Source organism: Mesorhizobium sp. CO1-1-7, assembly GCF_020164885.1.
Taxonomy (GTDB): domain Bacteria; phylum Pseudomonadota; class Alphaproteobacteria; order Rhizobiales; family Rhizobiaceae; genus Mesorhizobium; species Mesorhizobium australicum.
On the sequence record NZ_JAIUHA010000015.1, the window covers coordinates 55627 to 113297 of the forward strand.

Genomic DNA, 57671 nt, shown 5'->3' on the forward strand with positions numbered 1-57671 from the left:
GCCCCAACATCGATGCCGAGGTGATGGGCCGCGCCGCGCATTACGGCATGGTCACCATGCCCGGCGTGTTCACCCCCACCGAGGCCTTCCAGGCGATCCGGCTCGGCGCCTCGGCGCTGAAATTCTTCCCCGCCAGCGTGCTCGGCGCATCGGGCATTTCCGCGATCCGGGCCGTGCTGCCGGCGCAGACTCTGGTCGGCGCGGTCGGTGGCGTTTCGGAAAAGGACTTTGCCGGCTACAAGGCGGTTGGCGTGACGGTCTTCGGGCTCGGCTCCAGCCTGTTCAGGCCAGGCATGAGCGTCGATGATGTGGCGGCGCGCGCCTACGCAGCCGTCGCTGCCTGGGATGCGGTATTCGGAGAAGCATAATGAGTGAACCGATCGTTTCCGTCTTTTCCGATCATGTCTGCCAACTCGGCGAAGGGCCAAGTTACGATCCCGGCACGGATGCGCTATTCTGGTTCGACATCGTCAACAGCCAGCTCCTGGAAAAGCCCTTGGCAGGCGGCGCGCTGAAAATCCACGAGCTTGGCCAGATGGCAAGCGCGATCGCCATCATCGATGACAAGCGACAGCTGATCGCCACCGAAACCGGGCTTTTTGTCCGCGACGTCGCCACCGGCGGAATGACGCTGCACACCGCCATCGAGGCCGACAACCCGGTCACCCGTTCCAACGATTCCCGCGTCCATCCCTGCGGTGCCTTGTGGGTCGGTACCATGGGCAAGGGCGAGGAGAAGGGCGCGGGCTCGATCTACTGGTTTTTCAAAGGCGAACTGCGCCGCCTGTTTTCGGATATCACCGTCTCGAACTCGATCTGCTTTTCATCAGACGGCACGCTTGCTTACTACACCGACACCTCGACCGGATTGCTGATGCGCGTTGCCTGCGATCCGGCGACCGGCCTGCCCGTCGGCGAGCCGAAGATCTTCGTCGATCACCGCTCGGCCAAGGGCTATATCGACGGTTCGGTGCTCGACCGCGACGGCATCCTGTGGAACGCCGTCTGGGGTGGCAGCGTCATCGAGGCCTATGGGCCGGACGGCGAGCTCGTCCGCACGGTCGCCATGCCGGTGACGCAGCCATCCTGCCCGGCCTTCGTCGGCAGGAATGCCGATCGGCTGGCCGTGACCTCGGCCTGGTCGGGCAAGAATGAAAAGCAGCGTCTGCTCGACCTGCAGGGCGGCATGACCTTCCTGCTCGACATTCCTGTCAATGGCCGCCTGGAACCGCGCGTGCTGATCGCCTGACATTGCCGGACGCGGACCCGGGGCTACGGTCGCAATCCTGGCGCTGTCACACAGGCGCCCGGGGCGCGTCGATTTCGCGAAAGCCGATTGTGCGGGCCGTGCGATGGTAGGTCATCGCACCGTCGGGAACCGCCACATCATGCCAACGCACAAGCCGAAACTGGTCCTTGTCCACGAGCCCGAAAAGGCTTGTTTCGACCGCTTGCTCGCCGGTGGTCATGCATCGCGGCGTGCCGCCGAAATCTCGTCCTATCTGGCGCAGTCGACCGATCTCGCTCTCGAATTCGATGCGCTGGCCGCCGCCTGCGAGGCGCGCGGCCTGTCCTTTGCGCCGGTGGTGCTCGACGATGCGGCCAAGGTGCTCGACGGTGAGGATCCGCGAAGCGCGCTGGTCTGGACGCTGACCGACGGCGTCGCCTATTTCCGTGGCGGCGCGGCACCCGCTTTGGCAAGACTGCGCGGTTTCAACACCATCGGCGCCGACGATTCGCTGTTCGCGCTCTGCCAGGACAAGTTCCGCTCCGGCGCCGTGCTTGGCGCGCTCGGCCTTCCGGTGCCGCAGGCCGGTCTCGCGCGGGATGGCAAATGGCTGGTCGAGGCGCCGGCCTCCGCCGCCGGCTGGTTCGTCAAGCCCAACCGGCTCGGCGCCAAGATCGGCATCTGGCCGGATTCGCGCGTAACCGATCTCGCTCACGCGCTGGAGCTTAGCCGGCGTGTTTTCGCCTGTTATCGCGACGATGTCGTGGTCCAGCCCTATGTCTCCGGCCGCAACGTCCGCGCCAGCTTCCTAGGGCTGATGCCGGATACCGGCGTCGAAGCGCTCGGCGTCGCCTTTGTCGAGTCGGGAGGTGATTTCCAGACCATGGAAGACAGTTTGGCGCTCTATGGCGAGACCGGCGAGGCGGCGAAGGCTGCCGGGCAATACGCCGAACCCGAACTCGCTGCGGTCGCGGACAGCCAGCCGGTGGCCGATGCGAGGATCAGGGGGATCGCCGAACGGCTGATCATCGGGCTCGGCCTGCGCGATGTGTTTTCCATAGATCTCAGGGTGGAGGCCGACGACACGGCTCACCTCATCGAGTTCGAGGTCTGTCCTGGCCTGCCTTGCTTCGATTTTCGCGACTATTGCCGCCGGCAATGGGGGCTGAGCCTTGCCGACGCCATGGCCGAGACGGCAGCTAATCGGCTTTCCGCGCGGACCTAAATCCCTTCGACCAGCACGATCTCGCCGTCGGCGACCTTCTGGCGGATGGCCACCGCGCGCTGATATTCCGGCGAGTGGTAGCAGTCATGCGCGATCGCAAGCGATTCGAATTCGATGATCACGTTGCGGGCGCGGCCAGGCCCTTCGGCCAGCTCATGGGCTCCGCCGCGCGCCAGGAATTTCGCGCCAAAACGGTCGAAGGCGAGCTTCGAAGCGGCGATATACGCCTTGTAGCCTTCGGCGTCGCGCACATCGACGCGGGCGATCCAGTATCCCTTCGGCATTGTTCTCTCCCTTGTTCTACGCGGAGCGCATTTCGTCGAGGATCGCCTGCGCTGCCGCGCGGCGGTCGTTTGCCGCGACGATCGGGCGGCCCACCACAAGATGGCTGGCGCCGTTGCGGACCGCTTGCGCCGGCGTCACCACGCGTTTCTGGTCGCCATGGTCGCTCCCCGTCGGTCGGATGCCCGGCGTCACCACTGCCATGTCCGGGCCGACGATGCGGCGCACCGCTTCGGCTTCCGCGGCCGAGCAGACGATGCCGCCCATGCCGGCATGGAGCGCCTGTTCGGACCGCCGCAGCACCAGCGTGTGCGGGTCATATTCATAGCCAACGTCGATCATGTCCTGCTCGTCCATCGAGGTCAGCACGCTGACGGCGAGCAGGCAAAGCTCGCTGCCGCGCGCCGCCTCCACCGCCGCCTGCATCGCCTTGGGATAGGCGTGGATGGTCAGCATGGTCATGCCCATCCTGACGATGTTCTCGACGCCCTTGGCCACCGTGTGGTCGATGTCGAGCAGCTTCATGTCGAGGAAGATTTTCTTCCCACCGCTGGCCAGCTCCCTGGCAAAGTCGAGGCCGCCGGCAAAAGCCAGCTGATAGCCGATCTTGTAGAAGGAGACGATGCCGTCGAGCTCGCGCACCGCCTGCTCGGCCTCCTCCACGGTCGGCACGTCGAGGCCGACGATCAATCGCTCCTGCATGGAATGAGGCTGCAGGGTTGCGGCGGTCACGCCTCGACCCTGGTCGACAGCATGCGCGAGGTTTCGATCAGCGTGCGGCATAGGTGCTCCATCGATTTGTGCAGTCTTTCGTCACGGAAATGGCCATCCCCGTCGAAGGCGTCGCCACCCTCCGGCACCGAGCATTCCGGTGTCACCACTTCCATCTGGCAGCGCACCAGCACGGCACGCAAATGGTTGATGCAGCGGATGCCGGCGAAGTGCCCGTTGGAGGACGAGCAGAGGCCGGCGACCTTGCCGGCAAGCGGCCTGACCGACCGGCCGCCATCCCGTCGCACCCGGCTCACCCAGTCGATCGTGTTCTTGAGCAGCGGCGGGATCGAACCGTTATATTCAGGCGTCGCGATCAGCAGCCCGTCATGGGCTGATATCAGCCGCGCCAGCCTTTGGGCGTTTTCCGGAACGCCGTTTTCCTTCTCCAGGTCCTCGTCGAGGATCGGCAAGGGGTAATCGGCAAGCGAAATACGGGTCACCTCGGCACCTTGCACCGCAAGTTCCTTCTGCGCCACGTCGGCGGTCCTGCCGCTATAGGCGCCGCCGCGCACCGAGCCGGCGAAGACGAGGATTTTCGGGATCACTGCCATTGGCCACCCTTGTTCTGGGACAGGTACAGCCAAGGTTCGATCAAATCAACGGCTGGATGGGGGGAAAGGCAGTAGGGCAGTAGGGCAGTAGGGCAGTAGGGCAGTAGGGCAGTAGGGCAGTAGGAATGGTTCCCTAGCCAATCTTTTCCCCCTACTCCCTTACTGCCCTACTCCCCTGCTGCCTTCTCTTCTAATGCGCTTCGCGCCGGTAGATCCAAAGCTGCGTCGGGGGGATGTTGCGGAAGATGAAGTCGAAATGCTTCACCGTGTAGTCGCCGCGGCCGGCCGGGATCGGCGACATCGGACCATAGGTCAGCTGCACGATCGGCCGTCCGACCGGAATGCGGTCGAGCAGGCTCTCGATATAGGCGATGCGCTGGGCGACCGGGAAATTGAGCAGCGGCACGCCGGAAACGACGCTGTCGAAGATCATCCCGCTCCTCTCGCCAAGCGTGGCGTTGAGGTTGAAGGCATCGCCCTCGATGACGTTGACGCCGGGGTAGAGCTGGCGCAGGTGGCGCACGAAATCGGTGGAATATTCGACCGCGTAGAGGTTTTCGGGCCGCACGCCCTGGGCGAGGATGGCGCGGGTGATGACACCGGTGCCGGGGCCGACCTCGAGCACCGGCAGGCCGGACTTGGGATTGACGATCGAGGCCATCTTGCGCGCGGTGATCGAGCTGGTCGGAACGATCGAGCCGACCGTCTTCGGCTTGTCGATCCAGCCCTTGAAGAATTTGAGTTCATCGTCGAACTTCTCGGCAAACGCCTTCCGCAGTCCGTGACCACGTGCCATGCAAGCTCTCCTCAGCGGGCCCCTTGAAACTACTTAACATCTGGATGACGCAAGGCAAGGCGCGGCCTTGCCTATGGCGTGGATAAGATAGTTTTCGTCGCGTCTCAACGCTCGCCGAAAGACTCGAAAAAGTCCTTCATGCGGGCGAAAAAGCCGCTCGATTGGGGCGAATTGTCCTGCGAGGAAAGCTGTTCGAACTCTTCCAGCAATTCGCGCTGGCGACGCGACAGGTTCTGCGGCGTCTCGACCGCGGTCTGGATGTAGAGGTCGCCGACATTGGGCTGGCGCAGCACCGGCATGCCCTTGCCCTTGAGCCTGAACTGGCGTCCGTTCTGCGTACCTTCGGTCACCTTCACCTTGGTCTGCGTGCCGTCGAGCGTCGTCACCTCGAAGGAGCCGCCAAGTGCGGCGGTGGTCATCGAGATCGGCACCTTGCAATAAAGATCGGCGCCGTCGCGCTGGAAGAATTCGTGCGGCTTGACCGCCAGAAAGATATAGAGGTCGCCCGATGGCCCGCCGCGCAGCCCGGCCTCACCCTCATTGGCCAAGCGGATGCGGGTACCGTCCTCGATGCCGGCCGGGATGTTGACCGACAGCGAACGCTCCTCGGTGACACGGCCCTGGCCGGCGCATTTCGGGCAGGGATCCTTGATTGTCTGGCCACGGCCCTGGCATTGCGGGCAGGTCCGCTCGATCGAGAAAAACCCTTGCGTGGCGCGCACCTTGCCGTGGCCGTTGCACATCGAGCAGGTGACCGGCTGGGTGCCCGGCTTGGCGCCGCTGCCGGAGCATTCGGTGCAGGAGATCGAAGCCGGCACGCGGATTTGCGCGGTCTTTCCCGCGAAGGCTTCCTCCAGCGAGATTTCCATGTTGTAGCGCAGGTCGGCGCCGCGCTCGCGGCCACCGGAAGAGCGGCGCTGGCGGCCGCCCATCATGTCGCCGAAAATGTCCTCGAAGATGTCGGCGAAGCCGCCGGCGCCAAAGCCCTGCGCGCCATTCATCCCACCCTGCTCGAAGGCGGCATGGCCGAAACGGTCATAGGCCGCGCGCTTCTGCGGGTCCTTCAGCGTCTCGTAGGCTTCGTTGATTTCCTTGAACTTGTGCTCGCAGGAATGATCGCCGGGGTTGCGGTCGGGATGGAATTGCATGGCCAGCTTGCGAAAAGCGCTCTTGAGCTCCTTCTCGTCGGCGCCCTTCTGCACGCCCAGCGTTTCGTAGAAATCAGCTTTCATTTTTTCCCGCAGTCCGGATGCTCAACGTCGTGATGCAATGTTGCGTCGTTTGCCGGCACGTTGTTTCGATTTAGGAGCGGTGCTGCCCGTATGCTAGGGCCGGCGCGAACTTGTCCGTGGTTTTCAGTGATTTTTTCGGCAGTGCTCGCACTTTTTCAGCGAGGGTTGCAAAAAAGCCCGGCCTTGCGCCGGGCTTTTCGCATTGTCTTGCCGTCAAGCCGCTCAGGCCGACTTCTTCTTGTCGTCATCTTCGTCGATTTCTTCGAAATCGGCGTCGACCACGTCGGAGTCCTTGGCGGCATCCGCCTTGGCGTCGGCTTCCGCCGCTTCCTTCTGCGAGGCCTCGTACATGGCCTGGCCAAGCTTCATGGAAGCTTCGGCAAGCACCTGGCTCTTGGCCTCGATGTCGGCCGGATCGTCGCCCTCGGCAGCGGCCTTCAGCGCCGCGATCGCGTCCGAAATCGCCGTGCGCTCGGTCTCCGAGACCTTGTCGCCATATTCCTTCAGCGACTTCTCCGACGAATGCACCAGCGCTTCGGCCTGATTGCGGGCCTCGACGACGGCGCGACGCTTCTTGTCGGTATCGGCATTGGCCTCGGCATCCTTGACCATCTTCTCGATGTCGGCGTCGGAAAGTCCACCCGACGCCTGGATGCGGATTTGGTGCTCCTTGCCGGTGCCTTTGTCCTTGGCCGAGACGTTGACGATGCCGTTGGCGTCGATGTCGAACGTGACCTCGATCTGCGGCACGCCGCGCGGCGCCGGCGGAATGCCGACCAGGTCGAACTGGCCAAGCGCCTTGTTGTCGGCGGCCATTTCACGCTCGCCCTGGAAGACGCGGATGGTCACGGCGGACTGGCTGTCTTCGGCCGTCGAGAACACCTGGCTCTTCTTGGTCGGGATCGTCGTGTTGCGCTCGATCAGCCGGGTGAACACGCCGCCCAGCGTCTCGATGCCGAGCGACAGCGGCGTCACGTCGAGCAACAGCACGTCCTTGACGTCGCCCTGCAGCACGCCGGCCTGGATGGCGGCACCGAGTGCGACGACCTCATCCGGGTTGACGCCCTTGTGCGGCTCCTTGCCGAAGAACTGCTTCACGATCTCCTGGATCTTGGGCATGCGGGTCATGCCGCCGACCAGGACCACTTCGTCGATCTCGCCAGCCTTCAAGCCGGCATCCTTGAGCGCCGCCTTGCACGGCTCGATGGTGCGCTGGACGAGGTCTTCGACCAGGCTTTCGAACTTGGCGCGCGTCAGCTTCAGCGTCAGGTGCTTCGGTCCGGTCGCGTCGGCGGTGATGAAGGGCAGGTTGATTTCGGTCTGCGTCGTCGACGACAGCTCGATCTTGGCCTTTTCAGCCGCCTCCTTGAGGCGCTGCAGGGCGAGCTTGTCGTTCTTCAGGTCGATGCCCTGTTCCTTCTTGAACTCGGCCGCCAGATACTCGACCAGGCGCATGTCGAAATCCTCGCCGCCGAGGAACGTGTCGCCATTGGTCGACTTCACCTCGAACACGCCGTCGCCGATTTCGAGCACCGAAATGTCGAACGTGCCGCCGCCAAGGTCATAGACGGCAATGGTCTTGCCTTCCTTCTTGTCGAGGCCATAGGCGAGCGCTGCCGCTGTCGGCTCGTTGATGATGCGCAGCACTTCCAGGCCGGCGATCTTGCCGGCGTCCTTGGTGGCCTGGCGCTGGGCGTCGTTGAAATAGGCCGGAACGGTGATGACCGCCTTCTCGACCTTCTCGCCGAGATAGGCCTCCGCCGTTTCCTTCATCTTCTGCAGGATCATGGCCGAGATCTGCGAGGGCGACTGCTTCTTGCCGCCGGCCTCGACCCAGGCATCGCCATTGTCGCCCTTGACGATCTTGTAGGGGACAAGCTTCTTGTCCTTCTCCGTCACCGGATCGTCATAGCGGCGGCCGATCAGGCGCTTGACCGCGAAGATGGTGTTTTCAGGATTGGTGACCGCCTGGCGCTTGGCCGGCTGGCCAACGAGACGTTCGCCGTCGCCCGAGATGGCGACGATGGAAGGCGTCGTGCGCGCGCCTTCCGCATTCTCGATTACCTTCGGCTCCTTGCCATCCATGATGGCGATGCACGAATTGGTGGTGCCGAGATCGATACCGATTACTTTTGCCATTTTTCTAGTCTCTCCGCTAAGCAGGCTCTCAGGACCCGGTAAGGCGTTCCGACGAAAGCCCCTGTTCACAAGAAATACCGTCCACCCACCGGTTCTCCGGCGCCGCACGGCTTGGCGCGTATATAAGAACAGGCGGCATCGCGCGCAAGCATTCTGCGCAACGCTTCCATGAACCTTTCCGCGCCGGCCCGCGACTGATGTCCAGGCGCCGCATGGTGCGGCCCCGGAAAGGAAGCCCCCCCATGACCAGCAACCCAGAGACTCCATGGTCTCCGGGACCAACAGGAGCTCGGCGCGACCACCGCCTTCGGGACGGGGTCGATGCGCTGGGCTTCCCGCTGATTCCGTTGACCCTGCGCGGGAGCAGGCGTATCGTCACTATGAGGAAAGCAGACAATTCGATCAGGGAAGAACGAGCCGGACCACCGCGCCTTGCCCTGATTTGCGCGGCAAGTCCGGACGTCTCTCCCCTGGACTACGGGGGTAGTGTCATGTCTCGCATCCGCGGCGCGTTCGTGCCTTTTCTTGAGTTCGACAACCGCTTGCGCGGTGCCTTGCAGGCCGGCGGCCTGCTGGCTCTGGCGCTTGCCGCCAGCCTGTGGCTGGGCGCCACCGCCCAAGCGCAGGAAGCCCAGATCATCTATCCAGGCTCGATGGCGGTCACCGGCTTTCCCGGCACCATCATCCCCAATGTCGACGAGGGGTTGCCGCCCGGCGTCGATCCGGTCGACGAAACCTTCATCGACACCTCGCGCGCCACCTTGCGCGTCTTCGACGTTTCACACCTGGGTGGTCCGGCTTCGGGCCAGCTCGTCTTCACGCCGCCGCCTTTCGAGGTGACAGCAGGCCAGATCGGCGAGGTGTTCGGCCTCACCTATGATGACGGCGTGCGCGACGGTGTGCCCTCTGGCGTTCCCAACCTCTATGCCGCCGCCACCTCGCTGCATGGCATTGAGATCGTCACGCCGGACGCAGACAAGGACGGCAGGCCGGAGCGGCAGCGCCGCGGCACGGCGGGCGCCACCTTCATGGAGGGCCAGTTCGGCACCGAAAACGGCGGCGGACCGGGCACCATCTGGAAGATCGACGGCATCACCGGCCAGGTCGCCAAATTCGCCGACATCGACACCAACAGCGGACCTGGCATCGGCAATATCACCTTCGATCCCGCCCACCGCCAGTTCTTTGCCTCCGATCTCGACACCGGCCTGATCCATCGCATCCACGCCGACGGCAGACTGGTCGACACGTTCGACCATGGCGGCGCCGGCCGGCCGGCGCATGGGCTGGCCCCGGTCGCCGACGATGGCGCGGTGATGGACGTAGAGGGCGCGGCCTTCGATACCGAGGACCCCGACAGCTGGGGCTACACCCAGGACGAGCGCCGCGTCTGGGCCGTCTCCTATCATGGTGGCCGGCTCTATTATTCGGTTGGCGAAAAGTCGGAAATCTGGTCGGTGGGCATTGCCCGCGACGGCACCTTCGCCGGCGATCCCCGCTGGGAACTGACTGTGAAGGCCGACAAGGACTACGCCGTCACCGACATCGCCTTCGACAACAGCGGCTTCATGTATCTCGCCCAGCGCGGCCCGATCGAAAACCGCTATGATTACAGCCGCTTCGCCGATTCCGGCAAAGGCGAGGTCATCCGCTACTTCAGGGAAAATCCCGACGATCCCTCGACGGAATCGGTCTGGGTGGAAGCGCCGCAGGAATATGCGGTCGGCTTCCCGCAAGGCAACAGGCAGTCGGCCGGCGGCGTCGACCTGCAATATGGCTACGATGCCGACGGCAATCTCGACACCTCGGTCTGCACCCAGACCTTGGTCAACACAGGCGACAAACTGCGCGACAACCCCGAGTTCGCCGAAAAGCTCGCCGCGGGCGGGCCGCTTGCCGTGCACGGCGTGCAGATCACGCCCAAGGAGCTGGTCAAGCCGGCCAACGTGCCGCCCTTCGGCTCCTGGTTCGTCGATTTCGACGGCTATTTCGAGGATCCCGAAGTGGAAGGCCATGTCGGCGACGTCGCCGTCTGGCATCCCTGCGAGGGCCGGGCCGGCTATTATGAGGACATACCGAGCGGCTATGAGCCCCCCTTCTACCCGCCGGATTTCCTACCGCCGGGCAATCTGCCTCCGTGTCTCGATGTCGAGGACGTGCAGTATTACTGCACGCCGCGCGGTCTCGAGGCCGATCTCTATCTCCATGACCATGCCGGCTTCGGCGGCGATTCGATCAAGGCCCAATCCAGGACGCCAGGCGTCGCTGTGACCTCACCTATGTCGCATGCACCGGGCAAGCCTTACACGATCGACATCACCGGCCACTATCCGGGCGACAGAGTGGATGTTGGACTTTGCTTCTACAGGAAGTCCGACAAGGACAAGGGTGGCTACTACCCTTGCTGCAAGATGACCTTGCCGCTCCGGACCCCAGCCGTCAGCTGCGAACGTTGAGGCAAAGATGAACAGTCTTGCCCCATCCCCGCTCGCGGCCAAATCCCCAAAAGCCGTCATGGAGACGATCATGAAACCCCTGTCACTCGCCAGGCGCGGCGCGCGCTGGCTGATGGCGGCCGGGATCGCGGTCGCCCTTGCGCCCGCACTGCCGGCATCCGCCGCCCAGGCCGTCCAGGCTGTCACCAGCCAGGATGTGCAGCCGCTGCAGCTCGACAATCCGCGCATCATCAACCCGGAACCCGGACGTGTCGTGCCGTTCTTCACCAAGACCGGTGGCCAGCGCAGTTGCGACTATGTCTTCTATACCTTGACCTTCGGACTGCGCGGCAATTCGCAAGGCTTTGCCAATCCTGCCCTCGAGGCGGCGCTGAAGAAAGCCAAGCTCGACTTCAAGGACCAGCTTCCGCACGGTCTTTCGATCGTCAATGTGACAGTCTCCGGCGACGGCACCGATGCATCGGGTGGGGCCTTGCCGGGCGCTGTCGTAAGCAATTCGGCCGGCCCCAACGACACGGCAACGGTTTCCGATTTCCGGATTTCCGCCAGCGATCTCGATGGCTCGGGCGCACTGAACGAACGCGTCATCACCTTCCGCATCACCGCCAAGATCGACCACGCCGCGTTTCCAGCGCCGGTCAACGTCGACAACCAGGGCATGATCAAGGTCACCGGCGGCACCGGCACGGGCACCATCATCCCGTCGCAGGATCCGGGCAAGCCGGACGACGGCAACATCGCGACCGGGGAAAAGACCTCGATCCGGATCGACCTCACCAAATGCGACAAGCAACCTCCACCTCCAACCGACCATGAGTGTTTCAAGGTCGAACGCGGCACGGTCGACTGCGTGCCCGGCGGTGGCGCCTTCATCTACCACATGCCTGTCGGCCCCGAGATGGGCGGCAAATGGGTGCAGGTGTCGACGACCTCGCCAGGCATCAGCATCATCCCCGACACCCAGAAGGTGCCGGCGGGCGGCGGCGTGCTCAACTGGAAGATCGTCGGCGCGTCACCCGGCGACGTCATCCACCTCATCGTCACCGGTATCGAGACCTATGCCGGACCGAAGGAGGGCTGGGGCCTGTGCTGCACGCAAACCATCGACATCGTCATCCCGCGTGACCAGAGGTGCCCACCCAGGGATAAGGAACCGGACCTCAAGGTCGAAAAGCATGCCGACGTCACACGCTGCACGATGGGCGGCGGCTGCGACTTCACCATCCGGGTCACCAATGTCGGCACAGCGCCTTACAACGGTAAGATCGTGCTCGACGAGGTGACGCTGCCGGCCGGCTCGACGCTGAGTTCAGGGCCCAATCCGCCCTGGGTCTGCGCGCCGGGAACCACCCCGATGACGTGCACCTACCCGGTGACCACGCTCGCTCCGGGAGCCTTTGTCGACCTCAAGCTCGGCTTCAAGCCGGCCGGAGGCTGGCAAGGCAGCGTGCTGCGCAACTGCGCCACCTACAATTACGGCGCCAGCGGCAAGCCGCTGTTCGGCAGCCAGGCCAATGACCGGGGCTGCGCGTCGATCCCGATCTGCCGGCGCGGCGACCGCAATCCGGATTGCCAGCCGCCGGTCGAGAAGAAGGTCGACCTGATCCTCAAGAAGCGTGCCCGCACCGAAGTCTGCACCGCCGACGGCGTCTGCACCTTCATCATCGACATCATCAACAACGGCATATCGACCTACAATGGGCCGCTGACGGTGATCGACAACTACCCCGGCGGCGCGCCGGCGTCCTCCACCTTCGGCCCGAGCCCGCCCTGGACATGCGGCCCCAACGGCCCCGGCCAGTTTCGCTGCGACAATGCCGGCATCTCGCTGCCCGCGGGCGCCTCGACACCGATCTTCGTCAAGGCGGTCATGCCGGCCGGCTACCGGTCCGACACGGTCGAGAACTGCGCCGAGGTGAAGGCCATCCCCGGGGAGGTCGATCTCACCAACAACAAGGCCTGCGCCAAGGAACGCATCCGCCATCCCAACAGCGGCCAGCCGGCCTTGCGCATCACCAAGGTGTGCAACGGCTCGCTGGCCGGCGCGGCGCTGGTTTCCTGCCGCATCACCGTCGCCAATGTCGGCACGGCTGCCCCCACCGGTCCGGTGCGGGTCAACGATGCCGCCACGCTGGTGTCGGGCGGAGCGCCTGTCCAGATCCAGACCGTAACCCCCGACGGCGCGGAATGGGCATGCGGACCGGTTCCGGCCAATGCGTTGTCGTGCCAGATACCAGGCGCCGTCATGACGCCCGGAACCTCCAGGCACTTCGACGTGACGGTTTCGGCCAATGGCGAATTCGAGAACTGCGCGCGCGGCTCCTATGGGCCGGCGCAGGGCGACGACGTCGTCTATCCGATCGGCCAGGCCTGCGCCAAGGGCGGCGGCTCCTCGACCATCCGTGTCGAGAAGACCGGCGACCGCGAATGCAGGCTGGGCCAGCCCTGCTCGTTCGACATTACCATCACCAATGACGGAACGAGCCCCTTCTCGGGCCCGGTCCGCATCGGCGACGCGATCGGCGTCGATGGGCTTGGCCGGCTGGAAGGCGTCGCGATCACTTCGATCGAGCCGCCCTTCGGCTGTTCGCCGGAACCGACGACCTTGCCGGCCTCCTGCATCGCCAACCTGACGCTCGGCGCCGGCGAAAGCCGCTCGCACCGTGTGACCGTGGTCATCCCCGACGATGGGCGTCTTGCCAACCTGCAGGGCAACGTCAACGGCCGGAACTGCGTTGGCGTGCTCTCTCCCGACACACGGGTGCAGGGCGGCGGCGACGTGCTGTCCAACGACGCGACCAACGTGCAGGGCGATCGCGGCAGGGCCTATGCGTGCCATCCCTTCATCATCACGCATGAGGTAAAGAACCAGTGCTCGCCGGGCTTCGTCATGAACGATGCCGGCCGCTGCGTCTGCCCGGAAGGCACCACCTTCCGCAACGGGCAATGCACCAACCTTCTGCCGCTGCCACCGCCGCCGCGCTGCGTGCTGCTCGAAGGCCAGATCCGTACCGGGGACGGACGTTGCGTTTGCCCGCGCGGCACGGAGCTGGAGAACGGAAAATGCGTCGGGACCGACAAGCCCGAGCAGTGCACCATCCGTGGTCAGGTCCACAATGCGGACGGGGACTGTGTCTGCCCGCAAGGCACCGAGGTGCGAGACCGGGCCTGCCGCCAGATCCGGCCAAAGCCGCAGCAGTGCCGCATTCCTGGCCAGGTCCGCAATGCCGATGGCGATTGCGTCTGCCCGCAAGGCACCGAGATGCGCAATGGCGCCTGCCGTCCGGTCCGGCCGAAGCCCGAGCAGTGCACCATCCGTGGCCAGGTCCACAATGCGGACGGGGACTGCGTCTGCCCGCAAGGCACAGAGGTGCGAGACCGGGCCTGCCGGCCGATCAGGCCGAAGCCTGACCAGTGCACCATCCGTGGCCAGGTCCATGACTCCGACGGCAATTGCGTTTGCCCGAGGGGTACCGAGGTGCAAGGCAATGCCTGTCGGCGCAAGCAGCCGCAGTTGGAGCAGTGCGACATACGCGGCCAGGTCCACAACAAGCGCGGCGAATGCGTCTGCCCGCGTGGGACCGAGGTGATCGACGGCGCATGCCGCAAGCCCAGGCAAGAGAGCGAATGCGCGCCGGGCTCGCAGATGGTCAACGGCCAGTGCCAGCCGATCTTCACGCGGCACTGTCCGGAGGGCATGGTCGGGCGGTATCCGAACTGCCGGCCGATGCGCGGGCAGCCATCGTTGGAAATTGATCCGGGGCAGTTGTTGCAATTGCTGCCGCGGCGCAGGCAGCCGATCGGCCAGCAGCAGGACCCGGTGCCAAACAGGGTGTTGAAACTCCAGCAGCAGTAAGCACCTGGGCGACGCCAAGCGAAACCCGCTGGAGCAATCCGGCGGGTTTTTCTTCGTGATCCAGGCAGGCGGAGGTTGGCGGCGACAGGATAGGGAACGCCGCGACGTTACCCCTGCCTGTGGAACCGCTGTACTGGCGCCCTCGACAAGTCCGCGGGAGCGCTTTAGGCAGTCGGTACGCAGCGATCGTATCAAAAGGGCGCCCGGAAAGGCCGCGAGATGAGCAAAAAAACCTTGATCGCACCGTCGGTGCTGGCATCGGATTTCTCGAAGCTCGGTGACGAGGTCGAGGCGGTGGCGGCGGCCGGTGCCGACTGGATCCATCTCGACGTGATGGATGGGCATTTCGTGCCAAACATCACCTTCGGCCCGCCTGTCATCAAGGCGATCCGCAATCGCACCAAGGCCTTTTTCGACTGCCACCTGATGATCGCGCCCGCCGATCCCTACCTCGCCGCCTTCGCCGAAGCCGGTTGCGACGGCATGACGGTGCATGCCGAGGCCGGGCCGCATCTCGACCGCTCGCTGCAGACAATCAGGAACCTCGGCAAGAAGGCGGGCGTCTCGCTCAATCCGGCGACGCCGGAAACGGCGATCGAATATGTGCTCGACCGGCTCGACCTGATCCTGATCATGACCGTCAATCCGGGTTTCGGCGGGCAAGCTTTCATCCCGGCGATGGTCGACAAGGTGAGAAGGATCAAGGCGCTGATCGGTGACCGGCCGATCCGCATCGAGATCGACGGAGGCGTCTCGCCGGAAACCGCCCCCTTGGTCACCGCTGCCGGCGCCGACGTGCTGGTGGCCGGTGCTGCCATCTTCAGGGGTGGCAGTGTCGAGGCCTACCGCGCCAATATCGAAGCGATCAGGGCGGCGGCCGACAAGGCCGCCGGCTGACACAGCGCGGTCATTCCGGCACCAATTGCTACGGATCGGCGTCGTTGTACATCCGAATCAGGTTGTGCGACGATCTGATTCGGGCAGTCGTCCGCTGTCTTTGCGCGCGACAGAAAAGATGCTCGCATGGGAGCACAAGAAACAGATGATCCTGCGTGCATACAAAACACGTTAAACTTCTGCTGGTTGTAGAAATATTCGAATTCTCGCGATCGGCCCCGCGGATTGGGTATATTCCATTGTCCTAAAGTACAATAGCGCGATCTTCTGCTTGAGTGCCGGAAGCGTCACGCTATATGGTACGCGTACGGAGAGAGAATCTCGGACTCGAATTGCCCAAGACGACAGTAAGGGGACAAGGAGTCGCTTTTGACATACGGAGCTGCCAATCTGAACGACGACGGCACAGGAGCCAAGAGCACGCTTGCCAGCACGGTCTATCACCAATTGCGTGATGATCTTCTCAGCGGCGCTCTTGAAACCGAAAGCAAGCTGCGCGTCGAGTGGGTCGTTTCCAAGTATGGCGCCGGTGCCTCTCCGGTTCGTGAAGCCCTCAATCGCCTTGCCTCCGAAGGTCTCCTTGGCCGCCATGACCAGCGTGGCTTTTTCATCATGCCGGTCAGCGCGACGGAACTCGAGGAACTGACGCGCACGCGCTGCTGGCTCGAGGAGCGGGCGCTGCGCGAATCCATTGCCCATCGCACCGCCGAATGGGAAGAACAATTGGTGCTGGCGCTGCATCGCCTGGGGCGGGCCTCACGGCTCTCGCCGCAAAGTAGCTCGTCGCTCAATCCGGAGTGGGAGAAAGTGCATCGCACTTTTCATCGGGTGCTGATCTCGGCGTGCCGGTCGCACTGGCTGGTTGGTTTCTGCGACCAGCTTTCCGATCACGCCTACCGCTACAGGCAAATGGCCAATGACGGGGAGAGCATCCAGCGCGACGATTTCGCCGAACACCGGCTGATTGCTGAAAATGCGCTGGACGGCAGTGCGGATGGTGCCGTCCAGGCCCTGATCGATCACTACCAGCTGACCGCCGCCATGTGCATGGAACGCTTCAGGCAAGGCGAGGCACCCGCCGGTCCGGGTAAGCGCGCCCAGCGTTGACGGCTGTTTGGTCGGCGCCCTCTGCCGTCCCATCCCTCGGACCTTTCGGTGGACGCCGGTCAGCCGGCTGCGGCCTTGACGGCAGGGCTGGGAAACGCGAACTCTTCGTCGCGTGCCGCCCAAGATCGCGGCCGGCGTCACCTGGGAAGATTTCATGAGCAATCATCTGTTCGATGCGTTCCGGTCCCGGATGCCGGCGCCTGGGCGCCTGTTGATGGAAACCGATGATGGACGCTCGCTCACCTATGGCGACATGCTGGCACGGTCGGCGCAGCTTGCGCATGCGCTCCTGCAAATGGATGTCGCGCCCGGCGACCGGGTTGCCGTGCAGGTCGGCAAGAGCCCGGAAATGGTTTTGCTCTATCTCGCCTGTGTGCGCGCCGGCGCCGTCTTCCTGCCGCTCAACACCGCCTATACGCTGGCCGAGCTCGGCTATTTCTTTGGGGATGCCGCACCTCGGGTGATCGTCTGCGATCCGGCACGGTCGGCGGACATCCGTGGGATGGTCGAGCCGTCCGGTGCCGTCGTGGTCACGCTCGACCGCGGTGGCCAGGGATCCCTCGCGGACCAGGCATCGCGTCAGTCTTCCGAGTTCCACGATGTGGAGCGCGGCGCCGACGACCTTGCGGCGATCCTCTACACGTCGGGAACGACCGGCCGTTCGAAAGGCGCCATGCTCAGCCATGAGAATCTCGCCTCGAACGCGCGGGTGCTGGTCGAGCAATGGCGTTTCAGCAGGGATGACGTGCTGATCCACGCGCTGCCGATTTTCCACACGCACGGCCTGTTCGTCGCCACCAACGTCACCCTGATGGCCGGCGCCTCGATGCTGTTCGAGCAGAAATTCGACGCGAGCCGCATCGTCTCGCTGCTGCCGCGCGCCACCGCGCTGATGGGCGTGCCGACCTTCTATACCAGGCTGCTGCAGCAGGACGGGCTGGATCGCGAGGCGGCGAAAAACATCCGGCTGTTCGTGTCTGGTTCGGCGCCGCTGCTGGCCGAAACGCACAACGCCTGGCGCGAGCGCACCGGCCACGCCATCCTCGAGCGCTATGGCATGACCGAGACCAACATGAACACCTCCAACCCCTATGAGGGCGAGCGGCGCGCCGGCACGGTTGGCTTCCCCTTGCCCGGCGTGTCGCTGCGCATCGCCGACCCTGATTCCGGCAAACCGCTCGCCCAGGGCGAGGTCGGCATGATCGAGGTCAAGGGTCCGAACGTGTTCGGCGGCTACTGGCGCATGCCGGAAAAGACCAAGGCGGAATTCCGCGCCGACGGCTTCTTCATCACCGGCGACCTCGGCATGATCGACGCCGACGGCTATGTCCACATTGTCGGTCGCGGCAAGGACCTGATCATCTCAGGCGGCTACAACGTCTATCCGAAGGAACTCGAAAGCGAGATCGATGCGCTCGACGGCGTCCTGGAAAGCGCCGTCATCGGCCTTGCCCATCCGGACTTCGGCGAAGGCGTCACCGCGGTCGTCGTGCGCTCGCCCGCGTCGCGGATCAGCGCGGCCGAGATTCTCGACGCCGTCACCGGCCGCATGGCGAAGTACAAGCATCCCAAACGGGTGATCTTCGTCGAGGACCTGCCGCGCAACACGATGGGCAAGGTGCAGAAGAACCTTTTGCGCGACAGCTACAAGGATCTCTACGTCTCAAATAAAGCCGGCTAAGCAGATGTCGCGCTCCGGCGCGCGAACGCTGGCTCAGGTCGGGTACAACAGTTCGGCGACATGGTCGGCGATGGCCAGGCTCGCCGTCAGGCCGGGGCTCTCGATGCCGAACAGATTGACGATCCGGCCCACGCCGTGATCGGCCGGTCCCTGAATCACGAAGTCCGCCGCAGGCTGCCCGGGGCCCGAGAGCTTCGGCCGGATGCCGGCATAGGCCGGCTGCAGGGCGCCATCCGCGAGATCGGGCCAATAGCGGCGGATCGCCTCGTAGAAGACGGCGCTTCGGCTGGGATCGACAGTGTAATCCACGCTGTCGATCCATTCGACATCGGGGCCAAAGCGCGCATTGCCGGCGAGGTCGAGCGTCAGGTGGACGCCGAGGCCCCCTTCGACCGGAACCGGATAGATCAGCCGCGAAAACGGCGACCGCCCGGGAAGCGCGAAATAATTGCCACGCGCCAGCCACTGCCGGGGGATGAGATCCCTTGGGAAACCCTCGATCCGACTGGCCACGGCCTGCGCATCGAGGCCGGCTGCATTGACGAAAGCGCTGGCCTCCACGGCAAAGGTCTCGCCATTGGCGTCGCGCGTGTCAATCCGGATCCCATCGGCTTCGATCGCCGCCCCGGCAACGCAGGTGAGGAAAGCGAAGGACGCGCCCGCGGCTTCAGCGTCACCGCGCAGCGAAAGCATCAGCGCGTGGCTGTCGACAATGCCCGTCGATGGCGACAGCAGCGCGCCGGCGCATCTCAGCGCCGGCTCCAGGCTTTCGGCCTCGGCGCGTGTCAAAAGCGCGAGATCGTCGACCCCGCAGCGTTTCGCATTGGCCTCGATCGCCCGCAGCCCGTCCGTCTGGGCGGGTTCGCTGGCGACGATCAGCTTGCCGGCGCGGCGATGGCCGACAGTGTGTTCGGCGCAGTATGCATAGAGCTGCCGGCGCCCTTCGACGCACAGCCGGGCCTTCAGACTGCCGGGCGCATAATAGAGCCCGGCATGGATGACTTCGGAATTGCGCGAGCTGGTGACGGTGCCGATCGCGTCGGCCTTTTCGATCACCACCACCTCGCGGCCCGACAAGGCAAGTGCCCTGGCGACGGCAAGCCCGACGACGCCTGCTCCGGCGACGACACAATCGATTGTCTGCATGGCCTCGCTCTCAGCGCGGAACGGCAGCCTCGAACACCTTGTCGCCGCCGATCCAGACGCTTCCTATGTCAAGATTGTCCGACAGCGCAACGATGTCCGCCGCCGTGCCATTGGCGAAGCGGCCAAGCCGGTGCGACTGGCCGATCGCCTGGGCCGGGTAGAGCGAGGCCATGCGCAAGACTTCGGAAAGCTCGAGCCCGACAGTGCGGTGCATGAACCGGATGGCCGAGATCATGTCGAGGTCGGCACCGGCCAGCGTCCCGTCGGCAAGCCTGAGGCTGCCATCCCTGCGGTAGATGGTGCGGCCGTTGAGCGTGAACGAACTCATCTCGGTGCCGATCGTCGCCATCGCGTCGGTGACCAGCACGATCCTGCCCGGTCCCTGCTTGGCGTCGAGTGCGATCCTGATCGTGGCGGGGTGGACATGGATACCGTCGGCGATCAGCCCCGCCGACAAGGCGCCGATGTCGATGGCGGCGCCCGCCAGCCCGGGCTCGCGGTTGCCGATCTGGCTCATCGCGTTGAACAGGTGCGTGACGACGCTGGCGCCGGCCTCGGCAAAGGCTTTAGCCGTGGCATGGCCCGTGTCGGAATGGCCGAGGCTGACGATGATCCCGGCCTTGGCCAAGGCCTTGACGCGGGCAGGGTCGACGGATTCGGGCGCGATCGTGGTGAGCAGCACCGGCAGCTTCTGGCGCGCCGCGATCAGCATGGCCTGGTCGGCGTCCGTCATCGGCCGGATCAGCGCCGGATCATGCGCACCCTTGCGGGCAATCGACAGATGCGGACCTTCCAGGTGCAGGCCGAGGAAACCCGGCACTTTTTGCAGCGCTGCCGCTTCGCCGGCGGCAATCGCGGCGGCCGTGATTGCGGGCGTGTCGGTGATCAGTGTCGGCAGCAGCGCCGTCGTGCCGAATGGCGCATGCGCGCGGCAGATGGTTTCGATCGAGGCGACATCGGGATGATCGTTGAGCATCACACCGCCGCCGCCATTGACCTGGATGTCGACGAAGCCCGGCACCAGCATGCCGCCGCCGGTGTCGACGGCACGGATATCCCCGGGCAGCGCGCCTTGCGGCAGCATGGCCTCGACGAGGCCGTCGCGCACGACAAGGGCCGCGCCTTCATGCCAGTCGTCGCCGTCGAAGATGCGGGCGCCGGTCAGGGCAAAACGGTCGCTCATACGGTCTCCGTCACCTTGCGAAGGTTGCGCGGCGCATCCGGATCGAGGCCGCGATGGCGGGCAAAGGCCTCGACGAACATGTAGAAGGAAACGATCAGCGTCAGCGGATCGGTCAGCGGGTGACCGGTGGCGACATGCGGCAGGCGCGTGGCGCGATTGGCGAGCGCCGAGGTGACGAAAACCGGCGCGCCCTTGGCCGCCAGGCTGTCAGCGGCGTCGGCGACCGAGGGCTCGGACGCGTCGCGAGCGGCCAGCGCCAGCACCGGAAAGTCGGGGCCGATCAGCGCCAGCGGGCCATGCATGACTTCGGCCGCGCTATAGGCCTCGGCATGCATGCCGCAGGTCTCCTTGAACTTCAGCGCCGCCTCGTTTGCCATCGCCGCCGACGGACCGCGGCCGAGAATGAAAAGGGACTTCTGCTTCTCGATCGTCTCGGCCAGCACGCTCATCCAGTCGCAGGCGATCGCCTTGCCGAAATGCTCGGGCAGGCGGGCCAGGGCCGCGAGAAGCGCGTCGTCGCCGGTCGAATGCGCCATCAGGGCAAGACCGGCAACGGCGGAATTGATGAAGGTCTTGGTTGCCGCGACGCTGCGCTCCGGCCCGGCGAGTATGTCTATCGCATAGTCCGAGGCGCGCGCGAGCGGCGAATCGGCGGTGTTGGTGACGGCAATGGTCAGCGCGCCGCCGGCTCGTGCGGTTTCGGCCATCGCGACAATGTCGGGGCTCTTGCCCGACTGCGAGATCGCCAGGCAGGCCGAGCCGTCAAGCCGGAGCTTGCGGCCGTAGATCGAGGCGATCGACGGCCCGACCGAGGCGACGGCAAGGCCCGCGGTCAATTCGACGGCATATTTCATGAAGGTGGCGGCATGATCGGACGAGCCTCGCGCCACGGTGACGACGAAATGCGGGTCGCGCTCCTTGATGCCGCGCCCTGCTTCGGCCAGCACGGCACCGGAGCCGTCGAGCAGGCGGGCGACGGCTTGCGGGATCTCCTCGATCTCGCGCTGCATATGCGTGGTGTTGGCAATCATGATCGGCCCTCTTCGCTCGGCCCTGTCAGCCGCAGTTCGGCGACGAAATCATAGGCGTCGCCCCGGTAGATGGAGCGGGTGAACTCGATCACCTTGCCGCTCGCCAGGTAGGAAATACGCTCGATATGCAGGCCGGCAATGCCCGGCGGCACTTCGAGCAGGCGCGCATCGCCCTCGCCGAGATTGGCGGCGGAGATGCGCTGCACCGCGCGCACCGGCCTGTTGCCGGTCAATTCCAGCGCCGCGTAGAGCGAGGAGCCAATTCCAGCCGGGTCCGGCAGCACGCTGGCCGACAGCGAAGCGCGTTCGATCGCCAGCGGCGTGTCGTTGGCGATGCGCAGGCGCGCCACGCGCGCCACCAGTTCGCTCGACGACAGGCCAAGCACCATCATCTCGTCGGGCGAGGGCGCGTAAAGGCCACGGTCGAGCCAGGCCGAGCGCACCGCCATGCCGCGCCGCGCCATGTCTTCGGTGAAGGAGGTCAGCCGCGACAGCGACTGCTCGACGCGCTCCATGCGCGGCGCCACGAAGGTGCCCGAGCCATGGCGCTGCACCAATATGCCGCCCTTGACCAGGTCTTGCACCGCCTTGCGCACGGTGACGCGCGAAATGTCGGCCTTGGTGGCGATGTCGCGCTCGGAAGGCAGCGCGTCGCCCGGGCCGATCAGGCCGCGATTGACGGCGTCCTCGATGCTTTTCCTGAGCTGCAGGTAAAGCGGCGCGCCGCTTTGCGAGGATTGTTTGAGCGTGGCGAAGATCTGGTCGGCGGCATCGCTCATCGCGCAGCCTCCGCGCGCCCAGCGAAAAGGCGTGCCGCCATCTGCACGGCACCGCCTAGCGCATCGTCGAGCGGTTCCTTCAGCAGGGCGCGGTAGCGCGCCGACAGGCGCGGCGCATAAAGCGGCGCCAGCCCGCCGAGCAGGCAGAGCGGTGCTCCGGCGGCGAGGTCGAGCGCGCCAAGCGAGGCCTCGACATCGGCGACGGCCTTGTCGAGGATCCAGTTGGCGACAATGTCGCCTTTTTGCGCGTGCTCGAACACTTTCGGCGCGAAGCCGCCAAAATCGCCGGGCTTGGCGTTGGTGGTGAACTCGACGACGTCCTCGGGATTGTTGCGGAAAACGGCCATCATGCTGTCGGTCAGCGGCGAGGCCTGGCGCACGCCATCGTGCGCTAGCAGGGTCTGCTCCAGCAGGTCGCGGCCGATGCGGGCGCCGCTGCCCTGGTCGCCGACCTGGAATCCCCAGCCGCCGATGGCGCGCGATTTGCCATCCTTGCGCGCCATATAGGCGGTGCCGGTGCCCAGGATCGCCATCGCGCCGTCACCGGAACCGACTGCACCTTCGAGCGCGATCTCCGCATCGGTCTCCACGCGGCTGGTGCTGAACGGCAGGATCGCCTCGAGCTGCTGCCGGTAAGTGCCGACATTGGCGCCGGCAAGGCCGAGGATGGCGGGTGTTTGCGGGATCAGGTCCGGATCTTGCCCGGCGGCGATGAAAGCCTGCCGCGCCGCATCGACGATGTTCGAGCGGGCGCCGGTGAGGTCGGTGCGGATGTTGGCGGCGCCGCTTTTGGCGCGGCCGACAACAGCGCCGTCCGCCGTTGCCAGTGCGGCCCTGCAGCTGGTGCCGCCGCCATCGATACCGAGCACGAATTTCACGCGATTTTCTCCTCCGGCAGGATAATACCAATAAAATACCAATAGCCAAGAGTTAATTTCCGTTTCAAAAAGATTAGGCCGTATTTTATTGAAAAGCTTCCGCAATTCGTCGGCTTAGCGATTTCCTGACCGCGAATTCGTTAATGCATGTGGACAAGTGGTATTTTTTTGGTATTGTTTTGTGGATCGGAGGAACTGGGATGGCCGAAACGCGCACCGAAGCGCTGCATGGGAATGCCGAGGGGCTGGATATCCAGGCTCCCGAAGTCATCCTTGCTTCGCTGGCCGATGCGCAGGTCGAGGCCGCCAAAGCGGTCCGCAACGCCATTCCCTCCATCGCCAGGGCAGCCGAGATCATTGCCGGCCGCCTGAGCGGCGGCGGCAAGCTTGCCTATGCCGCGGCCGGCAGCTCCGGCCTGATGGCGCTGGCCGATGCGCTGGAATTGCCGGGCACGTTCGGCATCCAGCGCGACCGCATCGCCATCCTGATCGCCGGCGGCGACGACGCCTTGAGGACACTGGCCGGCGGACCCGAGGACGACGCCGAGGAGGCCACGACGGCGGTTGCCAATGCGGGTGTCGGCGTGGGCGATTGCCTGATCGCCCTCTCCGCCAGCGGCACGACGCCCTATGCGGTGGGCGCCATCGAGGAGGCGCGGCGCCGGGGAGCCGCCACCATCGGCATCGCCAACAACAGGGGTTCGGCTCTGCTCCAGCAGGCCGACACCGCCATCCTGCTCGAGACACCGCCGGAAGTCATCGCCGGCTCGACCCGCATGGGCGCCGGAACGGCGCAGAAGATCGCGCTCAACATGCTGTCTACGCTGACCGCGGTTCATCTTGGCCATGTCCATGACGGCTACATGGTCAACCTCATGGCCGACAACATGAAGCTGCGCGACCGGGCGGCACGCATCGTCGCCGCCGTCAGCGGCCGCGGCCAGGAAGAGGCCGCCAGCCTGCTCGAGAAGAGCGGCGGCGCGGTCAAGACAGCCATTCTGCTCGCCGCCGGCGCCGACAGCGCCGATGCGGCGCGCAAGATACTGGAACGGACAGGCCAGAAGCTGCGGCCAGCCCTTTCCGCGCTGGGGCATGATCCCGAAAAGTGGAAACCGCTTTTCGGAAAAGATCATGCTCGAACAAGGAAATAGGCCAGTTTCATTCCCGATTCCCATCGGGGTGAAACGGGCTTGCGAGGGGAACAAGGGCTCCAAAGCCCAGGTTCTCATCAAAACCGAACCTGAAAAAGGTCAACAGGGAGACTGAGCATGACAACGAAACTACTGACGGCACTGCTTCTGGGCACCAGCATTCTCGGCTCGGCCGGATTGGCTCACGCCGAGGACGTAACGCTCAACATCGAAAGCTGGCGCGGCGACGACCTTGCCATCTGGAAGGATAAGCTGATCCCGGCCTTCGAAGCCAAGAACCCCGGCATCAAGGTGGTGTTCGCCCCATCGGCCCCGACCGAATATGACGCCGCCCTCGGCGCCAAGCTCGCCGCCGGTTCGGCGGGCGACCTGATCACCTGCCGCCCGTTCGACAAGTCGCTTGAACTCTACAAGAAGGGCAACCTTGCCGACCTGTCGGCGCTGCCCGGCATGGAAAACTTCTCGCCGGTCGCAAAGTCCGCCTGGCAGACCGATGACGGCAAGGCGAGCTTCTGCGTGCCGATGGCATCCGTCATCCATGGCTTCATCTACAACAAGGACGCCTTCGACAAGCTTGGCATCAAGGTGCCTCAGACCCGAGACGAATTCTTCGCCGCGCTCGACAAGATCAAGGCCGACGGCACCTATATCCCGATGGCGATGGGCACCAAGGACCTCTGGGAAGCCGCGACCATGGGCTACCAGAACATCGGCCCCAACTACTGGAAGGGCGAGGACGGCCGCAAGGCGCTGATCAAGGGCGATCAGAAGCTGACCGACAAGGACTGGGTCGCGCCGTATGAGGAACTGGCCAAGTGGAAGCCTTACCTGGGCGACGGCTTCGAGGCCCAGACCTATCCGGACAGCCAGAACCTGTTCACGCTCGGCCGCGCCGCCATCTACCCGGCCGGCTCGTGGGAAATCGGCCTGTTCAACACCCAGGCACAGTTCAAGATGGGCGCCTTCCCGCCGCCGGTCGAGAAGGCCGGCGACACCTGCTACATCTCCGACCATACCGATATCGGCATGGGCCTGAACGCAGCCTCCAAGCACGCGGACGCGGCCAAGACCTTCCTGTCCTGGGTGGCTTCGCCTGACTTCGCTACCATCTACGCCAACGCGCTGCCGGGCTTCTTCAGCCTGAACTCCTCGCCGGTGAAGATGGAAGACCCGCTGGCGCAGGAATTCGTCTCCTGGCGCGGCAAGTGCAAGTCGACGATCCGCTCGACCTACCAGATCCTGTCGCGCGGTACGCCGAACCTCGAAAACGAGACCTGGGTTGAATCGGCCAACGTCATCAACGGCACCGATACGCCCGAAGCCGCGGCCAAGAAGCTGCAGACCGGTCTCGACAGCTGGTATAAGCCGGCCAAGTAAGAGCTCAGGCAGCGGAGCCGGCTGGGCGCATGCCCGGCCGGTTCCGGATTACCCTGTCTTCATATTGCGATTGTCGGCTCTGCCTCACGGCCTTACCCTTGCTGTTGTTGGGGAAGGCTGGCTGATCAGTCGCAGGCCTTTGTCTTGCCGCACCGGGCAAGGTTGGGCCATGCATCGAGGCATCATCTAGCATCACATCGTCTGGAACCGAGAGACGGCGGGGACCGAACTCATGGCCGCACAAACACGACCCAAAAGACCATTCCGCTGGCATATCGCCGTCTTCCTGGCGCCGGCGGTGCTCGTCTACACGGCGATCATGATCCTGCCGCTCGCCGGCACGCTGCAGCTCTCGCTGTTCCGCAATGTCGACCAGTCCCAGATCTTCGTCGGCCTGGACAATTTCCGCACCCTGTTCGGCGATCCCAACTGGTCGGTCAATTTCTGGAATGCGTTGCGCAACAATGTCTGGTTCTTCATCATCCACATGCTGGTGCAGAACCCGGTCGGCGTGCTGTTGGCGGCAATTCTCTCCAGCCCCAGGCTGCGGTTCGCCGCCTTCTACCGCACCGCGATCTTCGTGCCGACCATCCTGTCCTTCGTCATCGTCGGCTTTGCCTGGAAGCTGATCCTGTCGCCGCTATGGGGCGTGGCGCCGCATCTGCTCGACTTCGTCGGCCTGAAAAGCCTGTTCACGCCCTGGCTCGGCAAGGAGCAGTACGCGCTGACCGCGCTCAGCCTGATCTCGGTGTGGCAGTTCATCGGCATTCCGATGATGCTGATCTATGCCGCGCTGCTGTCGATCCCCGAAGAGGTGATCGAGGCGGCCGAATGCGATGGCATCACCGGCCTGTCGCAGTTCTGGAAGATCAAGCTGCCGCTGATCCTGCCGTCGATCGGCATCATCTCGATCCTCACCTTCGTCGGCAACTTCAACGCCTTCGACCTGATCTACACCGCTCAAGGGGCTCTCGCCGGTCCGAACTATTCGACCGATATTCTCGGCACCTTCCTCTACCGCGCCTTCTTCGGCTTCCAGCTGCAGGTCGGCGATCCCAACATGGGCGCGACCATCGCCACGATCATGTTCCTGATCATCCTGGGCGGTGTCTGCGTCTACCTCTTCCTCATCCAGACGCGCCTGCGTCGCTACCAGTTCTGAGGGGACGGAGATGAGCATCGCCACCCGTTCACTGCCCCGCACCATCGGCGCCCACGCGATCCTGCTGACCTACACGGCGATCGCGCTGTTTCCGGTGATCCTGGTCATCATGAATTCGTTCAAGTCCCGCGCTGGCATCTTTGGCGCGCCGCTGACGCCGCCGACGCCAAAGACTTTCGACCTGATCGGCTACACCACGGTGATCGGCCAGGGCGACTTCATCCACTATTTCCAGAACAGTCTCGTCGTCACCGTCGGCTCGCTGTTCTTCGTGCTTCTGTTCGGCGCCATGGCTGCGTTCGCGCTGTCGGAATATCGCTTTCGCGGCAACACGATGATGGGGCTTTATTTGGCGCTCGGAATCATGATCCCGATCCGCCTCGCCACCGTCGCCATCCTGCAATTGATGGTGGCGAGCGGGCTGGTCAACACGCTGACGGCGCTGATCCTGGTCTACACCGCGCAAGGCCTGCCGCTGGCGGTCTTCATCCTGTCCGAATTCATGAAGCAGGTGTCCGACGATCTGAAGAACGCCGGCCGCATCGACGGCCTGTCGGAATACACCATCTTCTTCCGTCTGGTCGTGCCGCTGGTGCGGCCGTCGATGGCAACCGTCGCCGTCTTCACCATGATCCCGATCTGGAACGATCTGTGGTTCCCGCTGATCCTGGCGCCGTCGGAAGAGACCAAGACGGTGACGCTCGGCGCCCAGCTTTTCCTCGGCCAGTTCGTCACCAACTGGAACGCCATTCTGGCAGCACTGTCGCTGGCGATCCTGCCGGTGCTGATCCTCTACGTCATCTTCTCGCGGCAACTGATCCGCGGCATTACTTCCGGAGCCGTCAAGTGAGTTCAGAAAGACCCCTTCGCGTTGTCGTCGCCGGCCTAGGCAATATGGGCCGCAGCCATGCGCTGGCCTATCACACCAATCCAGGTTTTCAGATCGCCGCGCTGGTCAACCGCTCCGACGTGCCTTTGCCTGGGGGGCTGTCCGGCTATGGCATCAGGCGTTCGTTCGATGACGCCCTGCGCGACGAAAAGCCCGACGTCGCCTGCGTCGCCACCTATTCCGACAGCCATGCCGATTATGCGGTGAAAGCGTTCGAGGCCGGCTGCCATGTCTTCGTCGAAAAGCCGCTGGCAACGACGGTGGCCGACGCCAGGCGTGTCGTCGCGGCAGCCAAGGCCAACGGCCGAAAGCTGGTGATCGGCTATATCCTGCGCCACCACCCGTCCTGGATCCGGTTGATCGCCGAAGCGCGCAAGCTCGGCGGTCCCTACGTGTTCCGCATGAACCTCAACCAGCAATCCTCGGGCCATACCTGGGAGACGCACAAGCAGCTGATGCAGACGACATCGCCGATCGTCGATTGCGGCGTGCATTATCTCGACGTCATGCTGCAGATCACCGATGCCAAGCCGGTCGAGGTGCGCGGGATGGGCGTGCGGCTGACCGAGGAAGTCGCGCCCTCCATGTACAATTATGGCCATCTGCAGGTGCTGTTCGATGACGGTTCGGTCGGCTGGTACGAGGCCGGCTGGGGCCCGATGATTTCGGAAACCGCCTTCTTCGTGAAGGACGTGATTTCGCCCAAGGGCTGCGTGTCGATCGTCATGAAGGAGGGCGTGAAGTCCGACGACATCGACACCCACACCAAGACCTCGACCATCCGCCTGCACAGCGCCGCGACCGGCACGGACGGCAAGTTCCTAAAGGCGGACGAGATGTTGTCGATGGAAGGCGAACCCGGCCATCAGGATCTCTGCGATCTCGAACAGGCATTTGTCCTCAAGGCGATCCGCGAGGATATCGATCTCACCAGACATATGGACGACGCCGTGCGGTCGCTCGCCGTCTGCCTTGCCGCCGACGAGAGCGTGCGCGGCGGAAAGGCGGTGCGACTGTGATCAGGCTGTCGTCGTCCGCGCCTTACGGCGCCCGCTTGGCGCCTACTCATCAATTTGGAGGACTGCCGTGGGCTCGCTGAAGATCGAGAACGTGAAAAAGGCCTTTGGGCCGGTCGAGGTGCTGAAGGGCATCGACCTCGAAGTGACGGATGGCGAGTTCGTCGTCTTTGTCGGCCCTTCGGGTTGCGGCAAGTCGACATTGCTCCGGGTCATCGCCGGTCTGGAGGATTCGACCTCGGGCCGGGTGCTGATCGATGGCGAGGATGTCTCGGTCACCCCGCCGGCGAAACGCGGCATCGCCATGGTGTTTCAGACCTATGCGCTCTATCCGCATCTGACGGTGAAGAACAATATGGGCCTCGGCCTCAAACAGGCGAACACGCCGGCGGCGGAAATCGACCGCCGCATCGGCATCGCCTCGTCCATGCTGTCGCTCGAGCCCTATCTCGAAAGACGACCTGCGGAACTTTCCGGCGGCCAGCGCCAGCGCGTCGCCATCGGCCGCGCCGTGGTGCGCGAGCCGAAACTGTTCCTGTTCGACGAACCGCTGTCGAACCTCGACGCGGCGCTGCGCGTCAACACGCGGCTGGAGATCGCGCAGCTACATCGCCGGCTGAAGGCGACGATGATCTACGTCACCCACGACCAGGTCGAGGCGATGACGCTGGCCGACAAGATCGTGGTGCTCAATGCCGGAAAAATCGAGCAGATCGGCGGCCCGATGGAGCTCTACAATTCGCCGGCAAACGAGTTCGTCGCCGGCTTCATCGGCTCGCCGAAGATGAATTTCGTCGACGGCGCCCGGCTCGGTGAGACAGCCAAGACCATCGGCGTGCGGCCGGAGCACCTGACCGTCGATCCGAAATCCGGCGCCTGGAAGGGCACGGTCGTCCACGCCGAACATCTCGGCGCCGACACCAATCTCTATCTGGATTGCGAGAAGGCCGGCCTGATCACCGTGCGGATTTTCGGCGTGTACGACGCGGAGCCGGGCGCCACGCTCTATGCGACGCCCGATGCGGCGAAGACCTATCGGTTCGGCGCTGATGGGACGACGATAAAGTAGATACGTCGGCGCGTCTTCTTTCCTCTCCCTCCGGAGGGGGGAGAGGTGGCGCCGCGAAGCGGCGACGGAGTGGGGGAAAGCGCTTCTTCCAAGCGCGGTCGCTGAAAAGCAGGCGCAACCCCAGCGAGTGCTTAGTCTCTCGCCGAGCAGTCGACCCCCCACTCCGTCGAGCTTCGCTCGACACCTCTCCCCCGATCGACGGGGGAGAGGAAAGGCGCGAAACCGTCTTCTCTCCTTCCGGAGCACCACAAGGAGGGAACGAGAAGTTACGCTTACAAATCGGCCTTGAACGTCTGCTTCTGCTGCCCCAATCCTTCGATCCCCAACTCCACGACATCGCCTGCCTTCAAGAACACCGGCGGCTTCATGCCGAGGCCGACGCCGGGCGGGGTGCCGGTCGAAATAATGTCGCCGGGGTGCAGCGACATGAACTGGCTGAGGTAGGAAACGAGATAGGCAACGCCATAGACCATGGTCTTGGTCGAGCCGTTCTGCATCGTCTTGCCGTTGACCGTCAGCCACATCTTCAGGTTCTGCGGGTCTGAAACTTCGTCCTTGGTCACCAGCCACGGTCCGGTCGGGCCGAACGTGTCGCAGCTCTTGCCCTTGGTCCACTGGCCCTGGCGCTCGGCCTGGAAGGCGCGCTCGGACACGTCATGGGAGACGCAATAGCCGGCGACATGGTCGAGCGCGTCGGCTTCGCTGACATATTTGGCGGTTTTGCCGATAACCACGCCGAGCTCGACTTCCCAGTCGGTCTTCTCGGAGCCGCGCGGGATCAGCACGTCGTCGTCCGGGCCGACGATGGCCGAGCTTGCCTTCATGAAGATGATCGGCTCCGGCGGCACGGTGGCCCCGGTCTCGGCGGCATGGTCGGAATAGTTGAGGCCGATGCAAATGAACTTGCCGGTGCCGGCGACGCAGGCGCCGAGGCGCGGCTTGCCGGAAACCGCCGGCAGCGACTTCGCATCGAGCTTCGAAAGCATGTCCAGCGAGGCCGGATGAAGTGTCGTGCCGGCAATATCGGCAACATGGGCGGAGAGATCGCGGATCGTTCCATCCGCATCGAGCAGGCCGGGCCGTTCGCTTCCCACCTCGCCATAGCGCAGCAGTTTCATGCATCTTCTCCTGATTGCGGCCTCGTGGCCGTTCTACAAACTCTCCGCCGGGGCGGCCGTCTCTGGAACCGGGCGGACCCTAGCCATCGGCCTGCTTCACGACAAGCGCGAACAGCCTGTATTGGCGGCCGGCGATCCGATGTCCGGTTGTCTCAAGGCAGCGCTCAGATCGACCAGCCGCCGTCGATATTATAGGCCTGCCCGGACGTGTAGGTGGCGCCGGCCAGGTAGACGGCGAGATCGGCGATCTCCTCCGGCGTGCCGAGCCGGCCCATCGGCTGGCGGGCGATGAAGGCGGCGCGGGCGGCGTCATAATCGCCCTGGGCGTGCATGCGGTCCTGCAGCGACGGGCTCTCGACCGTGCCGGGGCAGATGGCGTTGCAGCGTATGCCCTTGCCGACATAGTCGGCCGCGACCGCCTTGGTCAGCCCGATGACGGCGGCCTTGGTGACGCCATAGGCGAAGCGGTTCGGCACGCCCTTGGTCGAACTGGCCAGCGAAGCCATGTTGATGATCGACCCGTCGCCACGCTCCAGCATGCCGGGCAGCACCGCCCGGATGGTTCGGATCATGGCGCGCACGTTGAGATTGAAAGCGAAATCGAGATCACTGTCCTTCATCTCCAGGATCGAGCCCGAATGGACGAAACCGGCGCAATTGAACAGCACGTCGACGGCGCCGATCTCTGCAAAGGCGGCATTGACCGCGTCGTCGTTGAGAACGTCGACCTTGCGGGTCTTGATCCCTGATGTCTTGGCGAGTTCCGCCAGCAGCGTCTCGTTGATGTCGGTGGCATGGACGGTAGCGCCTGCCTTGGCGAAGGCCAGCGCGCTCGCCTTGCCGATGCCTTGCGCCGCTGCCGTTATGACAACGACCTTGCCCGCCAGTTCCGCCATGCTTTGTTCCTCGCCTGCTTGGGTCAAAAAGCTTTTATCGGCGGCTGGCGAAAGCGTCATGTGCCAGTCAGGCGCGATTGTGCGGCCTGTGCCAGTTCACAGATAAAGATGTTTTTTCTGGTTAAAGAACATATGGCCAGGCGTCAAGCCCGATCGCGATCCCTGTGGTGACATGCCCTAGAGCCGGATGATTTCAGGTCAAGTCGGCCTGAAATCTGGATCCGTCTCTAAATCAAAGAGATAGAGCATGATGTCGTCCGAAACCGCTTCACACTTTTCGGCATCATGCTCTAGTCGCCGTAAGGCACCCAGACATTCTTCACCTCGGTGGCACGGCGCAGAAAAACGTCGCCGGCGGCTTCTTCCGAGGCCCAGTCGAGGCTGCGGCCGTTGCCGCTCCAGACGCGTTTGAGGTTGCCGATGGACTCGGCTTCCGCCTTGGCGCAGGTATCCGCGTCGGCGAACAGCCAGAGCCCGTCGACGTCGTCATGCTTGGCCAGCACGCCGGCAAGCTCTGCGGTGCGTCCGGTGACGATGTTGATCGCGCCGGCCGGCACATCAGAATATTCGATGACCTGATAGAGATCGGTGGCCAGCAACGGATACCGTTCCGATGGCACGGCGACCACCGTGTTGCCCATGGCCAGCGCCGGCGCGACCAGCGAGATGAAGCCGAGCAGGGGCTGATTGTCCGGCGCGACAATGCCGACGACGCCGACCGGCTCGTGCAGCGCCAGCGTCACGGCACGCGCCGGCGGCTGGTGCACGCGCCCCTCGAACTTGTCGGCGAGGCCGGCATAGAGGAACAGCCGTTCGATCGAGAGCTCCACCTCGTCCCGTGCGGCCTTGGCGTTGGCTCCGGTCAGTTCGGTGAGCCGGGCGGCAAATTCTTCCGCGCGGCCGGAAAGGTTCTCGGCCAGGTAATAAAGCACCTGCGACCTGTTATAAGCGGTCGCCTCCGGCCAGCTTTTGCAGGCGCGGGCAGCCGAAACCGCATCACGGATATCCTTGCGGCTGCCGAGCCCGACTTCGCCGGCGAGCTTGCCCTTGGCGGTGCCGACGGCAAGCGAGTAATTGCCGTCCGGCCGCACCTGCTTGCCGCCGATGAACAGCTTCGCCGTGCGGTCGATAGCGGCGCCGTCCGCCTGTTCCACGGGCTGCGCCGAAGATGGCGCCGGCTTGATGACCGGGCCGAGCGGCAGTTTTGCCGAGAGATATTCGAACATGCCCTCGCGCCCGCCCTCGCGGCCGAAACCGCTCTCGCGATAGCCGCCGAAGCCGCAGGCGGCGTCGAACATGTTGGTGCCGTTGACCCAGACCACGCCAGCCTTCAATTGCGGCGCGACATGGAGCGCCAGGTTGACGTTCTCGCTCCACACCGAGGCTGCGAGGCCATAGCGCGTGTTGTTGGCGAGTTCGATCGCTTCCTCGGTGTTGCGGAAGGTCATGGTGGCGAGCACCGGCCCGAACACCTCTTCCTGCGCCAGAACATTAGCCGGCGAAACACCGGTAGCGAGCGTCGGCAGGTGATAGTAGCCGGAAGACGGCAGCGTTGCATCCGGCTGCCAGCAGACGGCGCCCTGCCGGGCACCTTCGGCGATCAGTCCCTTGACCCGGTCGAGCTGGGTCAGGTCGACCAGCGGGCCGATATCGGTGTTCTTGTCGAGCGGGCTGCCGACACGCAGCCGGCTCATCCGTGTCTTGACCTTGGCGATCAAGGCATCGGCGATGCCTTCCTGCACCAAAAGCCGCGAACCGGCGCAGCAGACCTGGCCCTGGTTGAACCAGATGCCGTCGACCAGGCCCTCGACAGCGCTGTCGAGATCGGCGTCCTCGAAGACGATGAAGGCCGACTTGCCGCCAAGTTCCAGCGACAGCTTTTTCCCTGAGCCCGCCGTGGCCTTGCGGATGATCTTGCCGACTTCCGAGGAGCCGGTGAAGGCGATTTTCTGGATGCCGGGGTGGTTGACGATCGCCGCGCCCGCTTCCGGACCGCCCTGCACGATGTTGACGACGCCTTTCGGCACGCCGGCGCGCTCGCAGATCTCGGCGAACAGAATGGCGGTGAGCGGCGTGAACTCGGCCGGCTTCAGCACCACGGTACAGCCCGCCGCAAGCGCCGGCGCGATCTTCCAGGCCAGCATCAGCAGGGGAAAATTCCACGGGATGATTTGGCCGACGACGCCGACACCCTTTTGGCCGGGAAAATCCCTGTCCAGCGCCTGCGCCCAGCCGGCGTGGTGAATAAAATGGCGGATCGCCAGCGGCACGTCGATGTCGCGGCTTTCGCGGATCGGCTTGCCGTTGTCGATCGTCTCAAGCACCGCGAACAGCCGCTGGTGGCGCTGCATGGCGCGGCCGATGGCGTAGAGCACTTTCGCGCGCTGGTATCCGGAACTGGCGCTCCATTTCGGCAGCGCCTTTGCGGCGGCCGCAACCGCCGCGTCGATGTCGGCGGCATTGGCATCGGACACCTTGGCCAACAGCTTGCCGGAAGACGGCTCGCTGGTGTCGAAAGTCTTGCCGCCTCCGGCCGCTTTCCAGGCGCCGTCGATGAACAGCGCCTTGGAGAAATCGCGCCCGGCCAGCCATGCATCGGCCTCGTTGCGAGCCTCCGGCGCCGGGCCGTATTCCATGGCGTGATAGCGTTCAAGGACGTTCATCAGGTTCCTCCTTCGCCCTCCCCCTTGTGGGGAGGTCGATCGGCAAAGCCGATCGGGGTGGGGGTGCTCAAGCCATCGCGTGGCGGTGATTGGCCGAATAATGCCCGGTCAGATGATGCTCGAGCTGACGTTCGATATCGGTCAGCAGGCTCGATGCGCCAAAGCGGAACAGCTCCGGCTCCAGCCATGGACGGCCGAGTTCTTCCTTCATCAGCACCAGCCAGTCGAGCGAGACTTTCGCGGTCGAAATGCCGCCCGCCGGCTTGAAGCCGATGAGATAGCCTGTCTCCTCGAAATAGGCCCTGATGGCGCGCACCATGGCGAGGCCGACGGGCAGTGTGGCATTGACGCTTTCCTTGCCGGTCGACGTCTTGATGAAATCGGCGCCAGCCATCATCGCCACCATCGAGGCCAGCATGACGTTGCGCAGCGTGGCGAGGTCGCCGGTGCCCAAGATGACCTTGAGATGCGCGTCACCGCAGGCGGCCCGCATCGAGACGATTTCATTATAAAGCTCGCGCCACTTGGCGCCGAACACCAGGCCGCGCGGGATGACGACATCGATCTCGTCGGCGCCGTCCTTCACCGAGGCCTCGATCTCCTGCAACCGGGTCGACAGCGGCGCCAGCCCATGCGGGAAGGCGGTGGAGACCGCGGCGACATGGATGCCGGTGCCGCGCACCGCGTCCACGGCCGTGGCGACGAAGGGATGGTAGACGCAGACGGCGGCGGGCCGGATGGTCTCGCCCGCAATGCCGAGGCCTTCCATGATGTCGCGGCGCAGCGGGTTGATCGCCTTGGCGCAGAGCCGGCGCACGCGCTCCTCGGTGTCGTTGGAGTTGAGCGTCGTCAGGTCCATGCAGGCGATCGCCCGCAGCAGCCAGGCGGCCTGGTTGTCGGCCTTGATCGAGCGCCGCTTGGTCAGGCTGGCGACGCGGCGTTCCAGCGCGGAGCGGTTGACGCTGCGTACCGATTCGAGAAAACCGAGGTCGAGTTTCAGGCCGGGATTGCGCGCGAAATGATGGTCCAGCGGCACCGGCGTGTTGGCGGCGGTGCGCGCCGGCAGCGGCGTCACCTTGGTGCCAAGATCGGCTTCGCGGATTGTGCTGCTCATCTCCTGCCCTTTCATTCAGCGGCGTGCGCTTGATATCTCACGCGCGCATCCTTCTCCCAAAGCCGTCGACAGTTTTGGGTGACACGCACGAAGATAGCCCGCGAAGTCGCGCTTCACGAGTCCTCAAGCGAGGGATAGCTGAAAAAGGCCGCGAAAGCAGCTGATTTTTGACCGGAAGGTCAAAACCCAGCTTTCTGGGAGACGCGCTGGACTCAGCCGACGAAGGCGCGTTCGACGACGAAGCTCGAGGGATGGCTGAGCGAACCTTCCTGGAAGCCGAGGCTTTCGGCCAGCTCCTTGACGTCCTTCAGCATGTGCATCGAGCCGCAGATCATGATGCGGTCGGTTTCGGGATTGAGCTTTTCGATGCCGAGGTCGCTGTAGAACTTGCCGGAGCCGATCAGCGCGGTGATGCGGCCCATGCGCGCCGACTCTTCGCGGGTGGTCGAATTGTACAGCGTGACGCGCCCAGTGGTCAGCTCGCCGATCAGCGGGTCGCTTTCGAGCGCCGCCACCAGCTCCTGGCCGTAGATCAGCTCGGCATTGTCGCGGCAGGTGTGGGTCAGGATCAGCTGGTCGAACTTCTCGTAAGTGTCGGGATCGCGCAGCAGGCTGGCAAAGGGCGCGATGCCGGTGCCGGTCGAGATCATGAACAGGCGCTTGGCCGGCGTCAGCGCGTCGACGACCAGCGTGCCGGTCGATTTCTGGCGCATGATGACCGTGTCGCCGACCTGGATCTTCTGCAGTTCCGAGGTCAGCGGGCCGTCCGGCACCTTGATCGAGAAGAATTCCAGCTCTTCGTCCCAGGCCGGGCTGGCGACGGAGTAGGCGCGATATACCGGCTTCTCGGCATTGGGCAGGCCGATCATGACGAATTCGCCCGAGCGGAAGCGCAGCGACTGCGGGCGCGTGATGCGGAACGAGAACAGCCGGTCGGTATAGTGTTTCACCGAGACGACGGTCTCGACATAGACGTTGGCCGGAATCGGAAACTGCAGCGGGCGGGCTTCAGCGGTGTTGAACGCAGGCGTGGTGTTCATCGATTCCAACCTTCTCGCCCAATGAGAGACGCGGGCGCCAAACTTTCCCGTGCGCGCCCGAACCATTCAGGTTCCGGCGTGCCATGCACGCTACCGAAGCGGTAAGCTCTTGTGTCCGGAATTTATTAGTATACAAACGATATTTGCGTCAAGATGCCGCCGTAAAACACCTTTCCAAACTGTGGCATATCCGTAGTCCCAGCATTTCGGGTTTCGACAATGAAAGAGAATTTTTCGGTGCAGCCGCCGGATTCCCTGGGCAGCGTCGTCGCCGGCATCGATGTCGGCGGAACTTTCACCGACCTGCTCCTGATCGACGGCAAGGACGGTGGCAAGGTGTATCTGGCCAAGACCCCGACCACGGTCGACAACCAGGCCTTTGGCGTGGTTTCGGCGCTCGGCGCCACCGGCTTTCCGATCGAGGGAATCGACCTCATCGTGCATGGCACGACCACCACCACCAATGCGGTGCTGGAGCGCCGGCTGGCCAAGACCGGCATGATCACCACGCGCGGCTTTTGCGACGTGATCGAACTCGGCCGGCGAACGCGGCCGCAACCCTATGGCATGACCGGAACCTTCGTCCCAATCATTCCGCGCAACCTGCGCCTCGAAGTGTCGGAGCGCGTCGAGGCGTCGGGTGCGGTGCGCACGCCGCTCGATGAAGCCGAGATGCGCGAGGCGGTACAGGCGCTCATCGCGGCCGGCTGCGAATCCCTCGTCATCCATTTCCTCCACTCTTACGCCAACCCCACGCATGAGCGGCGCGCCGCCGAGATCGCCGCCGAAGCCTGGCCGAACGGCTACATCACGTCAGGCCATGCGCTGCTGTCGGAGGCGCGCGAATTCGAGCGCGGGGTGACGGCCTCGGTCAACGCCTCGGTGCAGCCGATCCTGGAGCGCTACGTCGAGCGGCTGCGCAAGGAATTGGCCGACAAGGGCTATGCCCGCGACTTCCTGATCATGAACGGCAATGGCGGCATGATCTCGGCCCGCTTCGTCACACGTGAATCGGCCAAGACGGTCATGTCGGGCCCCGCCTCCGGCGTTATCGCCGCCGCCTATACGGGCAAGCGCGCAGGCTTCGAAAACCTCGTCACCTACGACATGGGCGGCACCTCGACCGACGTGGCGCTGATCCGCAACGCCGAACCGGCGGTCTCGAACGAGATCGAGATCGAATATGCCATGCCCATCCATGTGCCGATGGTGGCGGTGCATACGGTGGGCGCCGGCGGCGGTTCGATCGCCCGCGTCGATGCGGCCGGCCTGATCCAGATCGGCCCGGAAAGTGCCGGCGCCAATCCCGGCCCGATATGCTATGGGCGCGGCGGGACCGAGCCGACGATCACCGACGCCAACCTGGTGCTCGGCCGGCTGGCGCCGAAGAAGTTGCTGGCCGTCGAAAACCCGGTCACATTGGAGCGCGTCACCGGCATTTTCGAGGACAGGATCGGCAAGGCAACCGGCCTGTCGGGTGTCGAGGCGGCGGGCGCGGTGCTCAGGCTCGGCAACATGAAGATGGCCGGCGCCATCCGCATGGTGTCGGTGTCGCGCGGCCATGATCCGCGCGATTTCGCGCTGTTCGCCTTCGGCGGCGCCGGGCCGCTGCATGCGACGGCGCTCGCGCGCGAACTCGGCTTGCCCAAAGTGCTGGTGCCGGCGCGGCCCGGCATCACCAACGCGCTCGGCTGCGTCGTCGCCGATCTGCGCCATGACTTCGTCAACACCATCAACCAGCCCGTGGCCGTGCTGGACGAAAGCCAGCTCCACCAGGTACTGGAACGGCACCGGAACGAAGGCGAGGAGCTGATCGCCAAGGAAGCGGTGAAGCCGGAAACGATCCGCGTCACCCACTCCGCCGACATGCAGTTCGTCGGCCAGACCCACATCATCAACGTGCCGCTGCCGTCCGCGTCGGTGACCCGGAGCCAATTGCAGGCGTTGTTCGAGAAAGCCTATTTCGCCCGCTTCAAGGTGGAGCTGCCGGAAATCCGCGCCAACCTCGTCAACCTCAACACCTCGGTCACCGGCGTGCGACCGGCGATCGACCTGTCGCGGCTGATCGACCCGGCCGGGCGGGCAAGGACGCTCGACGGGGCGCGGCGCGAGATCCGACCGGTCTGGTACGCCGGGCGCTGGCACGACACGCCGGTTTACAGCAGGGAAAAGCTGCCGCTCGATGCGGTCATCGAAGGGCCGGCGATCCTCGAACAGATGGATGCGACCACCGTGCTCGAACCCGGCGACCGCGCGCGCTCGGATGCCGGCGGCAACATCATCATCGACATTGGCGAGGCCTGACATGTCAGTGGATAGCGCAAAGCTCGACGCCATCACGCTTTCGGTGCTCCAGGCCGCTTTGCAGCAGGTCTGCGACGAGATGGACCTGACCTTTTCCCGCGCCGCCTTCTCGCCTGTCATCGCCGAGGCCAACGACCGCTCGGACGGCATCTATTCCGCCGTCGACGGCTCGCTGATCGCGCAGGGCAGTGAGGGCCTGCCGGTGTTTGTCGGCGTCATGCAATATTCGACCAGGACGGTGATCGAGATGATCGCCGACGGCCGCTGCCTGGCCCCGGAGCCGGGCGACATCTACATCGTCAACGATCCCTATCTCGGCGGCACGCATCTGATGGATGTGCGCTTCGCCATGCCGGTCTATCGCGGCGGAAAGATCTTCTGCTGGTTGTCGAACACCGGCCATTGGCCCGACATTGGCGGCTCCGTGCCCGGCGGCTTCTCCGCGTCCGCGACCGCTGTCGAGCAGGAGGGTCTGCGGCTGCCGCCGGTAAAACTGTTCAAGAAGGGCGTGCTCGACCCTGAAATCTACGCCATCATCTGCTCCAACATCAGGGTCGCCGACCAGCGCATCGGCGACATCCGGGCGCAGGCCGCCGCGCTGTTGATCGGCCAGGACAGGCTCAATGGAACCCTGGATCGTTACGGAGACGAAACCGTTGTCGAGGCGATAGCCGAGCTACGCCGCCGCGCCGCCGAGCAGATGCGCGCCAATATAGCGGCCATTCCCGATGGCACCTACCGCTCCAAGGCTTTTGTCGATTCCGACGGGGTGGTCAACGAACCGCTGACCATAGCGCTCGCAGTCGACAAGAAGGGCGACACGCTGACCTTCGACTTTTCAGGATCGTCAAAGCCTTGTGCGGGACCGATGAACAGCGTGCTGGCGACGACCCTGTCCTCGGTTTATCTCGCCATGCGCCACATCTTTCCGGACGTGCCGATCAGCGCCGGCGCCTTCGAGCCGCTCGAGGTCAAGCGGCCGGAAGGCACTTTCCTCGACGCCAAATACCCCCGCCCCGTGTCCGGCTGTGCGGCGGAAGTGTCGCAGCGCATCGCCGAGGCGGTGTTCGCGGCTATGGTGCAGGCGCTGCCCGACAAGGTGACGGCGGCCCCAGCCGGCTCCAGCGGCAATTTCGCGCTCGGCGGCAACGATCCGGCGCGCGGCCGCGACTACGTCATGTACCAGATATCCGGCGGCGGCTATGGCGGCAATTCGGGGCATGACGGCCTGACCAATGGCTGCTCGACCATCGGCATTTCGAAGTCGCCCCCGGTCGAGATCATGGAGCAGGCCTTTCCGGTGCTCTATCGCCACTATGCCTTGCGCGAAGGCTCGGGCGGCGCCGGCAAGCATCGTGGTGGTTTTGGCCTCGCCTATGAGGTCGAGATCCTGCGCGGCGAGGCGCGCGCCTCCTTTGTCATGGACCATGGCCGTTTCGGTCCGCAGGGCGCCCTTGGCGGTCGGGATGGCGAGCCCAACAGCGTGACCGTGTTCCGCAACGGCGAGGAGCATGTGCCGCCGCACCTCTCCAAGGAGCAGGACATCCCGCTGAAGGCCGGCGACCGCGTGCGCGTCGGCACTCCGGGTGGCGGCGGCTATGGCGATCCGCGTGAGCGCGATCCGGAACTGGTCGCACGGGACGTCCAGCTTGGTTATTATACGACGGAGCAAGCCAGGGCTCTGTTCGGGGCCGACGCACAAGGAACCTGACCGGACGCGGACTGCCCCGCGCCGTGATCGCCGCGGCACATGTCGTTTCCGTCTCCGCCGGGAGCATGAAAGCCCGTAGACTTCGCCGGTCAACGGAGATCTGGACCATGCGTCTTTTCGGTCGTTTCGTGCTTGCCGCTTCCGTAGCCTTTGCGCTCGCAACCGGTGCTGCTTCCGCCCAGGAGAAAAAGCTGAGGCTCGGTACCGAGGGTGCCTACCCGCCCTTCAACCACGCCAATGCCGACGGCACGCTGGGCGGTTTCGACATCGATCTCGGCAAGGCGCTGTGCGCGCAGATGAAGGTCGAATGCGAGTTCACGGTGCAGGATTTCGACGGCTCCATTCCCGCGCTTCAGGCCGGCAAGTTCGACGCCATCATCAACATCACCATCACGCCCGAGCGGGCCGAAAAGGTCGAGTTCACCCACAAATACTACCAGACGCCGCCGGCCATCGCGGTGCCGAAGGACTCGGCCATCGCGGGCACCTCGCCGGACGACCTGAAAGGCAAGGTGCTGGGCGTGCAGAGCGCCACCATCCACCAGAATTTCGCCGAGCAGAAATATTCGGGCTCGACCGTCAAGGCCTACCCGACCGGCGACGACGCCCGCACCGACATGGCCAATGGCCGCCTCGACGCGATGATGGACGGCTCGATCATCCTCACCGAATGGCTGAAGAAGCCCGACGGCGCCTGCTGCAAGCTGCTCGGCACGCTGACGGCCGATCCGGCCATTCACGGCCCGGGGGTCGGCATTGCGCTGCAGAAGGGCAACAAGGAACTGGCCGACAAGTTCAACGCGGCAATCGACGCGCTGCGCGCCAACGGAAAGTACAAGGAAATCAACGACAAGTATTTTTCATTCGACGTCTACGGGAGTTGATCCCGGTACCAATCGAGCTCGGCGGCGCCACCCGGCGCTGCCGATTTTTTATGAATGATGGAGATTTTCGTGGCTGAGCGGCGCTCCCCTTTCTACAGCAGCATCGTCGGGCTGGGTGCGGCCATGGGTCGGGTCGGCGGCGATTTCATCTCGGCCAAATATTTACTCCGGCATCGCCGACGAACATTTGAATACGCGTAAAAATGCCGGCGTGCAGGACCTCAGCACCATGGGCAAGATGGACATCAAGGGTGCCGACGCCGAGGCGCTGGTCAACCATGTCATTGTCAATGACGCCGCGGCGATGAGGCCGGGCCAAGTACGCTATTCCACCGTCTGTCGGGAGGACGGCGGCATCATGGACGACCTCACCGTGTTCCGGCTAGGCGCGGAGCATTTCATGCTGGTCACCGGTTCGGTCAACCGCCTCAAGATGCTGCCCTGGCTCCAGCATCATGCGCAAGGGCGCAGGGCCTATGTCACCGACATCACGGCCGCCGTCGCCTTCCCCACCATCCAGGGCCCGCGCTCGCGCGATCTCCTGAAGGCGATGATTTCGGACGCCGATCTCGACGGATTGAAGCGCTGGGCCTTCACATCAGGCCATATCAACGGAACGCGGGTCCTGATCTCCCGTACAGGCGTGACCGGCGAACTCGGCTTCGAGCTGTTCGTGCCGGCCGACGAGGCGACCTCGGTTTGGGACGCACTGATGCGCACTGGCCAAGCTTTCGGCTTGAAACCCTATGGCGTGCTGGCCATGTTCACGCTCGGCCTGGAAAAGGCCTATCCGGCGCACGGCATCGACATGGACGAGACGCGCACGCCGTTCCATGTCGGCCTCGACCGCTGGATCAAGTTCGATAAGGGCGATTTCATCGGCCGGGACGCGTTGCTCGAGGTGCGCGACGAGAGCCTCGACGAGCGCTGGACCGGGCTGGTCCTCGACGGCGACAAGCCGGCCGCGACGGATGCACGGGTGATGGCCGACGGCGAGGACGCCGGCGTGGTCACCTACAGCGACCACGGCTATTCCTTGGGCAAGGTGCTGGCGACAGCGCATTTGCGATTGCCCTTCACGGCCATAGGCACGGAACTTAGCATTGATATTGACGGCAAGCCGACCCGCGCGGTGGTGGTGCCGATGCCGTTCTTCGACCCGGAAGGGGCGAGGCTGAGGGGCTAGCGCGGCTTGGCTGGAAATCGTTGTGGCTCTCAAATTACTCATGGTGACCATCGCCGACGCTCCATGAGAAGCTCATGGTCGGCCCTGAATACCAGCCGGCTCACTATCCCCGCCGATCCAGCCGCGCCACCAGCCGGTCACCGACCCACTGGATGCCGCAGACCAGGATGATCAGCACGATCACCACGGCGATCATCACCGACGTCTCGAAGCGCTGGTAGCCGTAACGGATGGCAAGGTCGCCGAGGCCGCCGGCACCGATGGCTCCTGCCATCGCCGAGGCGCCGACCAGCGTCACCAGCGTCACGGTGAAGCCGGCAACGATGCCGGGGAGCGCCTCGGGCACCAGCACTTCGCGGATGATCGTCCAGCGATTGCCGCCCATGGCGCGCGCCGCCTCGATCAGTCCGTGGTCGACCTCGCGCAATGACACTTCGGCGATCCGCGCATAGTAGGGCGTGGCGGCGATCGACAGCGGCACGATGGCCGCCCATGTGCCGATCGAGGTGCCGACGATCAGCCGCGTCAGGGGGATCAGCGCCACCAGAAGGATGATGAACGGCACCGAGCGGAAGCCGTTGATCACGGCGCCGAGCACGCGGTTCACCCCCGGGCTTTCGGCGATGCCGCCGCGTTCGGTGGCAATCAAGGCCAGCCCGAGCGGCAGGCCGAACACCAGCGAGATCAGGCCGGAGGCGGCCGTCATCAGCACCGTCTCCCAGATCGATCGCAACAGAAGCTCAAACAGGATCGGCGACATGGCCAAGCACCTCCACCCGCGCTTGGCGGGATTTCAGGAATGTGATGATTTCTGCGAGATGGCTCGCATCGCTGCCGGGGACGGAAAGGAACAGCGTTCCGACCGGCTGCCGCTGGATGTGGTCGATGCCGCCATGGACGAGGCGGAAGGGACCGGGCACGGCGGCCGCAAGGTCGGACAGCAGCGGCTCGCGCGCCGCCTCGCCCGCCACGTCGACGCGCAAGACCGTTTCGGTGCCGGCTCCCGGCAGCAGCCGCGCCGCCAGCTCCGGCGGAAGTTGCGGCCGGATGGTCCCGAGCAGGCGTCTTGTAATGTCCGATTGCGGATCGGCAAACACCGACCAGACCGGCCCTTCCTCGACGATGCGTCCGGTGTCGATCACCGCCACGCGGTCGGCGATCGAGCGGATCACCTCCATCTCGTGGGTGATCAAAAGGATGGTCAGACCAAGCTGGCGGTTGATATCCTTCAGCAGGGCGAGAATGGAGCGCGTCGTCTCCGGGTCGAGTGCCGAGGTCGCCTCGTCCGACAGAAGCAGCGCTGGCCGCGCGGCAAGCGCTCGGGCGATGCCAACGCGCTGTTTCTGGCCGCCGGACAGCGAAGCCGGATAGGCTTTTGCCTTCTCCGACAGGCCGACGAGATCGAGCAGCTCCGCCGCCCGCTTCAGCCGCTCCGCCTTCGGCCGGCCCTCGATCTTGAGCGGCAGCGCCACATTGTCCTCGATGGTCTTGGCCGACAGCAGGTTGAAATGCTGGAAGATCATGCCGATGCGCCGTCGCAGCGGCTGCAACTCGCGCTCGCCAAGTCGGCTGATCTCGCGACCTTCGATGAACACCTCGCCGGTGTCAGGCCGCTCCAATCCGTTCAGGCAGCGGATCAGGGTGGACTTGCCGGCGCCGCTGCGGCCGATGATGCCGAGAACCTCGCCCTTGCGCACCGTCAAGGAAATGCCGTCGAGCGCCGCCGTCTGGCCGAAGCGGCGCTTCAGGTCGACAAGGCGCACCACGTCCTGCGTGGCGGCCTGATCCGCGGCCTCGGTGGTTGCGATAAAATGCTGGTTCATGGGCAGGTCCCGAAACGCGATCGCGGCCCGCGCATCGCGCGGACGCTTAAGCTGTCAAAGGCACGTCGGTGCCCGCATAACTCAATAGGCGCTGAGGCCGGTGCCCTTATAGACCTTGTCGAACTCGGCCTTCACAGCCTCGTTCTGGTAGGACGCGACCAGCGTCTTCACCCAAGCCTCGTTTTCATTGCCGACCTTGACCGCGATGAAGTTGCGGTACGGATTGTCCGCGATCGGCTCCTGAGCGATGCGGTTCTCCGGCGTCAGGCCGCTTTTCAGCGCCCAGTCGGTGTTGACCACGGCGGCGTCGAGATCCTCGACCGAGCGGCCGACGATGCCGGCATCCAACTCCTTGATCTCGACCTTTTTCGCATTCTCGGCGACGTCGGCGGTGGTGGCGAGAATGCCGGTGCCATCCCTGAGCTTGATCACGCCCTCATTCTGCAGCACGCGCAGCGCCCGGCCTTCGTTGGACGGGTCGTTCGGCACGCCGATCACCGCGCCCTCCGGCAGATCGGCAACCTTGGTGTACTTCTTGGAGTAGAGGCCGATCGGCCACACGCCGGTATAGCCGACACGCACGATGTGATAGCCCTGCGTCTTGATCTGGTTGTCGAGATAGGGCTGGTGCTGAAAGGCGTTGGCGTCGATTTCGCCGCGCTCCAGCGCCTCGTTGGGCTGGGTGTAGTCGTTGAACACCACGGTCTCGATGCTGAGGCCCTTTTCGGCTGCTTGCGCGACGACGACACGCCAGACATCCTCGTCCTCGCCGCTGATGATGCCGACCTTGATCGCCTTCTTGTCCTCAGCCAAGGACGCATGCGGCGCCATCAGGCTGCCGATCGCGACGGCCGACGCGAACAGCAGAGCAAGGCCGCTGCGGCGGGTGAGGGGTGACCATGGGGAAGAGGGCAAAGTGTTGTTGGGATCGGACATGATTGATCTCTGCGGTTGTGAAGTCATGGCAGCAAGGCGGATTGCCGAGGCTTGTTCACATCGTCAGAAATTCTACTGATTTTATCAAAGAACGTGTTTCGCCGTTCTCGGCAAAGCCGGGAATATTCTCTCAAAAAACTCAGGGATGTGAGCACAGGACGCCGCCGGGTCGACCATGACGGCGCCGCGCCATCCGGGGATGTCGGGAAGGCAGTCAAATTTTCAACGAGCCCGCCTCTGCCGGCCGGCTGCGCAAATATCTCATGCGGTTCGATTTGAGCTTCGAGGATATCGCCCGGAAATGATGGACGGCCCTCGTTGGCTGCCGGCGGGTTCATCCATGGAAGTCAAAAAGCTTTACGGCTTGCACAGCCACTTTTTCGTGAAGCTGTGCGGGTTGATCCGACCGCCGGCTTGCCTAGGTAGAGAGGGCGGCCGGGCGCCACGCGATCTCAATAATCGGTATGACATTTTCCTGCATTCGAAAGCTTGCCCTTTCCGGCCTCATCGTCGTCATCCAGTCCTCCTGCGTCGTTCCCGACGACACGTCGCGCATCGCCAAGGTCGATCCCACGGCGGCCGCGGCACGCAAGGAGATGGTCGGCCTCAGCGAAGCCGATGTTCGAATGTGCGCGGGATTTCCGACCGCCACCGCGGATGTCGGCCAGTCCGGGCAGATCTGGACCTATAAGCGCGTCGTCCAGCGCGGCAATCTCAGCGTCGTCGTTCCTGCCTTGGCCGTGGGGGCGATCCCGACGGTCGGCGGTTCCGTCAATGTCGCTCCCGGCGGCTACTGCGACACGCAGGTTCGCATGGTCGGCGGCCGTGTCGCCGAAGTTGCCTACGCCGGCGACAACAACCTGCCGAACAAGCGCGACGCGCTTTGTGTCAGCACCGTGGATGCCTGCGTGACCTATGCCCGCCAACACAGGCCGGCAGCCAGATAGCGGCAGCGGATTTCGCGGGACCAGCGATGGCCGGACACTCGGTGTTTGACGTGGATGGCGTTGAGGGCTTGACTGACCCGCCGGACCGAATACGCTAGGGCAAAATACCGGCTCTGATCGCCGGGCGGCAAATGTGCCTCGTATGCCTCGCCCTTGCGGCGCTGGCTGCGGGGCATTGTCATTTTGAGGATCGGTTTGAAACGGCGCATCGAGATCGGCATCCTCTATTCCCGCTCGGGAAGCTATCAGCTCGTCTCCGACGCGTGCCGGATGGGCGCCATGCGAGCCATCGCCGACATCAACGCCGATAGGAGCTCAGGCATCGAACTGGTGCCGGTCGAGCGCGACCCGCAAAGCAATGCCGACCGTTACGCGACGCTGTGCGAAGACATCTTCAGGACCAGCGGTGCACGCCATGTCGTCGGCTGCGTCACTTCCTGGAGCCGCAAGGAGACCATCCCTGTGCTGGAGAAGGCGGGCGGCATGCTCTGGTATGCCTGCCCCTATGAGGGCTTCGAGGCCAACGAGCATGTCGTCTACATGCACGCTTGTCCCAATCAGCATCTGGTGCCGCTTATGGCCCATGTCGTGCCGCGCTTCGGCGCCAACGGTTTCCTGCTCGGGTCGAACTACATCTGGGGCTGGGAGATGAACCGCGTTGCGCGCGACCTCATCGCCGATGCCGGCGGCAAGGTGCTGGGCGAGCGCTATCTGCGCATCGGCGAGACCGACGTGTCGCGGCTGATCGCCGAGATACGCGCGACGCGACCGAACTTCATCCTCAACAACCTGATCGGCACCTCGTCCTATGCCTTCCTGGCGGCCTATCGTGATCTGGCGGGCGAGGATGCGGCTTTCAGTCCTGAATCTTGCCCAGTGATCTCCTGCAACCTGACCGAGGGCGAACTGCCGGCGATCGGCGAAACGGGCAAGGGTCATCTGTCGGTCGGACCGTATTTCGCGCCGCGGCCGGCCGCCTTCGCGTCGTCCTTCGAAGCCTCCGCCTATGCCTCGGTGCAGGTAATGGCCGACGTGCTGTCGCGCGATCCCGACGCCGGCCCGGCGGAATTTTCCAAGGCCTTCGCCGAGCGGCGCTTCTCCACGCGGCTTGGCCCGATCGCCATCGACGCCCATTCCCAGCACGCCACGCTGCCTGTCATCATAGGCCGGATCGCGGACGGCTACTTCGAAGTCGTCAGCCGGCAGCACGAGGTCGCGCCGGACCCGTATCTGTCGCGCTACGACCCCGCAAAGACATTCGGCCGGCCGCGCTTGCGGGTGGTGTCGTGACCAGAACCCCGCGCATCCCCAATCTCGGCGGCGCCAGGGCCTTTGTCCTGCATCGCCCGCATCCGACGGTGCAAGCGATCACCAGGCAGTTGTCGGCCATCGGCCTTGTCACCGTGGATTGCTGGCCGGAACTGGCACCGGAGGCCCTGGCCGCCGACTTCGTCTTCTTCGACGCCGATCTCGGCTTCGACGAGCAATTCCCCTGGAAGCCGGGCGAGGCGCCGATGCCGCTGGTGGCGCTGATCGGTTCGGAGGCGCCGGGCCGCATCGAATGGGCGCTGTCGCACAAGGCCGACGCCCAGCTCCTGAAGCCGGTCGGCAATGCCGGTGTCTACAGCGCGCTGCTGATCGCGCGCCAGAGTTTCGAGGCGAGAAAACATTTAGCCGGCGAAATTGCCGCGCTGCGCCAGCGGGTCGCCGAACGCCAGACCATCGTGCGGGCTGTCTCGGCTTTGTCGAATGGCGGCGACGACGACCGCGCCTATGCGCAGCTGCGCTCGCTGGCGATGAGCTGGCAGATCAGCGTCGAGGACGCCGCGCGCCGGATCGTGGCGATGATGGAGGAAGCCAAGACCAGGGAAACCAGGACCGGGGAAGCCCAGATCGGGGAAGAGAGCGGCGATGACCAGCCCCATCGCGCCTGATCTCATGGCAGGGCGCATGCCGGCCAGACCGCGCGCCGGTGTCTGGCGCCGGCTGGTCAAGCGCCGCCTGGCGCTGCTCGGCCTGGTTATCGTCGCCATTGTCGTTGCCGGTGCGATCCTGGCGCCATGGCTGACCGGCTACGATCCCAACGAACAGATGTTCGACGGTCTCACCATCGAGGGCTCGCCTCTGCCGCCGAGCGCGAAATTCTGGCTGGGCACCGACCTGCTCGGGCGTGACCTGTTGACCCGCATCCTCTACGGCGCGCGCACCTCGCTGATCATCGGCATCGTCGCCAACGGCGTCGCGCTTTTGATCGGCACGCTGGTCGGCGTCACCGCCGGCTATTTCCGCGGCTGGATCGGCGGCGCGCTGATGCGCTTCACCGATTTGATGATGGCGTTTCCGGCGCTGCTGCTCGCCATCTGCCTGGCGGCAGTGTTCCAGCCGAGCCTGTGGATCGTCGCCATGGTCATCGCGCTGGTCAACTGGGTGCAGACCGCCCGCGTCGTCTACACCGAGACCTCGTCACTCGCCGAACGCGAGTTCATCGATGCCGAACGCACCATCGGGGCCGGCGCGCCTCGCATCCTGTTTCGCCACATCCTGCCGCATCTCCTGCCGACCATCATCGTCTGGGGCACGCTCGGCATCTCGACCACGGTGCTGCTCGAGGCCACGCTCTCCTTCCTCGGTATCGGCGTGCAGCCGCCGACGGCGTCATGGGGCAATATCATCTTCGAGAACCAGACCTATTTCCAGGCGGCGCCCTGGCTGGTGTTCTTCCCCGGCGCCGCGATCCTGGCCCTGGCGCTGGCCTTCAACCTGATCGGCGACGCGCTGCGCGACATTCTCGATCCGACGCAAAGGGGCCGGGCATGATCGCCTATCTCGGACGCCGGCTGATCCAGTCGCTGCTCATCCTGCTCGGCGTCTCGCTGATCACCTTCGCGCTGCTCTATCTCCTGCCCGCCGATCCGGTGCGCCAGATCGCCGGCCGCAGCGCCACGCCGCAGACGGTCGAGAACATCCGCCAGCAGCTCGGCCTCGACCAGCCCTTCGTCGTCCAATACTGGCACTATCTGACGAGGCTCGTCAGCGGCGATCTCGGCCGCTCCTACATCCAGCGCTCGGAGGTGACCGAACTCATCGTCTCGCGGCTGCCGGCGAGCCTGCTGCTGATGGTCGGCGCCATCCTGTGCGAGCTGCTGATCGGCCTCTCGATGGGCCTGATCGCCGCCGTCAAGCGCGGCACCGCCACCGACCAGACCCTGATGGTCGCCTCCTTCATCGGCGTCTCGGCGCCGCAATTCGTCGTCGGCCTGCTGCTGCTCTATGTCTTCGCGGTCAGGCTGAGCTGGTTCCCGATCGGCGGCTATGGCACATGGCGCCATCTCGTGCTGCCGTCGCTCACCATGGGCATCCTCGGCGCCGGCTGGTATGCGCGCATGATGCGCTCGTCGATGATCGACGTGCTGCGCCAGGATTACGTCCGCACCGCGCGTGCCAAGGGCCTGGCTCGGGGCGCCATCATCTTCCGCCATGCGCTGCCCAACGCCATCCTGCCGGTCGTCGCCATGATCGGCATCGACATCGGCATCTTCATGGGCGGCATCGTCGTGGTCGAAAGCGTGTTTGGCTGGCCCGGCATCGGCCAGCTCGCCTGGCAAGCCATCCAGCGCGTCGACATCCCGATCATCATGGGCGTCACGCTGGTCTCGGCCTTCGCCATCGTGCTCGGCAATCTCCTGGCCGACATCATCGCGCCCTTCATAGATCCCCGCATCAAGCTCAGATGAACCAGAAAACAAACAGAGAAAGGGAACAGGACAATGAAGAAGTTTCTCGCATCGACCGTCGCGGCATCGGCGCTGGCGCTGATGTTCGGCATGACAAGCGCCCGCGCCGAGGACACCGTCGACCCGAACGCCAAGCAGGGCGGCGCCATCACCATCACCTACAAGGACGACGTCGCGACCCTCGACCCGGCCATCGGCTATGACTGGCAGAACTGGTCGATGATCAAGAGCCTGTTCGACGGCTTGATGGACTACGAGCCCGGCACCACCAACCTCAAGCCCGACCTCGCCGAAAGCTACGAGATTTCGCCCGACGGCAAGACCTTCACCTTCAAGCTGCGCCATGGCGTGAAGTTCCACAATGGCCGCGAGATGACCGCCGAAGACGTGAAATATTCGCTCGACCGCGTCACCAATCCGAAGACGCAGAGCCCCGGCGCCGGCTTCTTCGGCTCGATCAAGGGCTATGACGATGTCGCCGCCGGCAAGGCCGAGACGCTTTCCGGCGTCACCGTCGTCGACCCCTACACTGTCAAGTTCGAGCTGACCCGCCCGGACGCCACCTTCCTGCATGTCATGGCCATCAACTTTTCCCATGTCGTGCCGAAGGAAGAGGTCGAGAAATACGGCGCCGATTTCGGCAAGCATCCGGTCGGGACCGGCGCCTTCAAGCTGGCGGAATGGACCCTTGGCCAGCGCATCGTCTTCGAACGCAACGCGGACTATTGGCACAAGGGCCTGCCGCATCTCGACAAGATCACCTTCGAGATCGGCCAGGAGCCGATCGTGGCGCTTCTGCGCCTGCAGAAGGGCGAGATCGACGTGCCTGGCGACGGCATTCCGCCGGCCAAATTCCAGGAGGTGATGGCCGATCCCGAGCAGAAGGCGCGTGTCGTCGAAGGAGGCCAGCTGCACACCGGCTATGTCACCATGAACACAACCATGGCGCCGTTCGACAATGTGAAGGTGCGACAGGCTGTCAACATGGCGCTCAACAAGGCGCGCATCATCCAGATCATCAACGGCCGCGCCGTGCCGGCCAACCAGCCGCTGCCGCCGTCGATGCCCGGCTACGACAAGGCGTACAAGGGCTACCCTTATGACGTCGCCAAGGCCAAGGCGCTGCTGGCCGAGGCCGGTCACCCCGACGGTTTCGACACGCAATTGTTCGCCATGAACACCGACCCCAACCCGCGCATCGCCCAGGCGATCCAGCAGGACCTTGCTGCGATCGGCATCAAGGCCAGCATCCAGTCTCTCGCCCAGGCCAACGTCATCGCCGCTGGCGGCGACAAGGCCGGGGCGCCGATGATCTGGTCGGGCGGCATGGCCTGGATAGCCGACTTCCCCGATCCATCCAACTTCTACGGCCCGATCCTCGGCTGTGCCGGTGCGGTGCCGGGCGGCTGGAACTGGTCGTGGTATTGCAACAAGGATCTCGACGCCAAGGCGGCCGAGGCCGATTCGGTGGTCGACCCGGCCAAGGCCCCCGAGCGCGACAAGATGTGGAGCGCCATCTACGACAAGGTGATGGAGGACGCCCCCTGGGCGCCGGTCTTCAACGAACAGCGCTTCACCATGAAATCCGCGCGCATGGCCGGCGCCGACAACCTCTATGTCGACCCGGTCCATATCCCGATCAACTATGACAATGTGTACGTAAAAGATGTGCAATAACTGCGACTACACCATCCACGGGCGCCATCACCATTTCGGCTGGGACAATTCGTTTGTCCCGGCTGAGCGGGTGGCGCCCGGCTCGACCATCGAGTTCCAGTGCCTGGATTCCTCGGGCGGCCAGTTGCAGCCCGGCAGCACCGTCGCCGACATCGCCAAGCTCGATTTCGACCGGATCAATCCGGTCACCGGACCGATCTTCGTCGAGGGCGCCGAGCCGGGTGACGCGCTGAAGGTGACGATCGAGATGTTCAAACCGTCCGGCTTCGGCTGGACGGCGAACATTCCCGGTTTCGGCCTGCTCGCCGACGAATTCCAGGAGCCGGCGCTCAACATCTGGAAATACGATGCCGCCTCGCTGGAGCCGGCATTGTTCGGCAAAAACGCCCGCGTGCCGCTAAAACCGTTCGCCGGCACCATCGGCAACGCGCCGGCCGAAATGGGCCATCACTCGGTGGTGCCGCCGCGCCGCGTCGGCGGCAATCTCGACATCCGCGACCTTGCCGCCGGCACGACGCTCTACCTGCCGGTCGAGGTGGCGGGCGCGCTGTTCTCGGTCGGCGACACGCACGCCGCGCAAGGCGACGGCGAGGTCTGCGGCACTGCGATCGAAAGCCCGATGAACGTGGTGCTGAAACTCGACCTGGTGAAAGATGCGCGGCTGAAAACGCCGCGCTTCACCACGCCAGGTCCGGTGACACGCCATCTCGACGCCAAGGGCTACGAGGTGACGACCGGCATCGGGCCGGACCTGATGGCGGGCGCGAAGGAGGCCGTGGCGCAGATGGTCGACCTGCTCGCCGGCCGCTACCAGATCGACCCGGTCGAAGCCTACATGCTGGCCTCGGTCTGCGGCGATCTCCGCATCAGCGAGATCGTCGACATGCCCAACTGGGTGGTGTCGTTCTACTTCCCGCGCTGCGTGTTTGAATGACAGGTCAGCGTCTAGGCACCCCCCTCTGGCCTGCCGGCCATCTCCCCCGCAAGGGGGGAGATCGGATCGCGCTTGGGCTTTCGCCAATCGTCACCGTTGGAAGAGAGGCGGGGCGTGGGAACTGCCAATCTCCCCCCTTGCGGGGGAGATGCCCGGCAGGGCAGAGGGGGGTGTGCCGGAGTAAATCCCTTTCCGGGCTGCCTTCCCAATGACCTCAACTCCCGAAACCATCCTCACCATCGCCAACCTCTGCGTCTCGGTACGCGGCGAGGAGGGCTCCCGCGAGGTCGTCTCCAACCTGTCCCTGACGCTCAAGCGTGGCGAGACGCTCTGCATCGCCGGCGAATCCGGCTCCGGCAAATCGATGACCGCGCTGGCCATCATGCAGCTCCTGCCGCAGCCCGCCGCGCGCATCTCCGCCGGCACCATCCACCTTGGCAGCACCGAGCTGACCGCCCTCGACGAACCCCGGATGCGCCATATCCGCGGCGACCGCATCGCCATGATCTTCCAGGAACCGATGACCTCGCTCAACCCGGTGCTGTCGATCGGCCGGCAATTGACCGAATCCATCGAGGCGCACACCAGCCTGTCGCGGGACGAGGCCCGCCAGCGCGCCATCGAGGCGTTGAAGGCGGTGCGCATTTCGGAGGCCGAAAGCCGGCTAAGACAGTTTCCGCACGAGCTCTCCGGCGGCATGCGCCAGCGGGTGATGATTGCCATGGCGCTGGCGCTGGAACCGGACGTGCTGATCGCCGACGAGCCGACCACCGCGCTCGACGTCACCGTGCAGGGCGAGGTGCTGGAGCTGCTGCGCGACCTGCAGCAGAAGCACGGCACCAGCGTCATCCTGATCACCCACGACATGGGCGTTGTCGCCGAAATGGCCGATCGCGTCATCATCATGCGGCATGGACGCATGGTCGAAGAAGGCAAGACGTCGGACATTTTCGCCCACCCGCAAGCCGAATACACGCGCGAGCTGCTGGCCGCCGTGCCGCGCATCGGCAGCGGCGCCGGCCGTCAGAAATCTAGGGAAACCGAAGCCGCAACGCCGGCGAAGGTCGCCGAGGTCACCGATCTCCACGTCCGCTTCGACTTGCGCGGCGGCGTCTTCGGCCGGGTCACCCGCCGCGTTCACGCCGTCGAGGGCGTTAGCTTTTCGATCGCGCCCAACGAAACGCTGGCGCTGGTCGGTGAATCCGGCTGCGGCAAGTCGACCACCGCCAAGGCGCTGGCCGGGCTGGTGCCGTATAGCGGCGACATCGTCGTCGGCGGTCGCAATTTGTCCGGCCTCGGCCGCGACGAGCGCAAGGCGGTGCGCCGCGACGTGCAGATGATTTTCCAGGACCCCTATGCTTCGCTCGACCCGCGCATGCGCGTCGGCGACCTCGTCGCCGAGCCGCTGCTGATCCACGGCGTCGCCTCGAAGGAAGAACGCCGCGAGCGCGTCGCCGCGCTGTTCGATCGCGTCGGCCTGTCATCGGACCAGATGGAGCTTTACCCGCACGAATTTTCCGGCGGCCAGCGCCAGCGCGTCTGCATCGCGCGTGCGCTGGCGCTGAGGCCAAAGCTGATCATCGCCGACGAAAGCGTCTCGGCGCTGGACGTCTCGGTGCAGGCGCGCGTGCTCGACCTCCTGAAGGAATTGCAGCGCGAATTTGGCGTCGCCTATCTCTTCATCTCGCACGACATGGCCGTGGTCGAGAATATCTCCGACCGTGTCGCCGTCATGTATCTGGGCCAGATCGTCGAGATGGGCACACGCGACCAGGTCTTTTCCAACCCCCGCCATCCCTACACCAGGCGCCTGATCGAAGCCGTGCCGGTGCCGGATCCGGCGCGGCGCCGAAGCCGTTTCGCCCGCCTCGACCAGGAAATCCCCAGCGCCACCCGCCGGATCGGCGAGGCGCCGCTGAAATTGGCGCTCAGCGATGTCGGCAACGGCCATCTCGTCGCCGCCGAGGGCTGAGGCCATCCGGGCCCAGACAAGCTCGGTCTGCGGCAGGTCGAGCTTCACATAGTCGTGTCGCACGCCATGGGCCGTCTCGCCGTCATGAAATCCGGGGCCGCCCCTTGCCCTTCCGCCTCATTTTCCTAATGTTGCATAGTGCTTGCGGATGACGATCGTAGGGGGCGGGCGGATTCATCCACATTGGGAGGAAGTAAACTCATGAAGCTACGCCATGTCGTTTCCGCCGCGCTTCTCGCGGCCACCACTATCCCCGCCTCGGCCGCCGAGATTTCCGATGGCAAGGTCAAGATCGGCATCCTCAACGACCAATCCGGCGTCTACGCCGATTTCGGCGGCAAGTGGTCGGTCGAGGCGGCCAGGATGGCGGTCGAGGATTTCGGCGGCAAGGTGCAGGGAGCGCCGGTCGAGATCATCAGCGCTGACCACCAGAACAAGCCCGATATCGCCTCCAACATCGCCCGCCAGTGGTATGACACCGAGCAGGTCGACGCCATCATGGAGCTGACGACCTCTTCGGTCGCGCTCGCCGTGCAGGGGATTTCCAAGGAAAAGAAGAAGATCGACATCGTCACCGGTGCGGCGACCACCGACCTCACCGGCAAGCAGTGCTCGCCCTACGGCTTCCACTGGGCCTATGACACCCACTCGCAGGCGGTGGGCACCGGCGGCTCGCTGGTGCAGCAGGGCGGCGACAGCTGGTTCTTCGTCACCGTCGACTATGCGTTCGGCTATTCGCTGAAGGAGCAGACCGCCAAGTTCGTCGAGAGCCATGGCGGCAAGGTGCTGGGCGAGGTGCGTTATCCCCTCGGCGCGACCGACTATTCGTCCTTCCTGCTGCAGGCGCAATCTTCGGGCGCCAAGGTCATCGGGCTGGCCAATGCCGGCCTCGACACCTCCAATTCCATCAAACAGGCGGCCGAATTCGGCATCGTCCAGGGCGGCCAGCGCCTGGCGGCGCTCCTGTTCACACTGGCCGAGGTGCATGGGCTCGGCCTGCAGGCGGCGCAAGGCGTCGTGCTGACCGAGGGCTATTACTGGGACCGCGACGACAAGAGCCGCGAATTCGGGCAGCGCTTCTTCAAGCGCACCAACCGCATGCCGAACATGATCCAGGCCGCGACCTATTCGGCGGTGACGCAGTATTTGAAGGCGATCGACAAGGCCGGCACGGACGAGACCGAAGCGGTCGCCAAGCAACTCCATTCGCTGCCGGTGGACGATGCCGTCATCACCGGCGGCAAGGTCCAGGCCGATGGCAACATGGTCCACGACATGTATCTCTATCAGGTCAAGGCGCCCAGCGAGAGCAGCAAGGATTGGGACTATTACAAATACCTCGCCACCATCCCCGGCAAGGAGGCGTTCCTGAGCGAGAAGGACAGCGGCTGCGCGACGGCCGCCCAGTGACCGGCGCGGCCACGGTGCCGCCTGATCTGAACGCGGAAGAGCCACGGGTGGTGCTTTCCGCCCGCGGCCTGCGGCGTGACTTTGCCGGCTTCGTCGCCGTCAGGAATGTCGATCTCGATGTCCGCCATGGCAACATCCATGCGCTGATCGGGCCCAACGGCGCCGGCAAGACGACCGTTTTCAACCTGCTGACCAAATTCCTGGCGCCGACCAGCGGCAGGATCGAACTGCTCGGCCACGACATCACCCGCACCTCGCCGGCCAAAGTGGCGCGCATGGGGCTGGTGCGCTCGTTCCAGATATCGGCGATCTTTCCGCACCTCAGCGTGCTCGACAATGTGCGCGTCGCACTGCAGCGGCCGGCCGGGCTCGGCATCCAGTTCTGGCGCTCGCTGGCGGCGCTCGACCGGCTGACGCCGCGTGCCATGGAACTGCTGCGGTCCGTCGGCCTCGACGATGCCACGAACAGGCTGGCCGGCGATCTTTCCTATGGCAGGAAACGCGTGCTGGAGATCGCCACGACGCTGGCGCTGGATCCCAAAGTGCTGCTGCTCGACGAGCCGATGGCCGGCATGGGCCATGAGGACGTGGCCACGGTTTCCGCCCTCATCCGCTCGGTGGCGGGCGACCGCGCGGTTCTGATGGTCGAGCACAATCTGACCGTGGTGGCCGATCTCTGCGACTGGATAACGGTGATGCAGCGCGGCGAGGTGCTCGCGGCCGGCGACTACGCCACCGTCAGCCGCGACGAGCGCGTCAAGGTGGCTTATATGGGCACCGCCGATGACTAGCGCTTCGCCCCTGCTCGCGGTCCGCGGCCTCAACGCCTGGTATGGCGAGGGCCATGCGCTGCACGGCGTCGACCTCGAAGTGTTTGCCGGCGAGACGGTCACATTGCTCGGCCGCAACGGCGTCGGCAAGACGACGACGCTGCGCGCCATCATGGGCCTGATCCGCCGGCGCACCGGCAAGGTCGTTTTCGACGGCGCCGACCTGATGCGGCTACCGCTGCACCGCACCGCGCACCAGGGCATCGGCTTCGTGCCGGAGGAACGCGGCATCTTCTCGACGCTGACCGTCGACGAGAACCTGGTGCTGCCGCCGGTCGTCGCCCCGGGCGGCATGAGCGTCGAGGAAATCTTCGATCTGTTCCCCAATCTGAAGGAGCGGCGCAACAGTCCCGGCACTCGGCTGTCGGGCGGCGAACAGCAGATGCTGGCGATCGCGCGCATGCTGCGGACCGGCGTCAAGATGCTGCTCTTGGACGAACCGACCGAGGGCCTCGCGCCTGTCATCGTCCAGCGCATCGGCGAGCTGCTGGCGACGCTGAAGCAGCGCGGCATGACCATCCTGCTGGTCGAGCAGAATTTCCGCTTCGCCAGCCGTGTCGCCGACCGTTTCTACCTGATGGAGCACG

48 protein-coding genes (2 of these 48 only partly in view) are annotated in these 57671 nt (G+C 64.7%); 29 read left to right on the forward strand and 19 right to left on the reverse strand.

All coding sequences use genetic code 11. The annotated features are described in order from the left end of the window. The 3 genes from LB516_RS27400 to LB516_RS27410 form a co-directional block, all read left to right on the forward strand. Positions 1–368, forward strand: the 3' portion of a protein-coding gene (locus tag LB516_RS27400) for a 2-dehydro-3-deoxy-6-phosphogalactonate aldolase (protein WP_224720710.1). Its footprint begins 271 nt before the window's first position; only the last 368 of its 639 coding nucleotides appear in the window; the start codon falls outside the window, past its left edge; the stop codon is at positions 366–368. Then, on the forward strand, positions 368–1249 hold the full coding sequence (locus LB516_RS27405) for an SMP-30/gluconolactonase/LRE family protein (RefSeq protein WP_140619798.1): 882 nt from the start codon (positions 368–370) through the stop codon (positions 1247–1249). Before LB516_RS27400 ends, LB516_RS27405 begins: the two co-directional genes overlap by 1 nt. A 139-nt stretch (positions 1250–1388) precedes the next feature. Then, positions 1389–2453: a D-alanine:D-lactate ligase-like protein gene (locus LB516_RS27410; RefSeq protein ID WP_224720711.1), complete on the forward strand. Its 1065-nt coding sequence runs from the start codon at positions 1389–1391 to the stop codon at positions 2451–2453. On the opposite strand, the gene LB516_RS27415 is transcribed toward LB516_RS27410, so the two are convergent. The 6 genes from LB516_RS27415 to dnaK form a co-directional block, all read right to left on the reverse strand. Beyond that, positions 2450–2737: a DUF1330 domain-containing protein gene (locus tag LB516_RS27415; protein ID WP_224720712.1), complete on the reverse strand. Its 288-nt coding sequence runs from the start codon at positions 2735–2737 to the stop codon at positions 2450–2452. The genes LB516_RS27410 and LB516_RS27415 overlap by 4 nt on opposite strands. Before the next feature lie 16 nt (positions 2738–2753). Continuing rightward, a complete protein-coding gene (gene pyrF / locus LB516_RS27420; protein ID WP_263486541.1) occupies positions 2754–3437 on the reverse strand; it encodes an orotidine-5'-phosphate decarboxylase in 684 nt (227 codons plus the stop codon). Positions 3438–3463: 26 nt separating this feature from the next. Continuing rightward, entirely contained in the window at positions 3464–4060 is a 597-nt protein-coding gene (locus tag LB516_RS27425; RefSeq protein ID WP_224682698.1) for an NADPH-dependent FMN reductase, read from the reverse strand. 190 nt (positions 4061–4250) lie between these two features. Continuing rightward, complete coding sequence (gene pmtA / locus LB516_RS27430; RefSeq protein WP_224524865.1) at positions 4251–4856, reverse strand: phospholipid N-methyltransferase PmtA; 606 nt, start codon at positions 4854–4856, stop codon at positions 4251–4253. Positions 4857–4960: 104 nt separating this feature from the next. Continuing rightward, the gene (gene dnaJ, locus LB516_RS27435) at positions 4961–6088 is read right to left on the reverse strand and encodes a molecular chaperone DnaJ (protein ID WP_015314665.1); all 1128 of its coding nucleotides are present in this window, start codon (positions 6086–6088) and stop codon (positions 4961–4963) included. Between the two features lie 222 nt (positions 6089–6310). After that, positions 6311–8227, reverse strand: coding sequence for a molecular chaperone DnaK (dnaK, locus tag LB516_RS27440; protein ID WP_140619792.1), 1917 nt, complete (start codon positions 8225–8227; stop codon positions 6311–6313). A gap of 212 nt (positions 8228–8439) precedes the next feature. Between dnaK and LB516_RS27445 the strand changes: the two genes are divergently transcribed. The 5 genes from LB516_RS27445 to LB516_RS27465 all read left to right on the forward strand — a co-directional run bounded on the left by LB516_RS27445 (position 8440) and on the right by LB516_RS27465 (position 18224). Next, positions 8440–10683: a hypothetical protein gene (locus LB516_RS27445; RefSeq protein ID WP_224720735.1), complete on the forward strand. Its 2244-nt coding sequence runs from the start codon at positions 8440–8442 to the stop codon at positions 10681–10683. 7 nt (positions 10684–10690) lie between these two features. Then, positions 10691–14539 carry a DUF11 domain-containing protein gene (locus LB516_RS27450; protein ID WP_224720713.1) on the forward strand — a complete coding sequence of 1283 codons (3849 nt, stop codon included), beginning with the start codon at positions 10691–10693 and terminating at the stop codon, positions 14537–14539. Between the two features lie 219 nt (positions 14540–14758). Further along, on the forward strand, positions 14759–15436 hold the full coding sequence (gene rpe / locus LB516_RS27455; RefSeq protein WP_015314661.1) for a ribulose-phosphate 3-epimerase: 678 nt from the start codon (positions 14759–14761) through the stop codon (positions 15434–15436). A gap of 369 nt (positions 15437–15805) precedes the next feature. Beyond that, positions 15806–16543, forward strand: coding sequence for a GntR family transcriptional regulator (locus tag LB516_RS27460; RefSeq protein WP_224720714.1), 738 nt, complete (start codon positions 15806–15808; stop codon positions 16541–16543). Positions 16544–16697: 154 nt separating this feature from the next. After that, positions 16698–18224: a malonate--CoA ligase gene (locus tag LB516_RS27465; protein ID WP_224720715.1), complete on the forward strand. Its 1527-nt coding sequence runs from the start codon at positions 16698–16700 to the stop codon at positions 18222–18224. Positions 18225–18257: 33 nt separating this feature from the next. Here the strand turns inward: LB516_RS27465 and LB516_RS27470 are convergent, their stop codons facing one another. The 5 genes from LB516_RS27470 to LB516_RS27490 are packed head-to-tail and all read right to left on the reverse strand — an operon-like array spanning position 18258 to position 23241. Continuing rightward, entirely contained in the window at positions 18258–19370 is a 1113-nt protein-coding gene (locus LB516_RS27470; protein WP_224720716.1) for an NAD(P)/FAD-dependent oxidoreductase, read from the reverse strand. Positions 19371–19380: 10 nt separating this feature from the next. Next, a complete protein-coding gene (gene nagA, locus LB516_RS27475) occupies positions 19381–20553 on the reverse strand; it encodes an N-acetylglucosamine-6-phosphate deacetylase (RefSeq protein WP_224720717.1) in 1173 nt (390 codons plus the stop codon). Continuing rightward, complete coding sequence (locus tag LB516_RS27480; RefSeq protein WP_140660278.1) at positions 20550–21584, reverse strand: SIS domain-containing protein; 1035 nt, start codon at positions 21582–21584, stop codon at positions 20550–20552. The genes nagA and LB516_RS27480 overlap by 4 nt, the downstream gene beginning before the upstream one ends. Further along, positions 21581–22363, reverse strand: coding sequence for a GntR family transcriptional regulator (locus LB516_RS27485; RefSeq protein WP_140619779.1), 783 nt, complete (start codon positions 22361–22363; stop codon positions 21581–21583). Before LB516_RS27485 ends, LB516_RS27480 begins: the two co-directional genes overlap by 4 nt. Next, positions 22360–23241 (reverse strand): N-acetylglucosamine kinase, encoded by an 882-nt coding sequence (locus LB516_RS27490; RefSeq protein ID WP_140660277.1) that lies wholly within the window; start codon positions 23239–23241, stop codon positions 22360–22362. Before LB516_RS27490 ends, LB516_RS27485 begins: the two co-directional genes overlap by 4 nt. Before the next feature lie 200 nt (positions 23242–23441). Between LB516_RS27490 and LB516_RS27495 the strand changes: the two genes are divergently transcribed. From LB516_RS27495 to LB516_RS27520, 6 genes are all read left to right on the forward strand, one after another. Then, positions 23442–24392, forward strand: coding sequence for an N-acetylmuramic acid 6-phosphate etherase (locus tag LB516_RS27495; RefSeq protein ID WP_224720718.1), 951 nt, complete (start codon positions 23442–23444; stop codon positions 24390–24392). A gap of 117 nt (positions 24393–24509) precedes the next feature. Then, a complete protein-coding gene (locus LB516_RS27500; protein ID WP_224586845.1) occupies positions 24510–25769 on the forward strand; it encodes an ABC transporter substrate-binding protein in 1260 nt (419 codons plus the stop codon). Positions 25770–26001: 232 nt separating this feature from the next. Beyond that, the gene (locus tag LB516_RS27505) at positions 26002–26931 is read left to right on the forward strand and encodes a carbohydrate ABC transporter permease (RefSeq protein ID WP_015314651.1); all 930 of its coding nucleotides are present in this window, start codon (positions 26002–26004) and stop codon (positions 26929–26931) included. 10 nt (positions 26932–26941) lie between these two features. Next, a complete protein-coding gene (locus tag LB516_RS27510; RefSeq protein ID WP_140660275.1) occupies positions 26942–27781 on the forward strand; it encodes a carbohydrate ABC transporter permease in 840 nt (279 codons plus the stop codon). Continuing rightward, entirely contained in the window at positions 27778–28839 is a 1062-nt protein-coding gene (locus tag LB516_RS27515) for a Gfo/Idh/MocA family protein (RefSeq protein WP_140792341.1), read from the forward strand. The genes LB516_RS27510 and LB516_RS27515 overlap by 4 nt, the downstream gene beginning before the upstream one ends. A 67-nt stretch (positions 28840–28906) precedes the next feature. Beyond that, entirely contained in the window at positions 28907–29905 is a 999-nt protein-coding gene (locus LB516_RS27520) for an ABC transporter ATP-binding protein (protein ID WP_140792339.1), read from the forward strand. Positions 29906–30177: 272 nt separating this feature from the next. Here LB516_RS27520 and LB516_RS27525 read toward each other — a convergent pair whose 3' ends face one another. From LB516_RS27525 to LB516_RS27545, 5 genes are all read right to left on the reverse strand, one after another. Then, positions 30178–31023: a fumarylacetoacetate hydrolase family protein gene (locus LB516_RS27525; protein ID WP_140719413.1), complete on the reverse strand. Its 846-nt coding sequence runs from the start codon at positions 31021–31023 to the stop codon at positions 30178–30180. A gap of 164 nt (positions 31024–31187) precedes the next feature. Further along, the gene (locus LB516_RS27530; RefSeq protein ID WP_140660271.1) at positions 31188–31919 is read right to left on the reverse strand and encodes an SDR family oxidoreductase; all 732 of its coding nucleotides are present in this window, start codon (positions 31917–31919) and stop codon (positions 31188–31190) included. Positions 31920–32209: 290 nt separating this feature from the next. Then, positions 32210–34582 (reverse strand): aldehyde dehydrogenase family protein, encoded by a 2373-nt coding sequence (locus tag LB516_RS27535; RefSeq protein WP_224720719.1) that lies wholly within the window; start codon positions 34580–34582, stop codon positions 32210–32212. A 67-nt stretch (positions 34583–34649) separates the two neighbouring features. After that, the gene (gene deoC / locus LB516_RS27540; RefSeq protein ID WP_224720720.1) at positions 34650–35696 is read right to left on the reverse strand and encodes a deoxyribose-phosphate aldolase; all 1047 of its coding nucleotides are present in this window, start codon (positions 35694–35696) and stop codon (positions 34650–34652) included. A 212-nt stretch (positions 35697–35908) separates the two neighbouring features. Then, complete coding sequence (locus tag LB516_RS27545; protein ID WP_224720721.1) at positions 35909–36736, reverse strand: ferredoxin--NADP reductase; 828 nt, start codon at positions 36734–36736, stop codon at positions 35909–35911. 219 nt (positions 36737–36955) lie between these two features. Between LB516_RS27545 and LB516_RS27550 the strand changes: the two genes are divergently transcribed. From LB516_RS27550 to LB516_RS27565, 4 genes are all read left to right on the forward strand, one after another. Further along, a complete protein-coding gene (locus LB516_RS27550; protein ID WP_224720722.1) occupies positions 36956–39040 on the forward strand; it encodes a hydantoinase/oxoprolinase family protein in 2085 nt (694 codons plus the stop codon). Between the two features lies 1 nt (position 39041). Further along, positions 39042–40751, forward strand: a complete 1710-nt coding sequence (locus tag LB516_RS27555; RefSeq protein ID WP_224720723.1) for a hydantoinase B/oxoprolinase family protein — start codon at positions 39042–39044, stop codon at positions 40749–40751. A gap of 107 nt (positions 40752–40858) precedes the next feature. Next, positions 40859–41635, forward strand: coding sequence for an ABC transporter substrate-binding protein (locus LB516_RS27560; RefSeq protein WP_140619751.1), 777 nt, complete (start codon positions 40859–40861; stop codon positions 41633–41635). Between the two features lie 187 nt (positions 41636–41822). Next, complete coding sequence (locus tag LB516_RS27565; RefSeq protein WP_263492651.1) at positions 41823–42821, forward strand: aminomethyltransferase family protein; 999 nt, start codon at positions 41823–41825, stop codon at positions 42819–42821. A 103-nt stretch (positions 42822–42924) separates the two neighbouring features. On the opposite strand, the gene LB516_RS27570 is transcribed toward LB516_RS27565, so the two are convergent. The 3 genes from LB516_RS27570 to LB516_RS27580 all read right to left on the reverse strand — a co-directional run bounded on the left by LB516_RS27570 (position 42925) and on the right by LB516_RS27580 (position 45580). Next, positions 42925–43581 (reverse strand): methionine ABC transporter permease, encoded by a 657-nt coding sequence (locus tag LB516_RS27570; RefSeq protein WP_224720725.1) that lies wholly within the window; start codon positions 43579–43581, stop codon positions 42925–42927. Next, entirely contained in the window at positions 43562–44644 is a 1083-nt protein-coding gene (locus LB516_RS27575) for a methionine ABC transporter ATP-binding protein (RefSeq protein WP_224720726.1), read from the reverse strand. The genes LB516_RS27570 and LB516_RS27575 overlap by 20 nt, the downstream gene beginning before the upstream one ends. Before the next feature lie 81 nt (positions 44645–44725). Further along, positions 44726–45580, reverse strand: a complete 855-nt coding sequence (locus LB516_RS27580; RefSeq protein WP_224720727.1) for a MetQ/NlpA family lipoprotein — start codon at positions 45578–45580, stop codon at positions 44726–44728. 464 nt (positions 45581–46044) lie between these two features. On the opposite strand from LB516_RS27580, the gene LB516_RS27585 reads away from it, so the two are divergent. The 11 genes from LB516_RS27585 to LB516_RS27635 form a co-directional block, all read left to right on the forward strand. Next, positions 46045–46527 (forward strand): hypothetical protein, encoded by a 483-nt coding sequence (locus LB516_RS27585; RefSeq protein ID WP_140792323.1) that lies wholly within the window; start codon positions 46045–46047, stop codon positions 46525–46527. A gap of 195 nt (positions 46528–46722) precedes the next feature. After that, positions 46723–47817, forward strand: coding sequence for a transporter substrate-binding protein (locus tag LB516_RS27590; protein ID WP_140660260.1), 1095 nt, complete (start codon positions 46723–46725; stop codon positions 47815–47817). Continuing rightward, positions 47814–48461, forward strand: coding sequence for an ANTAR domain-containing response regulator (locus LB516_RS27595; protein WP_224720728.1), 648 nt, complete (start codon positions 47814–47816; stop codon positions 48459–48461). Before LB516_RS27590 ends, LB516_RS27595 begins: the two co-directional genes overlap by 4 nt. Beyond that, positions 48439–49344, forward strand: coding sequence for an ABC transporter permease (locus tag LB516_RS27600; protein ID WP_140619737.1), 906 nt, complete (start codon positions 48439–48441; stop codon positions 49342–49344). Before LB516_RS27595 ends, LB516_RS27600 begins: the two co-directional genes overlap by 23 nt. Continuing rightward, entirely contained in the window at positions 49341–50261 is a 921-nt protein-coding gene (locus tag LB516_RS27605) for an ABC transporter permease (protein WP_140660257.1), read from the forward strand. Before LB516_RS27600 ends, LB516_RS27605 begins: the two co-directional genes overlap by 4 nt. A gap of 33 nt (positions 50262–50294) precedes the next feature. After that, on the forward strand, positions 50295–51938 hold the full coding sequence (locus LB516_RS27610) for an ABC transporter substrate-binding protein (RefSeq protein WP_224720729.1): 1644 nt from the start codon (positions 50295–50297) through the stop codon (positions 51936–51938). After that, positions 51928–52872 (forward strand): acetamidase/formamidase family protein, encoded by a 945-nt coding sequence (locus LB516_RS27615; protein ID WP_224720730.1) that lies wholly within the window; start codon positions 51928–51930, stop codon positions 52870–52872. Before LB516_RS27610 ends, LB516_RS27615 begins: the two co-directional genes overlap by 11 nt. A 208-nt stretch (positions 52873–53080) precedes the next feature. Further along, positions 53081–54844 carry an ABC transporter ATP-binding protein gene (locus LB516_RS27620; RefSeq protein ID WP_224720731.1) on the forward strand — a complete coding sequence of 588 codons (1764 nt, stop codon included), beginning with the start codon at positions 53081–53083 and terminating at the stop codon, positions 54842–54844. Positions 54845–55045: 201 nt separating this feature from the next. Continuing rightward, on the forward strand, positions 55046–56254 hold the full coding sequence (locus tag LB516_RS27625; protein WP_140711892.1) for an ABC transporter substrate-binding protein: 1209 nt from the start codon (positions 55046–55048) through the stop codon (positions 56252–56254). Further along, a complete protein-coding gene (locus tag LB516_RS27630) occupies positions 56251–57045 on the forward strand; it encodes an ABC transporter ATP-binding protein (protein WP_015314623.1) in 795 nt (264 codons plus the stop codon). Before LB516_RS27625 ends, LB516_RS27630 begins: the two co-directional genes overlap by 4 nt. Further along, positions 57038–57671: the 5' portion of an ABC transporter ATP-binding protein gene (locus LB516_RS27635; RefSeq protein WP_015314622.1), read on the forward strand. Its footprint extends 77 nt past the window's final position; 634 of the gene's 711 nt are visible here — the first part of the coding sequence; it begins with the start codon at positions 57038–57040; its stop codon lies off the right edge, out of view. Before LB516_RS27630 ends, LB516_RS27635 begins: the two co-directional genes overlap by 8 nt.

Excerpts from the sequence above, each read along its gene's own strand:
- LB516_RS27585 (WP_140792323.1), top strand. The coding sequence starts at position 46,045 with ATGACATTTTCCTGCATTCGAAAGCTTGCCCTTTCCGGCCTCATCGTC.
- LB516_RS27405 (WP_140619798.1), top strand. The coding sequence starts at position 368 with ATGAGTGAACCGATCGTTTCCGTCTTTTCCGATCATGTCTGCCAACTC.
- LB516_RS27555 (WP_224720723.1), top strand. The coding sequence starts at position 39,042 with ATGTCAGTGGATAGCGCAAAGCTCGACGCCATCACGCTTTCGGTGCTC.
- LB516_RS27410 (WP_224720711.1), top strand. The coding sequence starts at position 1,389 with ATGCCAACGCACAAGCCGAAACTGGTCCTTGTCCACGAGCCCGAAAAG.
- LB516_RS27485 (WP_140619779.1), bottom strand. The coding sequence starts at position 22,363 with ATGAGCGATGCCGCCGACCAGATCTTCGCCACGCTCAAACAATCCTCG.
- LB516_RS27500 (WP_224586845.1), top strand. The coding sequence starts at position 24,510 with ATGACAACGAAACTACTGACGGCACTGCTTCTGGGCACCAGCATTCTC.
- LB516_RS27610 (WP_224720729.1), top strand. The coding sequence starts at position 50,295 with ATGAAGAAGTTTCTCGCATCGACCGTCGCGGCATCGGCGCTGGCGCTG.
- LB516_RS27480 (WP_140660278.1), bottom strand. The coding sequence starts at position 21,584 with ATGATTGCCAACACCACGCATATGCAGCGCGAGATCGAGGAGATCCCG.
- LB516_RS27505 (WP_015314651.1), top strand. The coding sequence starts at position 26,002 with ATGGCCGCACAAACACGACCCAAAAGACCATTCCGCTGGCATATCGCC.
- LB516_RS27550 (WP_224720722.1), top strand. The coding sequence starts at position 36,956 with ATGAAAGAGAATTTTTCGGTGCAGCCGCCGGATTCCCTGGGCAGCGTC.
- LB516_RS27615 (WP_224720730.1), top strand. The coding sequence starts at position 51,928 with ATGTGCAATAACTGCGACTACACCATCCACGGGCGCCATCACCATTTC.
- LB516_RS27510 (WP_140660275.1), top strand. The coding sequence starts at position 26,942 with ATGAGCATCGCCACCCGTTCACTGCCCCGCACCATCGGCGCCCACGCG.
- dnaK (WP_140619792.1), bottom strand. The coding sequence starts at position 8,227 with ATGGCAAAAGTAATCGGTATCGATCTCGGCACCACCAATTCGTGCATC.
- LB516_RS27525 (WP_140719413.1), bottom strand. The coding sequence starts at position 31,023 with ATGAAACTGCTGCGCTATGGCGAGGTGGGAAGCGAACGGCCCGGCCTG.
- rpe (WP_015314661.1), top strand. The coding sequence starts at position 14,759 with ATGAGCAAAAAAACCTTGATCGCACCGTCGGTGCTGGCATCGGATTTC.
- LB516_RS27580 (WP_224720727.1), bottom strand. The coding sequence starts at position 45,580 with ATGTCCGATCCCAACAACACTTTGCCCTCTTCCCCATGGTCACCCCTC.
- LB516_RS27605 (WP_140660257.1), top strand. The coding sequence starts at position 49,341 with ATGATCGCCTATCTCGGACGCCGGCTGATCCAGTCGCTGCTCATCCTG.
- pyrF (WP_263486541.1), bottom strand. The coding sequence starts at position 3,437 with ATGCAGGAGCGATTGATCGTCGGCCTCGACGTGCCGACCGTGGAGGAG.
- dnaJ (WP_015314665.1), bottom strand. The coding sequence starts at position 6,088 with ATGAAAGCTGATTTCTACGAAACGCTGGGCGTGCAGAAGGGCGCCGAC.
- LB516_RS27600 (WP_140619737.1), top strand. The coding sequence starts at position 48,439 with ATGACCAGCCCCATCGCGCCTGATCTCATGGCAGGGCGCATGCCGGCC.
- LB516_RS27620 (WP_224720731.1), top strand. The coding sequence starts at position 53,081 with ATGACCTCAACTCCCGAAACCATCCTCACCATCGCCAACCTCTGCGTC.
- LB516_RS27545 (WP_224720721.1), bottom strand. The coding sequence starts at position 36,736 with ATGAACACCACGCCTGCGTTCAACACCGCTGAAGCCCGCCCGCTGCAG.
- LB516_RS27495 (WP_224720718.1), top strand. The coding sequence starts at position 23,442 with ATGGCCGAAACGCGCACCGAAGCGCTGCATGGGAATGCCGAGGGGCTG.
- LB516_RS27450 (WP_224720713.1), top strand. The coding sequence starts at position 10,691 with ATGAACAGTCTTGCCCCATCCCCGCTCGCGGCCAAATCCCCAAAAGCC.
- deoC (WP_224720720.1), bottom strand. The coding sequence starts at position 35,696 with ATGAGCAGCACAATCCGCGAAGCCGATCTTGGCACCAAGGTGACGCCG.
- LB516_RS27445 (WP_224720735.1), top strand. The coding sequence starts at position 8,440 with ATGGTGCGGCCCCGGAAAGGAAGCCCCCCCATGACCAGCAACCCAGAG.
- LB516_RS27625 (WP_140711892.1), top strand. The coding sequence starts at position 55,046 with ATGAAGCTACGCCATGTCGTTTCCGCCGCGCTTCTCGCGGCCACCACT.
- LB516_RS27465 (WP_224720715.1), top strand. The coding sequence starts at position 16,698 with ATGAGCAATCATCTGTTCGATGCGTTCCGGTCCCGGATGCCGGCGCCT.
- LB516_RS27425 (WP_224682698.1), bottom strand. The coding sequence starts at position 4,060 with ATGGCAGTGATCCCGAAAATCCTCGTCTTCGCCGGCTCGGTGCGCGGC.
- nagA (WP_224720717.1), bottom strand. The coding sequence starts at position 20,553 with ATGAGCGACCGTTTTGCCCTGACCGGCGCCCGCATCTTCGACGGCGAC.
- LB516_RS27415 (WP_224720712.1), bottom strand. The coding sequence starts at position 2,737 with ATGCCGAAGGGATACTGGATCGCCCGCGTCGATGTGCGCGACGCCGAA.
- LB516_RS27575 (WP_224720726.1), bottom strand. The coding sequence starts at position 44,644 with ATGAACCAGCATTTTATCGCAACCACCGAGGCCGCGGATCAGGCCGCC.
- LB516_RS27535 (WP_224720719.1), bottom strand. The coding sequence starts at position 34,582 with ATGAACGTCCTTGAACGCTATCACGCCATGGAATACGGCCCGGCGCCG.
- LB516_RS27530 (WP_140660271.1), bottom strand. The coding sequence starts at position 31,919 with ATGGCGGAACTGGCGGGCAAGGTCGTTGTCATAACGGCAGCGGCGCAA.
- LB516_RS27560 (WP_140619751.1), top strand. The coding sequence starts at position 40,859 with ATGCGTCTTTTCGGTCGTTTCGTGCTTGCCGCTTCCGTAGCCTTTGCG.
- pmtA (WP_224524865.1), bottom strand. The coding sequence starts at position 4,856 with ATGGCACGTGGTCACGGACTGCGGAAGGCGTTTGCCGAGAAGTTCGAC.
- LB516_RS27570 (WP_224720725.1), bottom strand. The coding sequence starts at position 43,581 with ATGTCGCCGATCCTGTTTGAGCTTCTGTTGCGATCGATCTGGGAGACG.
- LB516_RS27470 (WP_224720716.1), bottom strand. The coding sequence starts at position 19,370 with ATGCAGACAATCGATTGTGTCGTCGCCGGAGCAGGCGTCGTCGGGCTT.